The organism is Runella sp. CRIBMP (assembly GCF_009905605.1).
In the GTDB taxonomy this organism is placed as follows: Bacteria; Bacteroidota; Bacteroidia; order Cytophagales; family Spirosomataceae; genus Runella.
Genome location: NZ_JAAAKZ010000001.1, coordinates 634384 through 692054, shown reverse-complemented (window position 1 = coordinate 692054; position 57671 = coordinate 634384). Strand labels below are relative to the sequence as shown.

The 57671-nt window shown below is 46.1% G+C and carries 43 protein-coding genes (2 of these 43 only partly in view); 22 read left to right on the top strand and 21 right to left on the bottom strand.

Annotated elements, in window-relative coordinates; translation table 11 throughout:
- Positions 1 to 264 carry the start of a leucine-rich repeat domain-containing protein gene (locus tag GVN20_RS02905; RefSeq protein WP_166556879.1) on the bottom strand. The gene continues 2679 nt to the left of window position 1, outside the view, so 264 of the gene's 2943 nt are visible here — the first part of the coding sequence; it begins with the start codon at positions 262 to 264; the stop codon falls past the left edge of the window.
- Between the two features lie 45 nt (positions 265 to 309).
- On the bottom strand, positions 310 to 3030 hold the full coding sequence (gene mutS / locus GVN20_RS02900) for a DNA mismatch repair protein MutS (protein WP_166556878.1): 2721 nt from the start codon (positions 3028 to 3030) through the stop codon (positions 310 to 312).
- Between the two features lie 165 nt (positions 3031 to 3195).
- On the opposite strand from mutS, the gene GVN20_RS02895 reads away from it, so the two are divergent.
- Together GVN20_RS02895 and GVN20_RS02890 are read left to right on the top strand one after the other, a co-directional pair.
- Entirely contained in the window at positions 3196 to 4638 is a 1443-nt protein-coding gene (locus GVN20_RS02895; RefSeq protein WP_166556877.1) for a Gfo/Idh/MocA family protein, read from the top strand.
- 36 nt (positions 4639 to 4674) lie between these two features.
- The gene (locus GVN20_RS02890; RefSeq protein WP_166556876.1) at positions 4675 to 5412 is read left to right on the top strand and encodes a glucosamine-6-phosphate deaminase; all 738 of its coding nucleotides are present in this window, start codon (positions 4675 to 4677) and stop codon (positions 5410 to 5412) included.
- A gap of 229 nt (positions 5413 to 5641) precedes the next feature.
- Here the strand turns inward: GVN20_RS02890 and GVN20_RS02885 are convergent, their stop codons facing one another.
- Positions 5642 to 5899 carry a hypothetical protein gene (locus tag GVN20_RS02885; RefSeq protein ID WP_166556875.1) on the bottom strand — a complete coding sequence of 86 codons (258 nt, stop codon included), beginning with the start codon at positions 5897 to 5899 and terminating at the stop codon, positions 5642 to 5644.
- A gap of 676 nt (positions 5900 to 6575) precedes the next feature.
- Between GVN20_RS02885 and GVN20_RS02880 the strand changes: the two genes are divergently transcribed.
- The 12 genes from GVN20_RS02880 (at position 6576) to GVN20_RS02825 (ending at position 26431) form a co-directional block, all read left to right on the top strand.
- Positions 6576 to 7688 (top strand): acyl-CoA desaturase, encoded by a 1113-nt coding sequence (locus GVN20_RS02880; RefSeq protein ID WP_166556874.1) that lies wholly within the window; start codon positions 6576 to 6578, stop codon positions 7686 to 7688.
- A gap of 190 nt (positions 7689 to 7878) precedes the next feature.
- A complete protein-coding gene (locus GVN20_RS02875) occupies positions 7879 to 10722 on the top strand; it encodes an alpha-L-rhamnosidase (protein ID WP_166556873.1) in 2844 nt (947 codons plus the stop codon).
- Between the two features lie 312 nt (positions 10723 to 11034).
- A complete protein-coding gene (locus GVN20_RS02870; RefSeq protein ID WP_166556872.1) occupies positions 11035 to 11592 on the top strand; it encodes an RNA polymerase sigma factor in 558 nt (185 codons plus the stop codon).
- A gap of 32 nt (positions 11593 to 11624) precedes the next feature.
- Entirely contained in the window at positions 11625 to 12635 is a 1011-nt protein-coding gene (locus tag GVN20_RS02865) for a FecR family protein (protein WP_166556871.1), read from the top strand.
- 161 nt (positions 12636 to 12796) lie between these two features.
- Positions 12797 to 16264: a TonB-dependent receptor gene (locus GVN20_RS02860; RefSeq protein WP_166556870.1), complete on the top strand. Its 3468-nt coding sequence runs from the start codon at positions 12797 to 12799 to the stop codon at positions 16262 to 16264.
- A gap of 15 nt (positions 16265 to 16279) precedes the next feature.
- Entirely contained in the window at positions 16280 to 17758 is a 1479-nt protein-coding gene (locus tag GVN20_RS02855; protein WP_166556869.1) for a RagB/SusD family nutrient uptake outer membrane protein, read from the top strand.
- A gap of 113 nt (positions 17759 to 17871) precedes the next feature.
- On the top strand, positions 17872 to 19419 hold the full coding sequence (locus tag GVN20_RS02850; RefSeq protein WP_229598950.1) for a sulfatase: 1548 nt from the start codon (positions 17872 to 17874) through the stop codon (positions 19417 to 19419).
- 17 nt (positions 19420 to 19436) lie between these two features.
- A complete protein-coding gene (locus tag GVN20_RS02845; RefSeq protein ID WP_166556867.1) occupies positions 19437 to 22970 on the top strand; it encodes a family 78 glycoside hydrolase catalytic domain in 3534 nt (1177 codons plus the stop codon).
- Positions 22954 to 23988 (top strand): RluA family pseudouridine synthase, encoded by a 1035-nt coding sequence (locus tag GVN20_RS02840; RefSeq protein ID WP_229598949.1) that lies wholly within the window; start codon positions 22954 to 22956, stop codon positions 23986 to 23988. Before GVN20_RS02845 ends, GVN20_RS02840 begins: the two co-directional genes overlap by 17 nt.
- 262 nt (positions 23989 to 24250) lie before the next feature.
- The gene (locus tag GVN20_RS02835) at positions 24251 to 24667 is read left to right on the top strand and encodes a DUF1801 domain-containing protein (RefSeq protein WP_166556866.1); all 417 of its coding nucleotides are present in this window, start codon (positions 24251 to 24253) and stop codon (positions 24665 to 24667) included.
- 58 nt (positions 24668 to 24725) lie between these two features.
- A complete protein-coding gene (locus tag GVN20_RS02830; RefSeq protein WP_114067399.1) occupies positions 24726 to 25730 on the top strand; it encodes a 4-hydroxyproline epimerase in 1005 nt (334 codons plus the stop codon).
- 305 nt (positions 25731 to 26035) lie between these two features.
- Entirely contained in the window at positions 26036 to 26431 is a 396-nt protein-coding gene (locus GVN20_RS02825) for a hypothetical protein (protein ID WP_166556865.1), read from the top strand.
- A gap of 106 nt (positions 26432 to 26537) precedes the next feature.
- Here the strand turns inward: GVN20_RS02825 and GVN20_RS02820 are convergent, their stop codons facing one another.
- Positions 26538 to 26933: a hypothetical protein gene (locus GVN20_RS02820; RefSeq protein ID WP_166556864.1), complete on the bottom strand. Its 396-nt coding sequence runs from the start codon at positions 26931 to 26933 to the stop codon at positions 26538 to 26540.
- Between the two features lie 96 nt (positions 26934 to 27029).
- A complete protein-coding gene (locus GVN20_RS02815) occupies positions 27030 to 28262 on the bottom strand; it encodes a sulfite oxidase (protein ID WP_166556863.1) in 1233 nt (410 codons plus the stop codon).
- Positions 28263 to 28593: 331 nt separating this feature from the next.
- Here GVN20_RS02815 and GVN20_RS02810 point away from each other — a divergent pair, with 331 nt between their 5' ends.
- The 7 genes from GVN20_RS02810 (at position 28594) to GVN20_RS02780 (ending at position 38333) form a co-directional block, all read left to right on the top strand.
- A complete protein-coding gene (locus GVN20_RS02810) occupies positions 28594 to 29688 on the top strand; it encodes an aminotransferase class I/II-fold pyridoxal phosphate-dependent enzyme (RefSeq protein ID WP_166556862.1) in 1095 nt (364 codons plus the stop codon).
- 145 nt (positions 29689 to 29833) lie between these two features.
- A complete protein-coding gene (locus GVN20_RS02805; RefSeq protein ID WP_166556861.1) occupies positions 29834 to 30535 on the top strand; it encodes a DUF2306 domain-containing protein in 702 nt (233 codons plus the stop codon).
- Positions 30536 to 30673: 138 nt separating this feature from the next.
- On the top strand, positions 30674 to 31144 hold the full coding sequence (locus GVN20_RS02800) for a MarR family winged helix-turn-helix transcriptional regulator (protein WP_114070280.1): 471 nt from the start codon (positions 30674 to 30676) through the stop codon (positions 31142 to 31144).
- Between the two features lie 422 nt (positions 31145 to 31566).
- A complete protein-coding gene (locus tag GVN20_RS02795; RefSeq protein ID WP_114459808.1) occupies positions 31567 to 32217 on the top strand; it encodes a TetR/AcrR family transcriptional regulator in 651 nt (216 codons plus the stop codon).
- A gap of 64 nt (positions 32218 to 32281) precedes the next feature.
- A complete protein-coding gene (locus tag GVN20_RS02790; protein WP_166556860.1) occupies positions 32282 to 33643 on the top strand; it encodes a TolC family protein in 1362 nt (453 codons plus the stop codon).
- Positions 33644 to 33712: 69 nt separating this feature from the next.
- Entirely contained in the window at positions 33713 to 34849 is a 1137-nt protein-coding gene (locus GVN20_RS02785; protein ID WP_166556859.1) for an efflux RND transporter periplasmic adaptor subunit, read from the top strand.
- 7 nt (positions 34850 to 34856) lie between these two features.
- Positions 34857 to 38333 carry an efflux RND transporter permease subunit gene (locus GVN20_RS02780; RefSeq protein WP_166556858.1) on the top strand — a complete coding sequence of 1159 codons (3477 nt, stop codon included), beginning with the start codon at positions 34857 to 34859 and terminating at the stop codon, positions 38331 to 38333.
- A gap of 81 nt (positions 38334 to 38414) precedes the next feature.
- Here GVN20_RS02780 and msrB read toward each other — a convergent pair whose 3' ends face one another.
- The 6 genes from msrB to GVN20_RS02750 all read right to left on the bottom strand — a co-directional run bounded on the left by msrB (position 38415) and on the right by GVN20_RS02750 (position 44250).
- Positions 38415 to 38891, bottom strand: a complete 477-nt coding sequence (gene msrB / locus GVN20_RS02775; RefSeq protein ID WP_310586802.1) for a peptide-methionine (R)-S-oxide reductase MsrB — start codon at positions 38889 to 38891, stop codon at positions 38415 to 38417.
- Between the two features lie 292 nt (positions 38892 to 39183).
- Complete coding sequence (locus GVN20_RS02770) at positions 39184 to 39798, bottom strand: DUF1684 domain-containing protein (RefSeq protein ID WP_166556856.1); 615 nt, start codon at positions 39796 to 39798, stop codon at positions 39184 to 39186.
- A 74-nt stretch (positions 39799 to 39872) separates the two neighbouring features.
- Positions 39873 to 41582, bottom strand: a complete 1710-nt coding sequence (locus tag GVN20_RS02765; RefSeq protein WP_166556855.1) for an alpha/beta hydrolase-fold protein — start codon at positions 41580 to 41582, stop codon at positions 39873 to 39875.
- Positions 41583 to 41666: 84 nt separating this feature from the next.
- The gene (locus GVN20_RS02760) at positions 41667 to 42686 is read right to left on the bottom strand and encodes a GntR family transcriptional regulator (protein WP_166556854.1); all 1020 of its coding nucleotides are present in this window, start codon (positions 42684 to 42686) and stop codon (positions 41667 to 41669) included.
- Between the two features lie 21 nt (positions 42687 to 42707).
- Positions 42708 to 43514 (bottom strand): ThiF family adenylyltransferase, encoded by an 807-nt coding sequence (locus GVN20_RS02755; protein ID WP_166556853.1) that lies wholly within the window; start codon positions 43512 to 43514, stop codon positions 42708 to 42710.
- A 70-nt stretch (positions 43515 to 43584) separates the two neighbouring features.
- Entirely contained in the window at positions 43585 to 44250 is a 666-nt protein-coding gene (locus tag GVN20_RS02750; protein ID WP_166556852.1) for a TatD family hydrolase, read from the bottom strand.
- Positions 44251 to 44299: 49 nt separating this feature from the next.
- Here GVN20_RS02750 and GVN20_RS02745 point away from each other — a divergent pair, with 49 nt between their 5' ends.
- Positions 44300 to 44758 carry a GNAT family N-acetyltransferase gene (locus tag GVN20_RS02745; RefSeq protein ID WP_166556851.1) on the top strand — a complete coding sequence of 153 codons (459 nt, stop codon included), beginning with the start codon at positions 44300 to 44302 and terminating at the stop codon, positions 44756 to 44758.
- On the opposite strand, the gene GVN20_RS02740 is transcribed toward GVN20_RS02745, so the two are convergent.
- The 10 genes from GVN20_RS02740 to GVN20_RS02695 all read right to left on the bottom strand — a co-directional run.
- Positions 44755 to 46062 carry a cation:dicarboxylate symporter family transporter gene (locus tag GVN20_RS02740; RefSeq protein ID WP_166556850.1) on the bottom strand — a complete coding sequence of 436 codons (1308 nt, stop codon included), beginning with the start codon at positions 46060 to 46062 and terminating at the stop codon, positions 44755 to 44757. The two genes, GVN20_RS02745 and GVN20_RS02740, sit on opposite strands and share 4 nt — an antisense overlap.
- Before the next feature lie 74 nt (positions 46063 to 46136).
- Positions 46137 to 47057 (bottom strand): AEC family transporter, encoded by a 921-nt coding sequence (locus GVN20_RS02735; protein WP_166556849.1) that lies wholly within the window; start codon positions 47055 to 47057, stop codon positions 46137 to 46139.
- Between the two features lie 60 nt (positions 47058 to 47117).
- Positions 47118 to 50150 (bottom strand): TonB-dependent receptor, encoded by a 3033-nt coding sequence (locus GVN20_RS02730; RefSeq protein WP_166556848.1) that lies wholly within the window; start codon positions 50148 to 50150, stop codon positions 47118 to 47120.
- Between the two features lie 153 nt (positions 50151 to 50303).
- On the bottom strand, positions 50304 to 51317 hold the full coding sequence (locus tag GVN20_RS02725; protein WP_166556847.1) for a FecR family protein: 1014 nt from the start codon (positions 51315 to 51317) through the stop codon (positions 50304 to 50306).
- Positions 51318 to 51396: 79 nt separating this feature from the next.
- Entirely contained in the window at positions 51397 to 51963 is a 567-nt protein-coding gene (locus GVN20_RS02720) for an RNA polymerase sigma-70 factor (protein ID WP_166556846.1), read from the bottom strand.
- 385 nt (positions 51964 to 52348) lie between these two features.
- Complete coding sequence (locus GVN20_RS02715; RefSeq protein WP_166556845.1) at positions 52349 to 53362, bottom strand: polysaccharide deacetylase family protein; 1014 nt, start codon at positions 53360 to 53362, stop codon at positions 52349 to 52351.
- 7 nt (positions 53363 to 53369) lie between these two features.
- Positions 53370 to 54200 carry an alpha/beta hydrolase family protein gene (locus GVN20_RS02710; RefSeq protein WP_166556844.1) on the bottom strand — a complete coding sequence of 277 codons (831 nt, stop codon included), beginning with the start codon at positions 54198 to 54200 and terminating at the stop codon, positions 53370 to 53372.
- A 111-nt stretch (positions 54201 to 54311) separates the two neighbouring features.
- Positions 54312 to 55223, bottom strand: coding sequence for a sugar phosphate isomerase/epimerase (locus GVN20_RS02705; RefSeq protein WP_166556843.1), 912 nt, complete (start codon positions 55221 to 55223; stop codon positions 54312 to 54314).
- A 253-nt stretch (positions 55224 to 55476) separates the two neighbouring features.
- Positions 55477 to 56991, bottom strand: a complete 1515-nt coding sequence (locus GVN20_RS02700) for a DUF1501 domain-containing protein (RefSeq protein ID WP_166556842.1) — start codon at positions 56989 to 56991, stop codon at positions 55477 to 55479.
- A 16-nt stretch (positions 56992 to 57007) separates the two neighbouring features.
- On the bottom strand, positions 57008 to 57671 hold the final stretch of the coding sequence (locus GVN20_RS02695) for a DUF1553 domain-containing protein (RefSeq protein WP_166556841.1). The gene runs 2549 nt beyond the window's last position; only the last 664 of its 3213 coding nucleotides appear in the window; its start codon lies off the right edge, out of view; it ends in the stop codon at positions 57008 to 57010.

Genomic DNA, 57671 nt, shown 5'->3' with positions numbered 1-57671 from the left:
TACCGAATCTGACCTTGAAATTTGGACAAATACCTGCTCCACATCCACCAATTGCGCAAGCGGTGCATCCAAAGGTTTAGTAAACTCATTCAGAACCAACGTTATAACAGGCTTGCCATTCTTTAAATCAATTTCGGCCTGTTCATAACTTTTGGCAGCAAATTGCCTGTTGAATCTTTCCTGATAGGGATTCCGCCAATTTTGGGCTTGCAGGTATTGGGTAGCAACGACCACCCAAAGCATTAGCCATAAGTAACGAGTCATGAAATTCATTCTTAAAAGCTGTTAATCTGTTCTTTATGTAAGTTCTTACTCCACCAACCGCCGCAATTCGTTCAGTTTCAGTAAGGCTTCAATTGGTGAAAGGGTATTGATATCCAAGGCTTTGAGCTTGGTTTTGAGTTCTTCTATTTTGGGGTCTTGCGGCTCAAATAGGGTCATTTGGTAGTTTACTTTGGGCATTTCTTTCACAGCTTTGTTGGTTTCGGCCCGTTGGTGGCTCTTTTCGAGGCTGTGCAGAATATCGTTGGAGCGCAGCACAATCTCCTGTGGCATCCCAGCCATCTGCGCCACGTGAATCCCGAAGCTGTGTTCACTGCCGCCTTCTTTCAATTTCCGCAAGAAAATCACTTTGTTGCCCACTTCCTTCACCGCCACGTTGAAGTTTTTGATGCGCGGAAAATCGTCGGCCAATTGGTTCAGTTCGTGATAGTGCGTCGCAAACAACGTTTTGGCGCGGTGGCGCGGGTGATTGTGCAAAAACTCCGCAATGCTCCACGCGATGCTGACGCCGTCGTACGTACTCGTTCCGCGCCCGATTTCGTCCATCAGCACAAGGCTCCGCTCGCTGAGGTTGTTGAGAATACTCGCCGTTTCGGTCATTTCGACCATGAACGTACTCTCCCCGCGACTCAGGTTGTCGGAAGCTCCTACACGCGTAAAAATCTTATCTACCAACCCGATTTCGGCCTCGGCGGCGGGGACAAAACTGCCCATTTGGGCCATCAGCACAATGAGCGCGGTCTGGCGCAGCAACGCCGATTTTCCCGCCATGTTGGGGCCCGTGATGATAATAATCTGCTGTGTTTCGTCGTCAAGATACAGGTCGTTGGGTACGTAGCTTTCGCCCAAAGGCAGTTGCTGCTCAATCACAGCATGACGTCCTTCTTTGATTTTCAGCGATTTATCTTCCGTAATTTTGGGTTTATTGTAATTGTTTTTGCGGGCTACTCGCGCAAAAGACGCCAACGCATCCAACACCGATACCACGCGGGCATCCTGCTGTACCGCCGCCACGTAATCGTTGGCCATCATCACCAAATCATTGAAAATACGCTGCTCGATGGCAAAGATTTTATCTTCGGCACTCAGGATCTTATCTTCGTACTCTTTCAGTTCGGGCGTAATATAGCGCTCGGCATTCACGAGGGTTTGCTTCCGAATCCACTCGGGCGGCACGCGGTTTTTGTGGGAGTTGGTCACTTCGAGGTAGTAACCGAACACTTTATTGTAGGCAATTTTGAGGGAGGTGATGCCCGTCCGTTCAATCTCGCGGTTTTGAATTTGTATCAGGTAGTCTTTGCCCGAAAACGCCAGTTTGTGCAAAACATCCAAATCAGCATCAATGCCGCTCTTAATCATACCGCCCTGATTGGTCACCACGGGCGGGTCTTCGCGGAGTTCGGTTTCGATTTTTTCCAGTAAAAACTCACAGGGATTGAGTTGGTCGGCGTATTTGCGTAGCGGTGTCAGAGAGGATGACGGAGAGACGGACGACGGAGTTTCGGATTCGTTACCCTCTGGTGATTCTTCTCCTTTTGTATGCTTCCCTTTTACCTCTCCGCTCCACGCCTTTTGCAGCAATTCTTTCACGGGCGCAATATGGCTCAGAGACTTCTTCAGTTGCAGCAGTTCCCGTGGGTTGATGCGTCGAACCGCCACTTTTGAAATGAGGCGTTCGAGGTCACCTATTTGTTTGAGGTGCAGGGTGATTTCGTCCAGCAATTCTTCGTTTTGGAGAAAAAACTCCACCGTTTGCAGGCGCTCTTCAATTGGCGCTTTATCTTTCAGCGGCAGCACCAGCCACTTACGTAGCAGGCGCGCGCCCATGGGTGTCACGGTTTGGTCGAGTATCTGAATCAACGGCACGCCGCCTTCCTGTTGGGGATACACCAATTCTAGGTTACGAATGGTAAAGCGGTCGAGCCACACGTATTTTTCTTCGTCGAGGCGGGTCAGCCGCGTGATGTGCTTCACGTCTTTGTGCTCGGTATCGGCCAAATACCGCAAAATCACGCCCGCCGCAATGATGCCATCGGTGAGGGTTTCGACACCAAATCCTTTGAGCGAAGTGGTTTGAAAATGCTTAATGAGAATTTCGTAGCCGAACTCGTGCGTATAAGCCCAATCTTCGAGACAAAAAGTATGAAATTTATCACCAAACAGCTCGCCGAATTCCTGACGGTACTTTTTACAGTACAGTACCTCCGACGGCGCAAAACTTTGCAGCAATTTTTCGATGTATTCTTTGTTGCCCTGAGTGGTCAAAAACTCCCCGGTCGAAATATCCAAAAAGGCAATCCCGAAGGTGTTTTGTTTACCAAAATGAACCGACGCCAAATAATTATTCCGTCTGGTATCCAGCACATTGTCGTTGAATGAAACCCCCGGCGTCACCAGCTCCGTTACCCCACGCCGTACGATGCCTTTGGCTACGGCGGGGTCTTCCAACTGATCACAAATGGCCACGCGCTCACCCGCCCGAACGAGCTTGGGCAAGTAGGTATCCAACGAATGATGCGGAAAACCCGCCAATTCTTCCTGCGCGCCGCCGTTGTTGCGACGGGTAAGCACAATGCCCAGGATTCGGCTGGCGCGGATGGCGTCTTCCCCAAATGTTTCGTAAAAATCTCCCACCCTAAAGAGCAACATAGCTCCTGGATAGCGTGATTTTATCTGATTATATTGGCGATTAAGCGGGGTTTCTTTGGGTTTAAGAGGTTCTGTTGAGGTTTTTCCAGTACGGGCCATGCTTCAATATTAAATAAAAAATAGAGGGCAAAAATAGCCAAAATATCGCAGTATTGAGTAATACTTGTCACTCCTTGACTCTTATAACAAGTGAGCCTTTTTTCATTCATTTTGACTAATTCCCCCTCATTGCTTCAACATTAAAGCCTAAACCTGCGAACGCTTATGCAAAGATCATCGGAAGAACGCCGCGATTTTTTAAAACTAACGGGAACCATGGGCCTTGGCCTGCTCTCTGCGGGCATTACACAAGCCTGCGCCACGGCCAAACCAGTCTCCTCTTTGAATCATATTCAACAACAAACACTCATACCTTACACGCAGAAATTTAACATGAGTGGCTACGGTGCGCCCAAAATCGAGACCGTCAGGATTGGATACATTGGCATGGGCAATCGCGGTTCTGGGGCGCTCAACCGCATCGTGTACCTCGAAAATGTGGAGGTGAAAGCCCTTTGTGATATCCGGCCCGAAAAAGCACAAGAAGCCAAAAAGAAACTGGAAAATACGCCCCACAATCCAACGCTCTATTCGGGAGGCGAAAACGAATGGAAAAAACTTTGCGAGCGCAATGATATTGACTTGGTCTACATTTGTACCCCCTGGAACCTCCACGCGCCCATGGCCCTCTACGCCATGGAGCAAGGCAAACATGTAGCCGTAGAAATCCCCGCCGCTACTACGATGGAAGACTGTTGGAAACTCGTCGAAACCTCCGAGCGCACACGCAAACACTGCATGATGCTCGAAAATTGCTGTTATGATTTCTTCGAATTACTCACCCTCAACATGGCGCGTCAGGGGTTTTTCGGGGAAGTGGTACACGTAGAAGGCGCTTACATTCACGATATTTACGATTCGTTTTTTGATAAAAGCAAACGCTACGACCTTTGGCGGCTGAAAGAAAATCAACGCAACGGCAACCTGTACCCGACGCACGGATTAGGGCCTATTTGTCAGATTTTGAACATCAATCGCGGCGATAAAATGGACTACTTAGTCTCGATGGCGAGCAATGATTTTATGTTGGCTCCGAGGGCCCACGCATTGGCCGCAACCGATGCTGATTTCAAGCAATTTGCCAACGCGTCGTTTCGTGGCAACATGAACACGACCACGATTCGCACCCAAAAAGGCAAAACCATCATGGTTCAGCACGACGTAACCTCCCCGCGACCGTATTCACGCATTCATTTGGTCAGTGGTACTAAAGGCACGGCGCTAAAATATCCCCTGCCCGGTAAGATTTCAACGGGACACGACTGGATTTCGGAAGAAGAATACAAAAAACTGGAAGAAAAATATCAGCCCGAAATCATCAAACGCATCGGTGAACTGGCCAAGAAAGTGGGCGGCCACGGCGGCATGGATTTTTTGATGGACTGGCGTCTGATTGACTGCCTCCGCAATGGCCTGCCGCTCGACCAAGACGTATATGACGCCGCTTCGTGGAGCGCCATTGCACCGCTGAGCGAGTGGTCGGTGGCTAACCGCTCCGCCTCCATCGACGTGCCTGATTTCACGGGCGGTTCATGGAAAAATAACGCACCCGTCGATATCTCCATGACCAAAGGCGGTAATACCAGAATCAAAGAACGTTCACTCTAACTCACCTCAATCCGTATATCTGTTTTTCTTTATTTTATGAACATCCATATTTCTAAAAACCCCACTGATTTAGGCGAGATTTCTGGGCAAAAAGCGGCCGAGTTAATTCGCAGCGCCATTGCCGAAAAAGGCTTCGCCAACGTTATTTTAGCCACGGGGGCGAGTCAATTCGGAACGTTACAAACACTGATTGCCAATAAAGACATTGATTGGAGCAAGGTCACGATGTTTCACCTTGACGAATACATCGGTCTGCCACTTTCCCACCCCGCGAGTTTCCGTAAATACCTCAAAGAGCGTTTCTTGGAACAGGTGCCGCCGCTGAAAGCAAGCTATTTGATTGACGGCGAAGTCAATCCCGAAGAAGAATGTGCACGATTGGGCGCGTTGATTCAACAATTCCCCATCGACGTCGCACTGGTCGGCATCGGCGAAAACGGCCACTTAGCCTTCAACGACCCTCCGGCTGATTTTGACACCGAAAATCCGTACATCGTGGTAAACTTGGACGACCTCTGCCGCCGTCAGCAAATGAATGAAGGGTGGTTCCCGACTTTGGAAGATGTACCCAAACAAGCCATCAGTATGTCGGTAAAACAAATCATGAAAACCGCGCACCTCATTTGCTCCGTACCCGATTTACGAAAAGCGCAGGCCGTCAAAGATTGTTTGGAACATGAAGTAAGCAACCTCTATCCTGCGAGCATTTTACAAAAACACCCCAATTGCAGTTTGTATTTGGATGAACTTTCGGCGAGTTTGCTTTCACAATAAAGGCAGTTAAATGGTTGTTGGTGGAAAAGCACCCACAACCACCAAAACAATCTCAATTCAGTTTATCACTTACCGAACAATCGTTCACATAATCAATTGGCAGCCAAATGGCCATGGCCCCTTTGGTTGCCAATTGATTATGTGAAACTTTCCCCTTTCAGCCTTGAATCCTAACAAAGCAGGATGGATGTTGGAAAATCAAGCAAAAAAATTGAGCAGCTACTCCTATCTAGCTTCCTTTTATTAAAAAGGCGATTATCTCAGGGGTTGATTCATCACCCCCATTTCCAGATTCGTATTCTACTAAGCAGTAAACATTATAAAACGGGGCTTTTCCGGGTTCGGCTATTTGATAAGCGACAACTTCTTTTTCCTTGTTTTCGAGTATCCACGTATCTTTATTTTCTATCCTGCCAAGCTTAACAGAATATTCCAATCCGCTCTCCAACAATTCTGAAATCAGTATCCATACTGGTTCATTTTCCATACTAAAATTAAAATCTGTTCAACTACGATTCTGTTTTTATATGCTACATAGGCGGGGGTTATGCGACAATTCCACCATTACAGCTTTTTTGTAGACATGAACAGGCACGTTGTAACCGCGTCAAGCAGAAACAGTTGTGAAATTTCACCTCTAACGTTGAGTCCTGACAATCAAAAATCTGGCAGGTTTTTTTACAATAATAAACGAAAGGCAGGACTGCGCAAACAAAAAGAAGCACAATCTGTTGATAATTTATTAATCGTTCATTTTGGGATATACATTAGTTGCATTATAAAATAAAAATTGACAGCAGCTTACTCCCAATTAAACGGAGAAATGCGCAATCAAACGCTATTTTGCACGATGTATAGGCTAAAACTAAGTGACGGTTTTAGAATTTCAAGTTTTTTTGTCTTGCTGCTCTGCTCAGAAAAATTCTTTTGCACTCAATCTGCATGACTTTCAGTATCTTTGCGTCAACCTATTGTAGAATTACTAAATACGTTCGCCAATCAGTTGGTTTCTGAATTATAATTTTTACTGAATCAGTAATTATAATTCAAACTTTTTCGTTTTTAATATAGGGCGGTTTCCTGAATAGGCTTAGACTTAATAACTCTTCTTCTTCTCTTGATTTTTCGCTTCGTACATTTAGCCTATCTAACCTTTAATTTTAATGAAACTTAAAGAAAACGTAAAATTTGTTGCCCAAGAAAAAAGTCAATTTTTCCCAACCCTAAAAAAAAGAGTAGACGCCTATTTTAAGGAAAACAATATCCCAAAACATGCCAACCGAACGATGATTGTCAAAACGGTCGTTTTGTTGAGCGCCTACATTCTTCCTTTTATCTGTATTCTCGCTTTTCAGCCCTCGCTAGCCGCAAGCATACCGCTCTGGATTATCATGGGATTTGGCATATCGGGCATTGGAATGAGTATCATGCACGATGCCAATCACGGCGCCTATTCAGACCGTACTGCGGTCAACAAATGGCTGGGTTATTCAATCTATTTGGCGGGAGCCGGCGTTCTGAATTGGAAATTACAACACAACGTACTTCACCACACGTACACCAATATTGTACCGATGGACGAAGACATTCGCGACCGGGGTATTGTCAAACTTTCTCCCCACGCCGAAATCAAAGGAGTACATCGCTTTCAGTGGATTTATGCGTTTTTTTTCTACGGAATTCTCACCTTGTATTGGGTACTTTTGAAAGATTTTATTCAATTCGTTTCGTATATCCGCAATGGCGTCAATAAGCAGACCAAAGCACAAAATGCCCTGACGCTCCTCAATTTGATTGTGGTTAAATCGACCTATCTCGCCATTTTTTTGGTGCTACCAGTGGTGGTTTTCTCGATTCCTTTTTCAGAAGTTATCATTGGTTTTCTGGTCATGCACTTCACCGCTGGACTAGTGTTGACGGTTATTTTCCAATTGGCGCATACCGTAGAAGGAACATCCCACCCTGTGATTCCCGAAACGGGCATTGTGACCAAAGATTGGGCCATTCACCAGTTGGAAACAACGGTCAATTTCTCGCCGCGCAACAAGTGGCTGTCGTGGTACGTAGGCGGTTTGAATTTCCAGATTGAGCATCATCTTTTCCCCAAAATCTGTCACGTCCATTATCCCAATATTGCGCCCATCGTCAAACAAACAGCCGAAGATTTTGGGCTGGTTTACATGGAAAATCCTACGTTTTGGAGCGCACTACAATCGCACGTAGATACGCTGAAACGCTTTGGCGGTTTGCCAGACCTCAACGAGGCGATTGGCTAAAAAATACACTCTTTGTTTATCCAATCCCCAGCGTATTGTTGGGGATTTTTTTATTTTCTACAAAACCAGGCTGTTAACAGGAATGAAAAATGATTTTTTTGGATAAAAGATAGGTTGGTAAAGGATAGTTTTACCGAGGTTTCACGGTTATTTGCACCCTACTACACATCCTAATACCCCTTAAACTACTATGATTCAGAAGCTTTACCTCCAATTATTGTTCGTTTTTTTCTCTCTTTACGTATCCGCCCAAAGCGATTTAAAAGCTACCTACCTGCGTTCTGAATACAAAATAAACCCCGTCACCGACGTGGCTCATCCGCGTTTGAGTTGGGAATTGACCTCGGCGGTCAATAGTCAATACCAAACGGGCTATCAAATTCTGGTGGCGTCTTCCATTACCCTACTGGAGGAAGGAAAAGCAGATTTGTGGGACACAAAAAAAGTCACGGGCAACACTACTTCGCAAATCGAATACGCAGGAAGACCCCTTCAATCACGGCAGATATGCTTTTGGAAAGTTCGCAGTTGGGACAAGAAAAACCAACCAGGACCATGGAGCGCTCCGGCTACTTGGGAAATGGGTTTATTGCAAAAAAACGACTGGAAAGCCGACTTCATTGGTCTCAATCTGAATCATTTAGGAAAAGGTAAAGAGTACCATTTGCCACCTGCCCCCTATCTAAGAAAAGACGTCGAAATAAAAGGTATTGTAAAAAAAGCAAGGTTGTACGTGACAGCACTAGGTTTGTATGAATTTCAAATCAATGGCAAGAAAATCGGTAGAGATTATCTCACTCCCGGCTGGACCGACTACAACAAACGCCTTTATTATCAAACCTTTGACATAAGTAAAGAACTGCGACCTGGCAAAAACACGTTGGGTTCTATCATTTCTTACGGTTGGTATGCTGGGTATTTGGGCTATGCTTTGTTGGTTAGAAATCCCGTCGTGAAAAACTTTTACGGCGATGTGCCTGCCCTGAAAGCCCAGTTGGAAATTGAATACACCAACGGTCAAAAAGAAATAATTGCGACTGATAATACGTGGAAAGCCAACTACGGCCCCATTATAGAATCTGATATTCTGAACGGAGAAGTCTACGACGCAACCAAAGAGCTAATGGGCTGGAATCAACCCAATTATAATGAGGCGAATTGGAAAAAAGTGACTACCATTTCGGATAAAACCGAGCGCCAACTCCAAGTTTACCCAGGCGACCCCGTACAAGAAGTGGCCAGACTAACGCCCAAAAATAGTAAACAAATGGGCAAAAATGCCTATTTGATTGACATGGGGCAAAACTTTGCGGGGCTGATTCGCATCCGATTCAAAGCCGCCAAAGGCGATTCTATCCTTTTTAGGTTCGGTGAAATGCTTTATCCTGATGGTAAACTCATGACCGAAAACCTGCGCAAAGCGCGGGGCACCGACCTGTATATCGCCAAAGGTGACCCCAACGGCGAAATCTACGAACCGCGCTTTACCTACCACGGTTTTCAGTACGTGCAAATCGAAGGCTTGAAGTACGCGCCAGGAATGCAGGACATTCTGGGGATTGTACTGTCGTCGGCCACGCCCAAAGCGGGGACGTTTGAAACCGACAACGCTTTTGTCAACCAACTGTATCACAACATCATCTGGACACAACAGTCTAATTATCTGGAAGTTCCGACCGACTGTCCGCAGCGCGACGAGCGCTTGGGCTGGACAGGTGACGCTCAAGCCTACGTCAAAAGTGCCACGCTCAACAACGACATTGCGGCCTTTGGCACCAAATGGGTGGTGGATTTGAACGATGCTCAACTCGCCAACGGCGCCTATCCCGTCTACGCCCCAGCTCCTTCGGTGCGCGTCACAGACACGTACTCACCGGGATGGATGGAAGCGGGTATCATTTATCCGTATCAAATTTTCAGGTCGTACGGAGATACCAAAATCATCAAAGCACACTGGACCGAAATGAAGAAATTCATGCAGTTTTTGGAAACAAAAAGCAAAAGTGAATACGTGTTTAAGGAAACTGCGTTTGCCGAAGTTGACCCCAAAGGCGGCTTTGGCGATTGGCTGAGCGTGGGCAAAAAAACACCGCCCGATATGCTAGCCACGATGTATTATGCGTATTCGGCCAGCTTGATGCAAGAAATGGCTTCCGCCATCGGCGATGAAAAAGAGGCCGCTCATTTTAAAGAAGTATTCGCCAAAGTCAAAGCGGCTTTTTTGAAACATTACACCAACGCCGAAGGCAAATTTATCTGCAACGCCGCCGCCTACGGCAATGGGAAAGGCTACGTTGACGGAGAAATGGGCTTTGAAGGCCACACTCAAACGGCCTACGCCAACGCCATTTTCATGAATCTTTTAGACAGCACGCATACCCTAAAAGCCGCCAAATGGCTGAATGAATTGGTAGTCAATAATGGCAATAAACTAACAACGGGCTTTTTGGGCGTTCGGCCCATGCTGCCAGCACTTTCGGCTACCGGAAACAGTGAAACAGCCTATAAATTATTGTTCCAAAAAGAATACCCGTCGTGGGGTTTTGAGATTGCCAACGGGGCCAATACAATTTGGGAACGCTGGAACAGTTTCACGCGTGAAGGCGGTTTTCCTGCGGGCATGAACTCCTTCAATCACTACGCCTTTGGGTCGATTTGCGAATGGATGTTTGAAAACATGGCGGGCATCAAAGAGACCTCGCCCGGTTTCAAAAACTTCCTTATTCAACCCGAAGTTATGGCCCCCAATATCAATTCATTAAGGGCTACACACCGTTCCATCAACGGCACCATCGTTTCGGCTTGGCAAAAAAAGGGCGATATGATTACCCTAACCATCGAAGTTCCCGTCAACACCACGGCTACGATTTGTCTACCGCCAACCCCAACAAATAACATTATTTTTAATGGCAAAGCCCTTGCCGCCACGGCCGTAAAGTCCAAGTTGGTAGGTCGTCGGGAGTTAAATACAGTTACGGTGGGCTCGGGAAAATACGTTCTCACTTATAAAAAATCGGCTTTGTCGGGATTTTAATCAAGAGGCTGTCTCAAAAGTTCGAGACAGCCTCTTTTTATTCGGTAAGGGGATGGATAAAGTTTTCATTTAAGCAATTCTCAAAGCGTTCATTTTGCTTTTGAGACAGCCTCTTCAGAATCCTGATGCACACTTCAGAATCCTGACGCACATTTATCTTTTTCATTAAAGCGCCTTTGATTGAATGAAGGCGCTTTTTTGGTTAAAAAAGCGCCGGTTTCAACAAAAACATAAAATTATTTAAAGAATTTTTAAAATCATTTAGGGATTTTGGTTAGCTAATTGACTATACAAGTACGACCGTATTTTGAGATGAAGCACCGCAACCTAACAGATGAGCAATTGGTAGATTTTCTAAAAAGTGGCGACCAATCTGCTTTTGAAGAAATCTATAACCGCTATTGGTACAAGCTATTGGGCATTGCATACCACGAAACGGGAACCCGTGAAGAAGCCGAAGAATTGGTGCAAGACCTGTTTGAGCGGATTTGGCATAAGCGCCAAGAGAGCATCATCCGACATTTGAGTGCTTATTTGGTGGTATCGATCAAGTATCTAGCTACCAACTACGTAAAGTCTCAGATTACGCAGCGAAAATTTCAGGAGTATTTGATTTTCAACGAAATACGCCAATCCTACGTCACCGATGAAAGCGTTCAATTTGCCGATTTGTCGAAAGCCGTAGAAGAAGCAATGAAGAAATTACCCGAAAAAAGTGTCGCGATATTCAAGATGAGCCGATTTGAGAATCAATCCGTCAAAGCCATTGCTCAGCAATTAAATCTGTCGGAAAAAGCCGTGGAATACCACATCACCAAATCGCTCAAAGTCTTGAAAGAGCAGTTAAAAGCCTATTATTCTGACAATTAATATCCTCCCATTTCTTCACAATCGACTAACCAATGAACCAATACGAATTTAATCAATTACTGGAAAAATACCTCGCGGGCGAGTGCAGCCCCGACGAAGAAAGGCTGGTACATGAATGGCAGGAAAATACGCTCAAAACCAATACGTTAATTCTGAGCGAACCCGAACAGATAAGTGTCAAAAAACGCCTTTGGCAGCGCATCACAGAAGCCGTTTTTGAGGAAACAGCAATACGCCCTTTCTACAAAGCACAATGGTTTCAATGGGCGGCGGCCGCTTCAGTGGCCCTCGTTTTGGGCGGGGCATGGTTTCTTTATCAGCCAACTAAATTTAACAAAAACCCTATCACTCACACCCTCCAAACTCCTCACGGTATTGAGGTTAAAAATACGGCTGCCAACCCGCGCCAAATCCAATTGGAAGACGGTAGTGTGGTGATTTTGAAAGCCAACAGCAGCGTGACCTATCCAGAGCATTTTGGCAAGCAAAGTCGGAGTGTATTTTTAAAAGGAGAAGCTTTTTTCAACGTTAAACGTGACCCAACCAAGCCATTTGTCGTTCATGCCGGCGAGCTAGTGACGGAGGTTTTAGGCACCAGTTTTACGGTTAAATCGTACGAAGATGCCCAATCCATTGAAGTATTGGTGGCCACGGGACGCGTATCGGTCTACGAAAACTCTGCCAAACCGACCCAACAACGTAACGGTCTCATTTTGACACCCAATCAGAAAATCATCTTTGACAAAGTTTCTCGAAAACTAACCCCGAGCATTGTTGAAAAACCCGTTGTGATTCAGCCTCCGACGCATCCCACCACCTTTATTTTTGACGAAACCCCGTTGCCCCACGTGCTTAAAAAACTGGAAAATGCCTATGGACTTCAGATTATCGTGGAAAACCAGATGCTGAGCCAGTGCGTGTTTACGGCCGATTTGAACGAACTGCCCCTCCGTACGCAGCTTGATTTGATTTGCAAATCGGTCAATGCCTCTTATGAGCAACGCGGCACCAGCATTTTTATTAATGGGGAGGGGTGTAAGTAAATTAGGAGTGAGTAAAAAAAAGCCAACAATGTTGCGAGCATTGTCGGCTTGGAGTGACCCGCAGCCGAATTGGCGTTCGGTTGGCAATGATTCATGCGTGCATGAAACGTGGCCTTGCGGGGGAGTTTTTGCCCTTTTCAAACCAAAAACATGTTAAAATTATGCAAAAAAATGTACGAACCAAAGCGTTCTTACTCAAAGCGATGAGAATGACGGTTACCCAATTTCTGCTACTGGTCGCTTTTTGCGGATTAGCCAGTGCCCGCGACACAAAAGCCCAAGAAGTGCTCAACACATCCGTTTCGCTCAAAATCGAAGCGGTCGAAATCAAGCGGGTTTTTAATGCGATTGAAAAACAGGCAAATATCAAGTTTGTCTACAGTCCCAATGCCATCCGATCCGACCAAAAAGTGTCATTGAGTATGACCAATAAGCTTTCTGAAGTATTGAGAGAGCTGCTTACACCCCTCAATATTTCGTACGAAGTGGTCGGAACGCGCATTTTGTTACGCAAAAAACTGCCCGAAAAATCAGCCTCCATCGACGAAATATCGGTCCCCATCCCAAACGCAATTGAGCCTCAAGAACAGGTCATCAAAGGCAAAGTAACCGACGCTGAAAAAAACGAAGGGCTACCGGGCGTGAGTATTTTGTTAAAAGGAACCCAAAAAGGAACATCAACCAACGCCAACGGAGAGTTTTCGCTCGCCGTACCTGACAATAACGCCGTATTGGTATTCAGTTTTGTAGGCTACGAGCCGCAGGAAATAGTCGTGGGAAGCCGTACCCAGATTAATATCAGCCTCAAAACTGACACCAAGGCATTGGGCGAGGTAGTGGTAGTCGGCTATGGCACTCAACGCGCCAAAGATGTGACGGGCTCGGTAGCAACTATTAATCAAACTACCATTAAAGACCTGCCCGTTTCGAGCATTGACCAAAAAATGATTGGACAGGTAGCAGGGGTTCAAATACAGCAACTATCTGGCGCGCCTGGTGGAGGTACTTCCGTAAGAATCCGTGGTAGCGGTTCACTTGGTGCGGGAAATGAACCGTTGTACGTGGTTGATGGAATGCCTTATGCGGCAGGATTGAATCAAAATTTTAATCCTCTCCTACTGATTAACCCCAATGACATTGAGTCAATCTCCATCTTGAAAGATGCTTCTTCTACGGCCATTTACGGCTCACGCGGGGCCAACGGGGTGATTATGATTACGACCAAAAAAGGCCAATACAATCGCCTTCAAGTAAATGTATCTTCCATGCGAGGGGTACAGCAAGTTCCCCAAAAAGGCAGACCTAACTTGATGAATCAGCAGGAATTTGCTGATTTGCAACGCAATAAAATTGACATTGCCGTTCGGCGCGCTGAAAATAGGGCCGCTACCATCAATGACTACCCCGTTGAATATCAAAACCCAAGTTCACTGGTAGGTGACGGCACCGATTGGTATGATTTACTGCTGCAAGCGGCCCCCATTCAAGACCATACCGTGAGTATTCAAAAAGGTACACAGGATTCTCGCATGAATTTCAGTATGGGGTATTATAAACAAGAGGGTGTTTTGCGCTACACAGGCGTAGAGCGGTACAGTGCCAATCTTGGAATTGAGTCCAATTTGAGCAAGCAGGTTACCGTGGGAGTATCGCTCCAACCTACGCTTATCAACCAAAATCGGACCAACACCAATTCAAATCGTGAAGACGTGATTGGGGTAGCCAACTGGGCAAACCCAGTCATGAGCCCTTACGATGCCAACGGGCAGCTTATCCCCTATATTCGCTCGCCACAGAGCAAATACCACTCGGCGTGGAGCTTTGCCAATCCGCTTTTTGTGTTGCGAGAAACTACCCAATTACAGCAACAGTTTCAGAACCTTGGTTCGGCCTATTTGGAATGGGAGATTACGCCCGATTTAAGAGCAAAATCGTCGCTCAATACCATTTGGGCAACTTCCAAATTCAACCAGTTCACGCCAAGTACCGTGGGTGCGTCCAATATCCCACCCGTAGCTGGAACGGGACGGTCGAGCAATTCGAGGGGCGACAGCTTCAACTGGCTGCTCGAAAATACGCTTACTTATAACAAAACGATTCAGAAACATCGGCTGAACGCCCTGTTGGGTTATACTACACAGAAAGATCGCTCCAATGCTATCAATCTCAACGCCAGCCCCTACCCTAACGACCTGATTCAGACCATCAACGCGGCACAGGCCATCGGCACTTGGGGAGAAAGTCAACAGGAGTGGAGCATTATTTCCTACCTCGGACGACTCAATTATTCTTTCGACGATAAATATTTACTGACGGCCACCTTCCGTTCTGATGGTTCTTCCCGTTTTGGCGCAAAAAACAGGTACGCTACTTTCCCTTCTATCGCCGCCGCTTGGCGTATTTCCGAAGAAGATTTTTTGAAAGACAATAAAGTACTAAACAACCTCAAGGTAAGGGCCAGTTATGGCAGAAGCGGCAATAACAACATTGGGAATTATTCGCACTTAGCCGCCATCAACCCAGGCGCGTATGTCTTCGGAAACACCCAAGTTTCGGCGTCTTTCGTGGGGTTGTCCAATCCTTTTTTGACGTGGGAAGAATCCCAACAGATTGACATAGGAGTGGATGCCGAATTTTTCAACAACCGCCTTTCTTTAATTGTAGATTTTTACAATAAAAAGAGCAAAAACATGCTCCTCAACGACGTCATCCCCGCCATTACGGGTTTCAATTCACAAATCGTTAACAAAGGAAACGTGCGAAACCGAGGCGTTGAAATTTCACTCGGAGGAACACCCCTAGCGGGACCGTTTAATTGGGACTTTAATTTGAATGTCGCATTTAATCGTAACAAAGTACTTTCTCTAAATGAAAACGGGGATCGGATTTTATCAGGAAACAACGACAACAATCCCACCCACATTACGGTGGTAGGAAAGCCCATCGGTCAATTCTTCGGGTTTATTGCCGACGGCGTTTATACCGCCGAAGACATCGCAAATCCCAATATCGTCAAAACCGCACAGGTCTATGAGGGGAATTCTAAATACAAGGATATCAACGGCGACGGTGTTATCAACGACTTTTTGGATTATACCATGCTCGGCAACCCTCATCCTGACTTTATCTTTGGTTTCTCTAATAACTTCTCTTACAAAAGATTTACCTTGGGAGTCATCATGAACGGCCAAAAGGGAGGCCAAGTAATGAACGGATTGCGGCAGTCAACCGACAATTTACAGGGTTTCTTCAACGTAAATAAAGAGTTTGTAAACCGGTGGAGAAGTGCCGAGAACCCCGGCGACGGAATGCTTTACGGCGTGCCTAAATTAACGCCAAGCTGGGGGCACCGCGTCAACAGCCGCTGGGTAGAAGATGCTTCTTTCCTTCGGGTTTCCAATCTCTCCCTTGGGTATTCACTTCCCGAAAGCTTGGTCAAAAAAACGGGTTTTGTCAACAGTTGCCGTTTTTATTTTACGGTACAAAACTTGGCCATGTTTACCAACTACACAGGCGCTAATCCCGAAGCACAGTCAAGAGACATTAACAATACACTCTCACCGGGCTTTGATATATCATCTTATCCACTTGCGCGAACTACTTCAGTGGGCCTGAATTTATCCTTCTAAAAAACGACTTTCAACATGAAAAAAATCATATATGTGCTAGCACTCTCCCTGATGACAGGCTGCACCAACAAGTTTCTGGAACTCTATCCTAAATCAACCCTCAACGAAGGGAATTTTTACCAAACAGAGGTAGAATATACTCTCTTGGCCAACGGCTGTTACGTTCCTTTGCGTGATAATGAAAAAAACAACCACTGGATTTTGGCCGAGTTAATTTCTGATAACGCAAGTTTTCAAAACAATGTCCGCACGGGTGAAGCCTCGCGGGGAGTCATTGATCAGTTTATTTTGGTGGGCGACAATATTGCTTTTGCTAACTTTTGGAATCTCTCTTACAACGGCATTACGCGTTGTAATAAATTACTGAGTGAATTGGACCGGGAAGGCGTAAATTGGTCGAAATTATCTTTCAAAGAACGTTGTGGGGGCGAAGCCCTCTTTTTACGGTCGCTATATTATTTTAACCTCGTTCGGCAGTTTGGCGGAGTTCCTTTGGTTTTAGCCCCTACCACTTCGCAAGAAGCCGTGGACATTAAGCGCTCAACGGAAGCGCAGGTCTATGACAGTATTATCAGCGATTTAAAACAGGCCGCCGAGCGTTTTGCCAAAGCCAAGGATGTGGAAGAGGTAGGCCGGGCCAATGAAATGTCGGCCCTGTCGCTTTTAGGCAAAGTGTATCTCACCCTTGGCAAGTATGCCGAAGCTGAACAAACCCTGAAAACCGTCATTAATTCGGGTAAATACGCCCTTTTACCCAATTACGCCGACCTTTTCAACCCATCCAAAAAGGACTTCAAAGAAACCATCTTTGCGGTTCAGTATTCAGAAAATAGTGCTGAACTCGCCAACCGATTCATCTTTCTGTTTGCCCCGCATACTTCGGGAGGAGCTGTTACGAATCGTCCAAATATCAACATCGTAGGCGCGGGTTGGAATCAACCTACCGACGATTTAATCAACGCTTTTGAGGCAGGAGATACCCGCAAAGCGGTTTCGATTGGCTTTTGGAATGGATTGGACTGGGATAATGTAGTACGTCCTATCGCCTATTGTGCCAAGTACAAAGCCCCTATTTCTGCCCCTGACGACCGTTGTGGCGACAACCTGCCCGTATTGCGTTACTCGGACGTCTTGCTAATGTACGCCGAAGCGCTTAATGAACTTAGCCGTACGGGTGAAGCCATTCCTTACGTACAACAGGTACGAAACCGAGCAGGTCTCACCACCCCGTTGGGCGCATTGGGCAAAGAAGCCTTAAAAACGCTCATCGCCAAAGAGCGTCAGGTAGAGTTTTGTTTTGAGAACCAACGTTGGTACGATCTTAAGCGTACAGGAAAAGCCGTTGAAGTAATGACCGCCCACGGCATTCGTGAAAAAGCCAAAAAGACATTTCTTTATCCAGAAGGCTATACTTTGACCCCCAATAAACTACTTGCACCCATTCCGGTCAATGAAGTCTCCATCAATAAGTTAACTCAGAATCCGGGATATTAACGACGGGGTTGCCCAGGCGATTACGAATTGAGCGAGCGGCCCACCACCGCGATGACGAATGCAAAATCAGTTACCTGTTATCAATGTTTATGTTTTTCCTTATGGCATTTTTTATGATAAAAAATCTTGACTCCGCAGTCGCTCGCGGTCGCTCGCGTCCAGCGAGTGATGAGTATTACAAGGCCTCCGGCCAGAAAAGATACGATAACCGCCAGCGTGCCCTATTTTTTCTTACCCTTTTACTTCTCACGCTTTTGGGCCAAACGCTCACTGCCCAAAACACCGTCAAAAAGCCCAACATCCTCTACATTCTGGTGGATCAATGGCGGGCGCAGGCGACAGGCTATGCCGGCGACAAAAACGTGTATGCGCCCAATCTCGACCGATTGGCACGCCAAAGCGTAAACGTCAAAAATGCCGTATCGGGCACGCCAGTCTGTACGCCGCACCGCGCTTCGCTCATGACCGGACAGTACCCACTCACCAACGGCGTTTTTATGAATGATGTTTTATTGGACACCAACGCCACGACGATTGCAAAGGTCTATAAAAAACACGGCTATACCACTGGGTTTGTGGGCAAGTGGCACATCGACGGCCACGGCCGAAACACCTACATCCCACCCACGCGTCAGCAGGGATTTGGCTATTGGAAAGCCTTGGAATGCACCCACGACTATAACAATTCGGCCTACTACGCCGGCGATTCCAATAAAAAATTGGTATGGAAAGGCTACGATGTCATCGCGCAGACCGACGATGTCTGCAACTACATGACCGCCAAATCCAAAGAAACCAACCCTTTTATGGTGTTTATTTCCATCGGTAGCCCACACGACCCGTATCAAACGGCTCCCGAAAAATACCGTAAAATGTTTGAAAACAAAGACATCATCATCAATGAAAATGTGCCCGTTGAGAAACGCGAAAAGGTCAAAAACGACCTCCGGGGCTATTATTCACACATTGCAGCGATTGATGACTGCATCGGCAAAATGTGGCAGACGCTCATTGATTTGGGCATCGAAGACAACACCATCATCGTGTTTTCGTCTGACCACGGCGATTTATTGGGCGCACACGGCTCGTGGAACAAACAGCAGCCCTACGCCGAAAGCATCAAAGTGCCTTTTTTACTTCATTACCCTAAATTGTTTGGTAAAACGGGCAAAACCTCAGAAGCGCTGCTAAACTCCCCCGACATCATGCCTACGCTGTTGGGCCTGTGCAATATTCCCGTTCCAGCGTCGGTCGAAGGCATTGATTTTTCGGGCGTCTTGAAAGGAACAAAAAAAGACAACGTCAAACATACGCTGATTTCCTGCACTCAGCCTTTTGGGCAATGGACCCGGAAAATGGGCGGCAAAGAATACCGAGGTCTTTTCACGCACCAATACACCTACACCCGCGACCTGAACGGCCCGTGGCTGTTGTTCGACAACCTGAAAGACCCGCTTCAGCTCAATAATCTGGTCGGGAAAGCCGAGTACAAAAAAATTCAAGACAAACTAGATGCTGACTTAAAAGGGGAATTGCGCAAACGAAAAGACGAATTTAAGCCTGGAATGGAGTATGTAAAGCAATGGAATTACTTAGTGGATGAGACAGAAACGGTGCCTTACAGAAAAGTAAATTACGAAGGCAAACCGATTATTGAGTAACCCAAAACGATTTAGTCATGTCCCAAAACAGCGGGTTTTACCGATTCATTTTTCTACTAAGCTGTTGTTTTTGTGTGGAAGATGCTTCCGCACAAAAACAATCCAACAAGCCCAACATCATCTTTATCCTGACCGATGACCACCGAGCCGGTGCATTAGGCTACACGGGCAATAAGTATGCGCACACCCCCGAAATGGATAAATTGGCGCAAACGGGCGTTTATTTTAAGAAAGCACTGGTAACCACCCCTATCTGTGCCGCAAGCCGAGCCAGTATTTTGAGTGCTATGCAGGAACGTGCCCACCGCTACACGTTCCAGACTGGCAATATCAAACAGGAATACATGGAAAATGCCTACCCCAAAGTACTGAAAGAGACAGGCTATTACACGGGTTTTTATGGAAAATTTGGGGTAAATTATGCCAAAAAAGACCAATTATTCCACGTGTATGAAGACTACGACCGCAACAACCGATACACCGATAAACGGGGCTATTTCTTCAAAACCCTGGGCAAAGATACCGTTCACCTAACCCGCTATACGGGCCAAAAAGCCATTGATTTCATTGAAAATGCCCCTGCCGACAAGCCCTTTTGTTTATCGCTGAGTTTTTCGGCCCCCCATGCCCACGACGGAGCCCCTGACCAGTATTTTTACGATGAACAAACAGCGCATTGGCTTGAAAATGAAACCATTGCTCCGCCGCTTTTGGGTGAAGACAAATACTTTAACGCACAACCCGAGAAAGTAAAAGCGGGTTTCAGTCGCCTGCGCTGGACGTGGCGGTTTGATACGCCCGAAAAATACCAGCGCATGGTCAAGGGCTATTACCGAATGATTGCAGGTATCGATTTAGAAATTGCCAAAATTCGGGAAGAACTGAAAAAGAAAAACCTCGATAAAAATACCATCATCATTTTGATGGGCGACAACGGCTACATGCTCGGCGAAAGGCAGTTGGCCGACAAGTGGCTGATGTACGACAATTCCATTCGAGTTCCGCTGATTATTTACGATCCACGGCAGGAAAAGCACCTAGACAGTGACGAAATGGCCCTAAACATTGATGTTCCGGCCACAATTTTGGACATGGCAGGGGTAAATCGACCGAAGAATTATCACGGAAAAAGTTTGTTTCCTTTGGTTGCCCAAACGGCCCGAAGTATGCAACGCGACACGGTGCTGATTGAGCACCTTTGGGAGTTTGAAAATATTCCGCCCAGCGAAGGCTTACGCACCAACGAGTGGAAATATTTTCGGTATGTCAACGACAAAACCCTCGAAGAACTCTACAACCTCAAAGCCGACCCCGACGAAATCACCAACTTAGCCCGGGACGAAAAATACCGGGAGGTGCTGAACAACCTGAGGCAAAAAACAGAACAACTCATCCGGCAACACCGAGATGCCAATGCTTGCCAACCGACGGGCTTGATGGTGGAGTTTATCCGACAGCCCGCCACCGTTTTGCTGAAAGATACTACCCCCGAATTTGGCTGGGTGGTACCCAAAGAAGCCGTTTTTCAGTCGTCTTACCAACTATTAGTCGCTTCTTCCAAAGCCAACATCGACAACAACATCGGCGATGTATGGAACACTGGACAGGTGCGCGGAAACCAGTCTTCCAATGTGACCTACCAAGGCAAACCCCTACAAACAGGCATGCAGTACTTTTGGAAAGTGAGGATTTGGGATACCGACAATCGGACGGGCGATTATTCTGAAGCGCAGTCGTTTCGGGTGGGGCCACCAGACAATTCAATCTCAACAACCAATATTTTTCAGATAGACAAAAAGAAGCCAGCGAAATTCACTAAAACCGCTCCGGGCAGTTACTTTATTGATTTTGGAAAAGCTGCCTTTGCCAATCTGCAACTCAATTATACCGCCAAAAAGAACCAAACTCTCATTGTACGGCTGGGCGAACAGCTCGAAAACGGGAAAATAAACCGCAAACCGATGGGCAGTATTCGGTACCAAGAGGTAAAATTGGAGGTATCGAAAGGCAAAAAAAACTACCAGCTTAACATCAAACCCGACGAAAGAAACACCAAATCGAGCGCCGGCGCGGTGGTATTGCCCGATTCGTTTCCCGTCTTATTGCCGTTTCGGTACTGCGAAATAGACAATGTCACCGAAAATCTGACGGCCAATGACTTAACGCAATTGGCGTATTTCAGTTATTTTGAAGAAGACCAAAGCCGTTTTAAAAGCTCAGACACCACCCTCAATCAGGTCTGGGAGCTGTGTAAATATACCATCAAAGCCAGTTCATTTTCAGGGTTTTACCTCGACGGCGACCGGGAGCGCATTCCGTACGAAGCCGATGCCTACCTCAATCAGCTGAGCCACTACGCCACCGACCGCGAATATGGCATTGCCCGCAAAACCATCGAGTATTTTATGGAGCACCCCACGTGGCCTACCGAATGGCAACTCCACGTGGCGCTGATGTTTTACCAGGATTATATGTATACGGGCAATACCGAGCTCATTGCCAAATACTACGAACCCCTGAAGTACAAAACCCTCATGGAACTTGCCCGTGAAGATGGGTTGATCAGCTCGTCGTCGCCCAAAAATACGCCTGAATTCATGCAAAAATTGGGTTTTAAAGACCCTAAAATTCAGCTAAAAGACATCGTAGATTGGCCACCAGCCCAAAAGGATACGGGTTGGAAATTGGCCACCGCCGAAGGCGAACGCGACGGCTATGTTTTTACGCCCATCAACACCATGGTCAACTGTTTCTTTTACAAAAACATGGAAATAATGGCCGAATTTGCACGCATTCTCCACAAATCAGAAGATGAAAGGCAGTTTCAGACGATGGCCATAAAAGCCAAAAATGCCATCAATGAAAAATTATTTAACCCAAAAACGGGAGCGTACATCGACGGCGAAGGTACCGACCATTCCTCGCTGCACGCCAACATGATGGCGTTGGCGTTTGATATTACGCCCGACGTCCACAAGAAATCAGTTGCTAAGTTTATCAAATCCCGGGGCATGGCGTGCAGCGTGTACGGCTCGCAGTATTTGTTGGAAGCCCTTTACAACGCCAACGAAGCCGACTATGCCCTGCAACTCATGACCGCCACCCACGACCGAAGCTGGTGGAACATGATAAAAATCGGCTCAACCATGACCCTAGAGGCCTGGGATACCAAATACAAGCCCAACCTCGACTGGAATCACGCTTGGGGAGCGGCTCCTGCCAATATTGTGGCCCGCAATATGTGGGGCATACAACCCAAAACGGCCGGCGGAAGCATCATGCACATCAAGCCCCAATTAGGCACGCTTTCTACTTCCGAAATCACCGTACCCACCATGAAAGGTCTCATCAAGGCATCGTATCAGCGCAAAAGCAGGGTTCTTCAGGAATACACGTTTGAACTACCCGCCAATGTATCGGCAGAGTTGACATTAAAATACTCACCAGAAGATACGATTCTGCTCAACGGAACAAAAGCCGATACTTCCTTCGGCACCCTCCGACTCTCGCCGGGCATCAATACGGTTGTGTTAAATGTCAATACGTTTTGAGAAATCGCCGCTGAAAGACCGAGGGGTTACTCGACAAACTGTCTTTCTCAAAAATTCCGATAACTTTGTCACTTTCTCAACTATTCTATTTGTAAGCGTTGAGAAGTGCCAAAGTTATCCCAACATGCCCAAAGAAAGACCCTCGAAACCGCCGCTCCTATTGACCGTCACCGAAACCGCCGAATTGATGGCTTTTTTGCTGGCAAAACTTCCCCATAAAAACCGCAACAACATCAAAACGCTGCTGCGCGACCGGCATATTTTGGTCGAAGGCCGGGTTCAAACAAAGTATAATTATTCGTTGCAGCCCAATCAGCGCGTTGAAGTACGCTGGACCCAAGGCTCTAAAGAAAGCGTGTATCGTGGCCTAACGATTTTATTTGAAGATGCGCATTTGATTGTCATTGAAAAACAGGAAGGACTCCTTTCTATATCTGCCAACAATAAGGAATCCCAAACAGCCTATAACACGCTGAGCGCACACGTCAAGAAGCAGAATCCCGCCAACAAAATCTTCATCGTTCACCGCCTCGACCGCGACACATCGGGCGTGATGGTATTTGCCAAAAGCGAAAGGGTAAAGGCATTGTTGCAGGAAAGCTGGGAGCCTACCACCAAAGAGCGCACCTACATCGCCGTGGCCGAAAAGCCTTTCGAAAAGCCTTCAGGCACCGTTACGTCGTATCTGAACGAGAGCAAAGCGCTCATTATGTATTCGAGTCAAAACCCCGCTCAGGGGCAATTGGCCATCACGCATTATGAAGTGTTGAAGCAAAATGCCGATTTCTCATTGTTGAAAGTAAACCTCGAAACAGGGCGCAAAAATCAGATTCGGGTCCATTTACAAGACTTGGGGCATTCTATCGTTGGTGATAAAAAATACGGGGCCGTCACGAACCCTATCGCGCGCTTGGGCCTACACGCGTGGGTTTTAGCCTTTGTTCATCCAATAACTCACGAAAAACTTCGTTTTGAAACTACCATTCCAAAAAAGTTTTTGGAGTTATTTCCCCGATAATTAACGTAATTTACTCACCCTTAAACAACTACCGATATGGCAAAAGATAAACCTGGCAAGGAAAAGAAAAAAGAGCCAGAAAAAACAACCAAAGAGAAAAAAGCTGATAAAAAAGCCAAAAAAGAAGGCAAAAGTAAAAGTACCTTGTAACGTCAGCCACCATCCCCGGCATCTTGTGTCGGGGATGATTTTTTTCAGCCCTTTCGTAGATGTTCAATTCCTGTTAACTTTGTTGTAGGTCCTTAACTTCCTCCATTCAACCATGGCTGAAAACAAAACCCAACCTACCGACCAAAGCGTAGACGCGTTTATTGACGGTATCGACCGCGAGCAGCAACGTACTGACAGCCGCATCGTAGCAGAAATGATGCAACGCGCTACTGGCACCAAGCCCCGAATGTGGGGCGAAAGCATCATCGGTTTTGGCGGCACTCACTACAAATACGCCACTGGTCGCGAAGGCGACTGGTTTTTGGTGGGTTTTTCTCCCCGCAAACAAAACCTGACGCTTTATCTGACCTGCGGCATCAACAACCTAGAAGAGGACCTCAAGCGGCTGGGCAAACACAAAACCAGCGTGTCGTGTCTGTACATCAACAAGTTGTCGGACATCAACCTTCTGGTGCTGGAGGAAATCATTCAAAAGTCGGTTCAAATAGGCCCAAAAGCGTTAGCATAGCCTGTTTCGACGCAAAATCGTAAAATCAACCATCTTACATCGTCATTTATATTTTCCCGTGTCATCCAAAACTTTTTTCTGCATTGATGCCCACACCTGCGGCAATCCTGTACGCGTCGTAGCTGGCGGCGGCCCTATTCTTGAAGGCAAAAACATGAGCGAAAAACGCCAGCATTTTCTGCGCGAATACGACTGGATTCGCAAAGGCTTGATGTTTGAACCGCGCGGCCACGACATGATGTCGGGCAGTATTTTGTACCCGCCCCACGACCCCGAAAACGACGTAGCGGTGCTATTTATCGAAACCAGCGGCTGCCTGCCCATGTGCGGCCACGGCACCATCGGCACCATCACCATCGCCATCGAGCATGGTCTCATTCGCCCCAAAACGCCCGGCATCGTGCGCATGGAAGCACCAGCGGGATTGGTACTTATTAGTTATGTTCAGGAAGGCAACAAAGTCAAATCCGTTAAGCTCGTCAACGTGCCTTCCTACCTTGCCGCCGAAGGCATTGAAGCCGAATGCCCCGACCTCGGCACGCTCAAAATGGACGTGGCCTACGGAGGGAATTTTTACGCCATCGTGGATGTGCAGGAAAACTTCCCCGGTTTGGAGCATTACAAAGCCGAGCAGCTCATTGGTTGGGCGCGGGTATTGCGCCAACGCATCAATGAAAAATATACCTTCGTTCATCCCAACGACCCCACCATCAACGGCCTCAGCCACATCGAATGGACAGGCGCGGTCATTGACCCGACCTCCTCGGCCCGAAACGCGGTTTTCTACGGCGACAAGGCCATCGACCGCTCGCCCTGCGGCACGGGTACCTCGGCGCGCATGGCGCAGTGGGCCGCCCAAGGCAAACTCAAAAAAGGCGACCGGTTCATTCACGAAAGCATCATAGGCAGCAAGTTCATCGGGACGGTCGAAGATTATGCCAAAGTAGGCGACCACGACGCCATCATTCCGGGTGTGGAAGGCTGGGCTAAAGTCTACGGTCTCAACACCATCACCATCGACCCCGACGACGACCCGTACGCGTATGGGTTTCAGGTGATATAACTTCTTAGATTCACAATTCTAATACACCTTCTTCTTCCCTTAGTTTTGTTTGGGAAAGTGATTTTTCTTCTCTTCACAAACAAAACTAAGGGGAAGCACAGCACACATTAAGCAAGTAACTTATTAACGACAGATTCCATTTCAAAGCCCTGGGAACCGAAATGAATACAAGATGACTTGCACGAACCGACCCCTTACTTTACTACAAACTGCAAGACCTAAAAAGGTTCACTGTCATTGGATGGTATCAAAATTATTGGGGGTGTGACTGGAGGAGCGTACGATTGTGGCTCCTTATCCAAAACATGAGTTTTCTTCCCCTATTAATGATTTTCATTAGATTTGTGATAAAAAGGTATTCTATTTTTGTAGGTATTCAGCTACTCAAGAAGCGATATTTTAAGCCTACCTATATTATTCAAGCAGCTCAAATTCTGAATTTTGTTGGTTTGGGTATCACATTTCAAATAATTATTGGGTTAGCAGTATGTATTGGCTTTGAGTGGCTAGAGGATGCTGAATTTGTTTTCAACTTCAAGCTACTTTCTTTGTACGATTTCAAGTACAGACCTTCTCAAACGGATGCTATAAGAGTAGTTGTAAATTTTGTACCTGTTTGCATCATCGACTATCTGATAAAGCGCGAACGAGTTGCTGAAGACCGAAAACGTTTGGTAAAACATTCGACAGCCAACGATTAATTAACTTCGCACTCTTGCATTATTCAGAACGTTTGCAACACAGTACCTATTAAAGTAACGCAAAAAACAAGCAAATCAATTACAATAACACCTGCAAATCAACGCTTTATTTCTCCAATTTATACCACTTCACATTGCGCAACGCCTCCCTACGCGAGTAGGCCGCTTGATTGGGGGCGTAATGTTTGGCGAGATAATCCAACACCGTTTTTTCGGTTTCGCCCAAATCCCACAGCTTATGATTGCGCTGCATCCAGCGAATTTTGCTCAACCATTCGTCGCGGGTGAAGCGGTGCTGTAAGATCAACTTCGGCGAGTGGCAGCCCGTACATTGGGCTTTCACAATCGTAAAGTGAGGGTCGAGCGCCAAGCCCGTTTCGGCATCCACGCTGTCGGCCAATGCTTGCGTCGAAGCGGGGTTTGTCCCGTATGTATGTTCCCGCTGCATCGCCGCCACAAACAGACCAACGGTGCAAACTACTAACAATAGGTTCTTTATCATATTTGATTCAATAAAGAGATAACTTTTTATTATCAACACTTTATCATTTTACATTTTTCGCGGGGACACCCGGGCGGTTTACCATTTTTCGGTTAACTAAACCGCTTTTACGGCAATCCGATGGCAGGCGTTGTTGAGGTATCCTCCGGGATTCCAGGCAGGAATTACCATCGGCTGCGTTATGCCGTTGGTATCCGTAGCACGCGCCCATACTTCATAATAGCCCTTTTTGGGAAGCTGAATCTGCGCCGACCAATGCTGCCACGCCAAGCGATTTTTGGGAAGCTGAACGTTGGCTTTTTGCCAAGTGGCCCCGTAATCCACAGAAACCTGCACCTCTTTTATACCAACATCACCCGCCCATGCGTGCCCTCGCAACGAAAGGGTCTTGCCCAAGTCAATCATAGCGCCTGATTTAGGATACGTTATCAGCGATTTGACGGGCATGGATTCGATGATGCGGAAGTTTTCGGGCGTCTCGGCCAGTTTTTCCCCCGGCGGAATCGGCTGACGCGGCACGCGGTAACTCTGTCCGTCCATTTTGGCTCCGTCGTGTTCTTTGTTGCGAATCGCAATCGTATGCAACCACTTACCCGATACCGAAGCGGGCCAGCCGCCAATGACTAATCGCAGCGGAAAGCCGTGCATCAGCGGCAGATCTTGCCCGTTGACCGCCCAAGCCACGAGGGTTTCGTCTTCCAAGGCTTTTTTGATGGGCACGCCACGCGAAATCACCACCTTGCTCGGGTCACGGCTAGGGTGCAGGTCTTTGCCGTAGTACCCGATATAGACCGCGTCGTCTTTCAGGCCCACATCGTTGAGGATATCTTTCAGGCGCACACCCGTCCATTCGGCGCAGCTTACCGCGCCTTGACCCCACTGATTGCCAGAGGTTTGGGGCACAAATCCAGAGCGACCGTTGCCACCGCATTCTAGTACCAACTGATAGGTATAGGTCTTGAATTTGGTTTTCAGCTCGCTCAGGGTATAGGTTTTCGGGGCTTTAACCGACTCACCTTTGATGGTCAGCGTCCAAGCCTTAGGGTCAATTTTTTCTTCAGGAACAAGGCCGTTATTCCGAATAAACATTCGCTCAATGGGCGTTACCGCATCATCCAACAAATGGGGTGGAGTTTCAACGTTCCAAGGCTTATCACTCAGCACAATCATATCGGGATGCTTGCCCGCTAATCCCTCATCAAATGCCAGCGGAACGTGATTTTGGGGCATATTTTCGGCAAAAACGATTTCTGTTCCCACAAGCCCTGCCAACGTAGTCAAGGCACTTTTCTTTAAAAAACCGCGACGGTCGTGAAGCGTTTTGCTCATTTGTCTGTCTATTTTATAATCTATGGGATTAGTGGATGATTTCATTTTTCAAAGATGCTACAAAAAAATGTATAATTGAAACGTTCTTTCGTCAGGATTTTCGAATTGGCTGAAGCAACCCGTTACTTCTCCATTTTTGCCTTATTACAGAAGGCATAAATTGAAAGATTCTCCGTATGTTTGATTAAAAAAATTGCCCGATTCGAAGGACGAGTTTGGGATTTACGAATTATTACATTTTTATCTTTTCAGTTTTAAAATTCCCGACTTTACGGTTTTACATTTTTCAGTTTTACGGTTTAATTTTATTCGGTTTTAATCTTTTTATCCCTTGCCAACACCCACCCATTTCCACCAGATAGCCCATTTACCCGGTCGCAGTATTGATATTGAAGGCCAAGAATACCTGTATTTTAGCGGCACGGCCTATTTAGGGCTACCGCACAATCCCGCTTTTCAAGGCCTCATTCAGGAAGGCTTGCATCAGTACGGCAGTGTATACGGAAGTTCACGAAACGGCAATTTGCAACTGACCATTTACCAACAGGCGGAACAAAAACTGGCTTCGTGGGCGGGTGCTGATGCCGCACTCACGCTATCATCGGGGATGTTGGCAGGACAAGCGGCCATTCGGCAACTGATGCTCGAAGGTTACGAATTTAGGTATTCGCCCGATGTCCATCCTGCGGTTTGGCATCTACCTCAGGTGGATATTGCCAAGGGAACATTTGAACACTGGATTGAAACTACCCTCGCAATCCTGCCCACCACGAATCGTGGGGCGAACCGTCACCAAATAGCCCTCGTCACCAACGCCGTGGACGCGCTTCGCGGAAAACTATACGCTTTTGAATGGATCAAATCTATTCCCGAAGACCGCGAAGTAGTTTTGTTGGTGGATGATTCACACGGTTTGGGGGTAACGGGCAATGGAGGCCGCGGCGTTTGGGAACGTATTCCTAAAAGAAAAAACGTGCGTCTGATTGTTACGGCTTCGCTGGCCAAAGCCATGGGGCTACCGGGTGGCGTTATTTTTTCGGACCCCGCGAGCCTGCACCGTATTCGGTATTCCGCCTACTTTGGCGGCTGTTCGCCCGTGGCCCCCGACCATCTTTACGCGTACGTCCAAGCCGAGACCATTTATCAAGACGCTTATAAGCGCTTACAGGCTAATATCCGCCAATTTACCGATTCCATTCGGGGTTTAAACTTGTTGAGCTTTACGGACAATTACCCCGTTTTTTACAGCGAGCGCGACGAGTTGTACCCTTTTTTATTGGAGCGAGGCATCTTTATTTACAGTTTTTCTTACCCCAAACCCACCGACAAAGCCAATACCCGCGTCGTATTGAGTGCTTGGCATACGGCCGAAGACATTCAAAAACTCAGCACAGCCTGCCACGACTTCGCGGCCCTGTACCTTTAGACATTTCAGTTTGCCCTTGTCTTCCTTCGCTTCACTCCCTCCGATGGTTACTCCATCGGAAAAGAGCTGTTTGCCCAGGGGTTTCCGCAGATATTTGTTTCGTTGTTCGGCCTTAAACCATTCTTCAACCAAACACAAAACTGCTATGAAAACTTTTCTTATCATCACCCACGTTGCCATTGGATTTCTGGCCCTTGCCGTGGGACTTGTTCCTATGTTATCAAAAAAAGGGAGCCGTTTACACAACACCACGGGTCTAATTTATTATTGGTCAATGGTCTTAGTAGCCGTCTCGGCGGTTGGCTTGGTGCTTATTTCTCCCATAACCGACGGGCGTTTGTTCTTAACAGGCATTGCAGTTTTCAGCTTCTATTTATGCTTTACGGGACGGCGTTCGCTCCAACAACGCGACGAAGAGCCCGTAAGATGGTATGATTGGGGCATATCGGGATTGATGGCGGCTACCTCCGTAGCCATGATTGTGTATGGCGTTTATGACCTCTCCACGCTGTTGAAGAAGGGACAATTTGAATCCATAGGAGTCTTATTTTTAGTTTTCGGGATTTTCAGCGGCTCCAATGCCCGTTACGATTTCAGGAAATACCTCCTTCCTCACGCCGCCAAATACGGCACCCGGGAGTGGTTATTTGTCCACATTGAGCGCATGGGCGGCTCGTATATCGCCACTTTCACGGCGTTTGCGTTGGTAAATATACGTTATGTTTTTCCTGACGCCCCCGCAGGGATTTATATCGCCACTTGGATTATGCCTGGCCTGATTGGTGGACTGTTTATCGGCAGAGCCGTCCGTTTTTATTTGGCAAAATTCAAAATGTCTGTTCAATAATGTGATATGCTGACATACCATAATCAATTTTAACGTATATCTTTGCCTATCTGACACTGATATTAAACTTCCCAACTTTGGCAGATGGATTCTTCCAAAACTTGGGAAGTTTTAAAAATGACATCAAATCCACAGGTAATGCGCAAGGAAAAAACCGTCGACTTTCACATCAAATGGGCTTGGCACGCCATTTCCAGGATGTATAATACTTACGCCTCTCGGCGGTATGGTATGACGATGGCAATTGGGTATGTTTTGCTGAATATCGACATGGAAAACGGAACCCCCGCCACCCGCATTGGGCCTTCTATCGGCATGGAGCCGCGCAGCCTCACGCGTACACTCAAAGCCCTCGAAGAGCGCGGCTGGATTCGACGCGAAACCGACGATGTAGACAAACGTTTTGTGAAAGTCTTTTTGACCGAAGAGGGAAAACGTAGACGCGAAATGGCCCGCGAGGGCGTAATTGCTTTCAATACCATGCTGCGCGACCAAATTCCGCTCGACAAATTGGTGATCTTCTTTGACGTTATCAAGGAAATCAACCGCTTGGTGGAAGAGGAAAACAACAAAATCAAAGCCGAAAACTTCCTTAACGACGAAATTTAAACGCTACCCTTTATTTTTATCCCCCGAATCTTCCCTTTTGTCAGCATTTTCACCCACTTCGCGCTTTTTTTCTAGCCGCGTGTGAGTTGGGTTTTTACTTTTGCCTTCTCGTACAATTACATTCCTATTGGTAGATTCTACCGATAGGTATCTATACGTTTTAATAAAACTTATTCTTTAAATAATACAAAATTGAACGGATTATTGACCATGCTCTAGTCGTTCCGATTTAATTTTTATTTTCTCCAACCCTGCTGACATAGGGTTGTCAGTGCCGACTATTTAATTTGTATTACCAAAAAAACGCCTTAAATACCTGTTTCGCTCTCATGGAACTCAAAAATATTTGATAAAAAACTTCGGAAACTTTGAACCTTTATAGAGTTTCCGAAGTTTCTATCTTTAAAAAGTGAAAAACAATAGTGAGAGAAAGAATCCTTGAAAAAGCGCAGGAACTATTTTTTAGGTTCGGCGTCAAAAGTGTTACGATGGATGATATTGCCCGTGAGTTGGGCATTTCAAAAAAGACCATCTACCAACATTTTGAAGATAAAAATTCAATGGTATGTGCGGGGGTAAAACACCATTTTGAATGCGACCACTTCATTGCCGAGAAAATCCACAATGAAGCCCCCAACCCAATTGCGGAGGCAGTGATGGGTGCCGAAATGATGCGACAAACCATGTCAGGATTGAATCCGTCGGCCATTTTTGACATCAAGAAGTATTACCCGCAGGCTTGGGATTTGTTTTCGCAGTATAAAAAAGAGTTTGTGCTGGATTTGATTCGGAGAAACATCAAAAAAGGCATTGAAATGGGGCTGTATCGCTCCAATGTCAACGCCGAAGTCATTGCCAGATTACGCCTCGAACAGGTTGAAATGGGCTTAGACCCTTATATTTTTCCCGTAGGACAGTTCAATCCGTTGGACACTCAGTTGGAATTACTCGACCATTTCTTACGAGGAATTGTCACCCCCGAAGGACTTGAATTATATGAAGAATACACAAAAACACAACTTTCCGTCTCTATATCTCTATCAGCACTGCTGAACACCAAAAGTACCTATTAACAGCCCATTTTTTAACTCGTATCGGTCGGAAACGGCCACCAAACTATTCATTCAATCACACTCTATGCAATCAATTCAACGCAAATGGAAATGGCTGGTGCTATGTATGCTACCGCTTTTTCCGACCTACAGCCAAACGCGTTATTCACTTCAGGAGGCCATTCAATACGGAGTGACGCACAACATCAACGTCAAAAACTCGCAAACCGACGCCCAAAGCGCGGAATCGCGGATTGGAGAAATTCGGTCGGTGGGTTTACCTCAGGTGAATGCGAGTACAAGCATTACGTATAACGCAATCATACAGCGATTCTTTTTACCTGCTCAATTTGCTGACCCTACAGCTCCTTCTGATGCACCACCAGTAGCATTAAAGTTTGGGGTAAACTATGCAGGTAACGCCGCTGCTCAACTTAATCAGATGATTTTTAATGCCCAATGGTTATTGGGGTTAAAAGCTGCGCAGGCGTATCGGGAATTGGCCGTTAAGAACGTAACTCAATCTAAAATCCAAATCGCCGAAAGCGTTTCGAAGGCGTATTATGGGGTATTGGTGGCCGAAGAGCGCGCCAAACTACTGGATTTGAACATTCAACGTCTGGATAGCCTCACCCGCGAAATGGGAGAAATGAACAAAAAAGGGTTTGTCGAAAAACTGGACGTAGACCGTTTGGAAGTATCGCTCAATAACCTCAAAACCGAACGCTCTAAGGTGCAGAACATGGTGGATTTGAGTTATTATATGCTCAAATTCCAGATGGGTATGAAACTTGACGAGGCCATCCAACTGACCGACCGCATCAGCGAAACGGACGTAGAGCGGATAGCGACCGAAGTAAAAGCCGAAGAAGTCAATGAATTTAAGTACGATCAGCGTGTTGATTATTCTATTCTGAAAAGCAACCTGCTACTGTCAGAAATGGACGTTGAGAACAATAAAAGGGGCTACTATCCTACGGTTGCGGCCTTTGCTGGTTATGGTTATAATACGGGGCGAGATAAATTGAAAGATGTATTCGGGTCGCCCTGGTTCAACAACGCCAACATCGGCTTGAGTGTCAACATTCCTATTTTCGACGGTTTTGCCAAGAAATACAAGATTCAACAGGCCAAATTCACGGTCGATAAAGTGAAGCAAAGCCTGAGTTTGGTGGAACAATCCATTGATTTGCAGATTCGCAGCGCCAACATCACCATCATCAACGGCCTCGAGACCCTCAAAACCCAAAAGCGCAACCTTGATTTGGCGCAGGAAGTAGTGCGGGTGTCTAAAATCAAATACCAATCAGGAACAGGCTCTAATATTGAAGTAATCAACGCCGAGTCGGCCCTGAAAGAATCTCAAACCAACTATTTTGCCTCACTCTACGAATTGCTTTTGTCAAAAGTAGACTTGGACAAAGCCAAAGGTAAATTAAACTATTAAGACAGTGGGCAGTGGACCAAGGCTCACCTCGCGGTCTACTATCCAACCTGAAATCTAACAACACATTTTATGAAAGCACAATACATTTTCTTATTAGCAGCCACTTTATTCGTAACTGCCTGCGGAGGCGAAAAGAAACCGAATACATTAGCAGAGAAAAAAGAAGCCTTGGCCAAACTCAAAGCCGATGCCAAAACGCTAACGGAAAAAATCACGGCGCTCGAAACCGAACTCAAAGCCGCTGACCCCACCTTAAAAGCCGCCGAAAAGGTGATTCCGGTCGTGACCACTACGCTCGAACCACGCAGTTTCAAAAGCTTTATCGAGATTCAGGGAACGGTCGAAACCAAAAACACCGCTACTGCTACCCCAAGAATGGCTGGTACGTACACCACGGTCTACGTAAAAGAAGGCCAAACCGTAAAAGCAGGGCAATTATTGGCTAAAATTGACAACGCCATCTTGCGCGACCAAATCGCGGCCTTGAAGCAGCAAATGGAGCTGGCCAATACCGTTTATGATAAACAAAAAGCCCTCTGGGATCAGAAAATTGGAACAGAAATTCAGTATTTGCAGGCAAAGAACAACAAAGAGTCGTTGGAGAAAAACCTCGCAGTGCTGAATACTCAAGTGGACATGTATAATGTATACGCACCCATCAGTGGAGCGGTGGAAAGAGTAATGGCCAAGACGGGTGAGGTTGCCGCACCAGGTATGCCCCTGGCGAGTATCGTCAACTTGGGCAGCCTGAAAGCAACGGCCAACGTGCCCGACAGCTACTTGAGCAACATCAAAATGGGCGACGCCGTAAAGGTAAATCTGCCCGATATTGGTCGTGAAATCAACGCTCGCATTACATTTATCAGCAAATTGGTCAACCCAGCCAACCGTACATTCAAAATTGAGGCCACCATTCCAACCAGCAGCGACATCAAGCCTAATATGCTTTCGATTCTGAATATTGCCGACATCAACAAATCCAACGCCTTGGTTATCAAGCAAAATTATATCCAAAGTACCGAATTTGGCGATGTAGTGTACGTGGCAGAAATGGAAGGAAACAAGAAAGTAGCGAAGTCGCGCAAGATTAAAACGGGAGTATCTTATAACGGCGAAATCGAAATCACGGAAGGACTCCGGGCGGGAGATTTGATTGTAACGGAAGGTTATCAGGATTTGGTAGACGGACAGGTAATCAGTTATTAATACGCTTATGACAACCCTAAAAGACTTTGCAATTACCCGTTGGTGCTTAGAGAATAAGACCACGGTATATCTCTTCACGGCCATTATTTCACTGGCGGGTTTGTTCGTGTACTTCACGATGCCCAAAGAGCAGTTTCCCGAAATCGCCGTGCCCACGGTTATCGTTTCGACGATTTACCCCGGTGCGAGCCCTTCGGACATTGAAACGATCATCACAAAACCCATCGAAAAGCAATTGAAAGCCGCGAGTGGGGTGACAAAAATCAAGTCAAATTCGATTCAAGATTTTTCACTCATCACGGTTGAATTTACGACGGGAATCACGGCCCAAGCCGCCAAACAGCGCGTATCCGACGCCGTAGACAAAGCGCTAGTTGACCTGCCTACCGACCGTAAGCAGGACCCTTCGGTGCAGGAGGTAAACTTCTCTGAGTTTCCGATCATGAACATCAACTTGGCGGGTAATTATTCGTTGAAAAAACTGAAAGATTACGCCGAACAGTTGAAAGATGAAATTGAATCCCTGCCCGAAATCACCCGCGTAGACATCGTTGGGGCACTCGACCGCGAGATTCAAATCAACCTCGACCTGTACAAAATGCAGGCCGCAGGGGTTTCATTCTTCGAAATTCAAAATGCCATTCAGGGCGAAAACATCAACATATCGGGCGGTGAGCTCAACGTTGATAATGTACGCCGCAACCTCCGCGTGGTGGGGGAGTTTAAAGATGTAAATCAACTGAACAACATCATCATTCGGTCGTCAACTGGCGCTACGCTCAAACTGAGCGAAATCGCCGAAGTAAAAGACGGTTTTGCCGAAAGACAAAGCTACGCGCGTTTGGATGGAAAAACGGTAATTACCCTCAACGTTATTAAGCGTGGGGGCGAAAACTTGATTTCAGCCGCGGATGAGATTAAGACCATTCTGAAAAAATACGAGGACACAAAGTTCCCCGAAGGATTAAAAGTAAGTTTGACCAACGACAGCTCTGAGCGTACTAAGGTGGAGTTGAACGACCTGTTGAACACCGTAATCTTGGGCTTTATCTTCGTGGTATTGGTCTTGATGTTTTTCATGGGGGTTCAGGATGCCATCTTTGTGGGGCTTTCGGTTCCGCTTTCTACGTTGGTGGCTTTCGTGCTGTTCCCCGTCATCGCTTCGGCTACGGGTATTACGTTTACATTGAACACCATCGTACTTTTTGCCTTTTTACTTGGCCTCGGAATTGTGGTGGATGACGCCATTGTGGTGATTGAAAACGCCCACCGCGTATACAATGACGATAAGAAACTTAGTCGAAATCAAGCGATTTCATTTGCGGCGGGCGAGGTATTTGTACCCGTATTGACGGGAACTTTGACGACGATTGCGCCATTCTTACCGCTCTTGTTTTGGCCGGGGATTGTGGGTGAATTCATGAAATTCTTACCGCTGACACTTATCATCACACTTTTTGCGTCGTTGTTTGTAGCCTACGTCATGAACCCAGTATTTGCGTCTTCGTCGCTGAAACGCGTAGAAGAGCACGCCAACGAAGACAAGTCATTCCGTTCTATCCTGAAGCCGTTATTGGTATTGATAGGACTGTCGGTAGTGGGTTATTTTATCAACTTTGGTATCGGTAACTTATTCGCGCTGATTACGATTCTGTACGTTTTCAACCATTATATTCTGACCCCGCACATCATTGTTCCATTTCAGGAAAATGTGTTTCCACGCCTGAAAAACGGCTATCGTAAACTTATTTCATGGGTCATTACGGGTGCTCGGCCTTATGTACTGTTTGCGGGGGTGATTGCGATGTTTGTCGGTACCATCATCCTGACGGGCATTGTTCAGCCCAAATCGGTCTTTTTCCCTTCGGGAGATCCTGACTTCGTGTACGTTTACTGTGTCATGCCGCAAGGTACCGACGCCGCCAAAACCAACGAAGTAATGAAAACACTCGAAGACCGCGTGTATGGCGTTATTGGCAAAAACAGCCCGATTGTGGCTTCGGTGATTACCAACATCGGTATCAACGCTGGTGACCCTTTTAACCCCGACCGTACGGTGGTGCCCAACAAAGGAAAAATCACGGTGGCTTTCAAAAGTGTGGAAGAACGTATTCATTACGGAATCTCAACCGCTGATATTTTGGCCAAAGTACGCGAACGCGTAAAGGGAATCCCTGGTGCGCAGGTAACGGCCGAGCCAGAAAGTAACGGTCCACCAACGGGTAAACCCGTTACGATTGAAATTGCGGGTGAAGATTTTGATAAATTGGTCAATTTGACGGCCAACGTAAAAAATGCCATCATCAAAGCAGGTGTTCCTGGGATTGAAGAACTGAAGTCTGACTTGGTATTGAACAAACCCGAAATCGTGATTGATATCGACCGCGAACAAGCCGCTCGTGAAGGCATCAGTACGGCTCAAATCGCGCTGCAAATTCGTGGGGCATTGTTCGGAACCGAAGTCTCTAAATTCCGCGACGATAAAGACGATTATCCCATCATGGTTCGTTTAAAAGAAAACGACCGTGGTCAGATTGAAAAGTTGTTGAGCATGAACATCGTCTACCGCGACATGAACCTCGGCGGAGTACTGCGTCAGGTTCCATTGAGCACTTTGACCAATATTCGTTACTCGACTACTTACAGCGGCATTAATCGTAAAAATCAGGAACGCGTAGTGACGCTCTCATCTGACGTACTGGGTGGATTCAACGCCAACGACGTAAACGCCCAAATCAAAGAAGTGGTAGACGGCATTGATATTCCGCAAGGCTACAACGTACGCTTGGGCGGCGAGCAGGAAGAGCAAATGAAATCCATGCAGTTTTTGAGCGTAGCGTTCTTAGGAGCTATATTGTTGATATTCTTGATCCTAGTAACACAATTCAACTCCATGAGCAAGCCTTTCATTATCTTCTTTACGGTATTGTTTAGCTTGATTGGGGTATTGTTAGGATTTATGATTACGGGCAAGACCATGTCCATCATTATGACGGGGGTAGGTATTTTTGCCTTGGCAGGTATCGTAATCAAAAACGGAATCCTGTTGATTGAATTCACCGAAGAGTTACGCGGACGAGGAATGCCGGTACGTCAGGCGCTTATTGAAGCAGGAGCGGCGCGTCTTACACCCGTGTTGCTGACCGCCTCGGCCTGTATCTTGGGTCTGGTGCCGCTTGCCATCGGAATGAACATCAACTTTGTGACGCTCTTTACGGAGTTTGACCCGCAGTTTTTTATCGGTGGCTTTAGTGCCGTATTCTGGGGCTCACTGGCGTTCACAATTATCTTCGGATTGTCGTTCAGTACCGTCTTAACCTTGGTGATGGTTCCTGCCATGTATTATATCGTTGAGCGTTTGAAAGACCGTTTCGGCCGCAAAGACCGTCACGTTTTAGCGCCAGTTGTCAATGGAGTGGATGGAAAAGCCTCTGCCAACGGCAACGGTGCCAAATCAAAGCAGGAAAAGAATTTAGAAGTATAGTTAATTTTAAAGGTTTAGAGATGCTTGGTAAAAAAAGCCGTCCCACTTGGGGCGGCTTTTTTAGTATTATTTCTGAAAAGGTTATTTAGTTGGTTTACTTCCATTACCCCCCACAAACTTCAACGCCAGCGAATTCATACAAAACCGCTGCCGCGTGGGTGCAGGGCCATCGTAAAACAAATGCCCCAAATGCCCGCCGCAGCGCCGACAACGCACCTCTATACGTTCTTCCCGTTCTGAAAAGTCTTTCCGAAAAAGCAGTCGATTTGGTTCCGAAGGTTGCCAAAAACTCGGCCAACCCGTGCCGCTGTCGTACTTATGGGCCGAGCTAAAAAGCAGATTTCCACAAGCGGCACAATGGTAATAGCCCGTCCCTTTAAAGTCCCAGTATTCGTTGGTATAAGGCATTTCGGTGGAAGCTTCGCGAGTAACAGTGTAGACTCCGTCGGCCAAAACCTCCTCCCAAGTGCTGTTGGGTAAGCGCAGCTCCGTCGTATCGGTCAACGAAAAATAGGGATTGTGTTTTTTTACTTTACCTTGACAGCTTATAAAAAGCACAAAAATTCCAATAAGCCAACATCGGCAATCTATCCTCATTATCGTATCAAAAGCTATTCTTGAAAGTTGTAAATGGTAATGGAATCTCCCATTAACTCCCGAATAATGGGTAAGTGTTTATCGAACAAAGAGAGAAGAGCATTATTAGAAATATTTCCTAACAAAATGTCTATATCTGCGGTTGGGAACGCTTAAAATCAGCCTCGCTTTGTTGAAATCATCACTTTTTGAATACCAATACTTTTATATATTAAATTTACCATTTTATATTCTTCGGTTTCATTAACTGCCTCTAACGCTCTTTCCCATAATTCTTCTCCCCTGCTTCTAGCCGTACCGTTAGGTGATTTTCTCGGGGGGGAATCGGGCAGCTGTATCCATCAGAATACGCACAATAAGGATTATAGGCTTTATTAAAATCAATGGTCACGTGTCCATTTTGAAAATCTTTCAGCCGAAAATCTAGGTATCGCCCGCCGCCGTAAGTTTCTTTGCCTGAGGTTCCATCCCGAAAAGGAATAAACACATAATCTCGGTAATCAGGCATTTTCATCAGGGCGGGGCTTCGATATACCGACAACTGATACGTTTTGTTGTTTACCTTAAAGCTTACAACCCCAAACTTCACATAAGCCGTTCTTTTGCCATCGCTCGTTGCCATCGTGAATGGCTCGGCATCGGGCGTAAGTTCAAAATGGGCTTGGATTTTCAACTTAGGATTGGCTTCATAAAACCGCAGAAAAGGTAAATCTTCCTGTTTGAGCGGAGAACCTGCACTCTTTAAGAAATCCTGACGGTAGTTTTCACGGTGCTTTTCCAAGCTATCGGCATACGTACTGACCTGCTGGGCCATTGCAGAGTAACTGACCATTACCCAACACACTAACCAATGAGCCACTGTTTTCATAAGGATTTTTGGCTTTTATTTAGTATTAAACTTGAGTGGGTTTGCATCTCAAAACACAAACCCACTCACCCAGATCAATACCGCCAGCTCTTCAAATCAGCACCCGCAGGAGCACCCGCTTCAATGCGTTTGAGGATTTTGGGGATATACATCGTATTGTACCGCAGGCGGGTCACGTGGTTGGGCTGATTGGGGTCGCCGTTCCAGCAATGCTCAAAGCGGTCGCCGTATTTTACCTCACCGTCGTAGTGCGGATTTTTGGTAGTTTTTAAATAATCTTCCATCAAATAAACAGCGTTGTTGAGATAATAGTTGTCCATATCGCCGCAATAAATGTGGATTTTACCCTGTAATTTCTTCCCGACCGTAGCCCACTGACGTTTCAGAATATGCATTAAATCGTAGTTTTCTGACCAATATTTTGCCACGGAATGGTCGATTTTTCCAGTTGCTTTGTCCCAAATCGGTTTGGGGTACCCATTTTCACCCACGGGTGAATAGGTAGCCTGCCAAATATCCCATTGGTCGCCGGAGCGGGAATTATCGCCGATGGCCAATTCTCGTTGGTTGATTTCTTCAATGGTACATTTAACCTGACCGAGGTAGTTACGCATACCTGGTCGAGGCGTTTTTTTGAAATCCCCAGGCAAAAAATAGGCGTTTTCGTCTTTGTAAATATCAACCACCGTGTAGGCCTCAAACGTAATCGGGTCTGGGCAGGCGGCAAAACAGCCGTTGTATTCATCGGGATAAAATACCTGCGCGGCCAACGCTTCCCAACCACCCGTACTTCCACCGTACAGAAAACGCGCCCAACCCTGCCCTATTCCGCGAAAACGTTTTTCAATTTCGGGAATCAACTCGTACGTGATGGCATCGCCGTATGGGCCCATATTGGCCGAATTGACCGCGTAGGAGTCATCGTAATACGGCGTAGCGTGCTGAATTTCAATGATAAGCATACGTGGAAAATCCTTACTCGTCCACTGCTTATAAAAATTATACGCTTCCTGCCATACAAATTTTTTATAGCCATACACCCCAAAGCGCGCTACATAATCGGTGGTGTCCATATCGGCAGGGGGCGGGGTTTCTTTGAAACCATCAAAATCGGTGGGAAAATGGCCGTGGTTGATACAGAGTGGATATTTGGCTTCGGGATGCACATCAAACCCATGCGGCAAGAGCACGTGCGCTCCCAAATACATGGGCCGCCCCCAAAATTCCGTCAGCATTTTACTCTGAATCTTGATATGTTTGATGTATTTGGTGTCTTTGGGCTCAACAATGGGCGGATTTTCCTGATCAAGCACGATTTTTACCACCTGCTTGGCTTTGGGGTCAAACTTGATTTTGAACGGTTTTGAATACAAGTTTCCAGGAGCCGTACGGTAGTTTTGGCCTTCGCCACGGTCCATTGGTAGCTTAACGGTATATCCAGTTTTGAGTTTAAAGGTTTCGTATTTATGCAAAAGTGCCTGTACCCAATATTCGCCAGCGGGGAAATCAGTGAGGGATTTGACGGGATAACCAAAGGCCGAAGCCCCTACTAACGTTGGTTTGCCAGCCTGCCAACCGTCCACATTTTGACCGAATAATTGCTGCGAATTGGCATCGTCGCTTACTTGAAAGCGCGGCTCCGATTTGTTGTCTTTTGCCAAAAACAACATCAGACGGCCATCAAATGAAGCGCCTTTGGCCGTCGGAAAAGTAACAGAAAACTGGGTTTGGGCGGAGGCAAAGGTAGCCCAACAAGCACATACGAGCAGTAGAAGACGATGCATATTGATAAGTTGTAAGTTGATGATTATTCAATTTTACAACTTATTCGGCACTTTTTGAATGATTTAACCCATAAAATCTTTCCCTTACAATGAGCCTCGACGAATCAGCCCAAAGGGGTTTTTAATTTGGGCGGTATTGCCCTCTAAAATCAACTCCGCCGCTGAGCGGCCCATCTGTTCGTGGTCGGTAGAAATCACCGTGATGCCATCCGCCAGTACTTCTTTGAGCGGCGTATCATTGAAGGCCATGACCCCCACATCTTTGCCCAATATAAGGCCCTGCTGCTTTGCTTTTTTGACCAACTCGGCCAAATCCGAATCTTCCAATACCGCATAAGCGCGGCCTTTTAGTTCGGTTTCAGAAGAGGCACTTTCGATGGTTCGGCCGTTTTTATGAAAATGGGCGCAAAAATTCCGAAATCCACGCACAATTTCGGGCGGGTATTTGACATCTTTTGGGAACACTAAAACCAACTCAGTATACTTGTCCAACAAATCCTGACCCGACTCTAAGGCACCGTACAAATCATTGGTAAAGTCCTGATAAATGCTGGAATGTGCTTCCGTCAGCTCGGGAATTTCTTTATCCAACAGCACCAATTCATTGGCAGGAATTTGGCGTAAAGTATCAACAATTGACGATATGTTGACGTCATTGTAAAAGTGAGGCATGACAACGTACGAATGATAATGCCCCACGCTGTCTTTAACAATATCCCTAAAAATACGAAGACTGCCGTGGTGAATGTGCAACGTAACCGTGGCCCGCTCCCCCAATGTAGCCACAAAAGACTCATAAATAGCCTTTTTGTAAGCACTTAGCTTGTTCATTACCAACAAAATCCGAATTTGTTTCGGTTTTTCATTGAGTATATAATATCCCTTTCCGCGTACCGAATCAATGATGCCTAGGGCTTTTAGTTCTTTGTAGGCTTTTTCGACAGTATCACGGGCCAAGTAATATTCTTCACTCAATTCATTGATTGAAGGCAATTGCTGATGACGCTTTAGAGAACCTCTTTCAACCCCGTCAATAACAGATTTTACAATCTGCTTATATTTAGGGGTTTTAGCGTCGTGATTCAAGTGAAGGGTAAATGACATACGCCGGTACTTTTTTCAAATTTAGTCTTTTTGTGGCTTCTTCAGCTTCTTTCGTTGTTGTTTTTTCTTGATTTCTTTCAGCGGATTTTTGTGCAACTCCACTTTTTGACCAAGTAATTCACGAATAACGACTGAGGCACAAACACTTCCGAAGGTAGCTGGGATGTACGAAATGGTACCATAGGCCGAACGTTTAAAATTATTGCCGTCGGTCAGCATGAGCGATTCTTTCTGAACTTTCTCCGTCGAAAACACCACTTTGATTCCTGACTCAATCCCGTATTTTTTTAATCGCTTGCGCACATAATGCGCCAACATACACTCGTAAGTGTCAAACAAATCGGCAACTTTGAGCTGCGTGGGGTCGTACTTTCCACCCGCCCCCATGGAGCTAATCAACGGATAATTATAATTCAATGACGTTGACAGGAGTGTTAACTTGGGCGTAATGCTATCGATACAATCCATAACATAATCATACGGCCCCGTTTCCATAATATCGCGGACCTTTTCAGGGGTCAAGAACTCTTTCACAACCCTTAGTTTTAATTCAGGATTGATGGCCAAGAGGCGCTCAGCCATGAGGTCGGCCTTAGGCAATCCGTGCGTAGTGGCAAGCGCTGGCAATTGGCGGTTTCGGTTAGAAGGATCTACCACATCGCCATCCACGATGGTCATGGCCCCCACCCCCGAACGGGCAATAAATTCGGCCGCAAAAGAGCCTACACCGCCTAGTCCAACCACCAACACATGGGCTCGTTGAAGTTGGGTCAATCCTTCATCTCCCACCAACAAATGCGTGCGTGAAAGCCATGACAAATCAGCCATTTTTTTACAGTAAAACTAATGGGTTAGTAAATAGAGAATCGGCATTTCCAATAAAAAGACTAATTTTTCTCTACTGGTTGAACACCGTTGCAAAGTTAGTCCAAATTTGATTTTTTAACGCAGAAATCGGGATTTCTAACTGCACAGCCGCCGCTTCGTATATCTTTTCAATGGGCGTATTACGATCATCATTCTCCAGAAACAACCGTGTTAAAGGAATGGTTTTCAACACCTTTAGCGCATTTGATTCTGGGTTGAGCAAGGCTACCCCGAGCGAAAAGTAAAAACCATGCGCTAATAATTGCTGCATGATTTCGGGCTTATTATTAAAGCCGTGGACAATCAACGGAACCGAAGGTTTCACTTGTTTTTTCCATTGTAAAAGCTCGTTAAATGCCCGTACACAGTGAATAATAACAGGTTTTTGCAGCTGTTCGGCCAACTTTACCTGAGCCGCAAAAATCTTCAATTGCGTTTCTAAAGGAAGCAAAATTCCCCTATCAAGACCGCACTCACCAATGGCAAGCACGTTTTTATGGCCCGCCACCTGCGCAACCGCTGTCAGTTGGCTTTGCCAATCTTCAGGATGGGCATACCACGGGTGGATTCCCGCCGAAAGCCAGTTGTTTTCGACCTCTCCAAACCGCCTAAAGTCTTGTATGAGAAGATTGTAAATACTTTTCTCTTGGGGCGTGGATGGAAAATTGTGGGTGTGAAAATTGAGAAATTGTGTCAACTTTGCGAAAATTTCAGAATAACCTCAAAGTTATTAAACTTCGTCCAACATGAGTACCGTTACCTTTCAGTGCCTTCCTTTCGACAGCCTCAGTCTGCGCCAATTGTATGATGTGTTGGCGCTGCGAATCGACGTTTTTATCGTTGAACAAAATTGCCCTTTTCACGACGCCGACAAAAAAGACTTTGTGGCGCATCATTGTTTAGGCTACGACGAAGACGGCGATTTGGTTGCCTATACACGCCTGTTTGATGTCAACTTATCGTTTGAAGGCTACACTTCTATCGGTCGCGTGGCCACTTCCAATAAAGTACGCGGACAAGGTATTGGTCAAAAACTAATGTCTTATTCCATCCAACAATGTGAGCAACTATACGGCCGCCAACCCATCAAAATCGGCGCGCAAAAGTATCTTTTGAAGTTTTACGAATCGTTTGGTTTTCAATCAACTGGCGAAGATTACCTAGAAGACGGCATTCCACACGCCATTATGATACGAGAAGCCTAATCTAAATTATCCGTTTTGATATCTTCAAAGCGCTCCACGTGCCCGAAGGCATAGCCCATTTTGTGCCGATTAAACTCTTTTTCGTTGTTGGCAATCCAAATCGTGGCCACGCCGTTTCCGATAAAATTGGTGATAGCCCGAGCCTCCGACATAAATCGGTCTACCCCCAACAGCAACGCCAAACCTTCTACCGGAATCACTTTGATGGCCGACAATGTACTGGCCAACACAATAAAACCGCTCCCCGTAACGCCCGCCGCCCCCTTAGAGGTAATCATCAGAATACCGATGATGGTCAAAATCTGCCCAAGGTCAAGGTGAACGTTAAACACTTGCGCCAGAAAAATCACCGCCATGGAAAGGTAAATGGTAGTTCCGTCCAAATTGAACGAATAGCCCGCAGGAACCACCAAGCCAACCACCGATTTTGAGCAACCCATACGCTCCAATTTTTCCATGAGCGAGGGCAATCCTGCCTCCGACGATGACGTGCCGAGCACAATCAACAGCTCTTCTCGGATGTAGTGCAGAAACTTAAAAATACTGACTTTGTAGTAACGCAACACAAGGTAAAGCACCACAAACACAAACAGGGCCATGGTGACATATACCGTCAGCATGAGTTTGGCGAGTGGCAGCAAGGTTTTGATGCCGTACTTGCTGATTGTAAATGCCATACCCCCAAACGCACCGATGGGCGCCAACAACATGACTTTGTGCAATCCCCAAAAAATGGTTTTGGAAACAGGCGTCAGAAACTCAACGACTTTGTGCCGAATCGAACGACCGCTGATGACGATTCCCGACACGATGGCTACCACTAACACCTGCAACGTAACATTGTCCCAAAAGAACTTCCACCAACTAAACGCCACCGCACTTTTGGTATATTTTGAAATATCGCCTCCCTGAATCGCCTCGGTCATTACGCCGTCGCCGGGGCGAATAATATTGGCAACCAATACCCCAACGATGAGTGCAATGGTAGTCACCACTTCAAAATAAAGCAAGGCTTTCGCGCCTACTTTACCCACTTTTTTGAGGTCACCCATGCTGATGATCCCGAGCGTGATGGTCACAAAAATGATGGGGTTGATAAAAAGTTTGACAATACTGATGAAAAGACTGCTTAAAAACTCGCTAAAAGTAGTTTTGATTTCAAATTCGGAAATCCATAAGTTGAATTTGATGGGCTTTTCCAGAATGGGTTGCAACGCCACCGAAGGATAATAATGCCCCAATAACACACCCAAGGTAATCGCGGTTAAGACCCAAAAGGTCAAATTTGTAAAGAGTTTTTTCATCAGAATAGGCAGGCTTATATTTCTTTTAAAATAAACAATGGTTTGACGACGATTTTGACCAGAAAGGGCATTTTTCAAAAATAGCCAATCCACTTCAATATCCAAGCCAATATACTTACAGTAACCAACGACAACGGAATACCGACTCCCACCATTTGAGCGGCCAAAGCAGGATTGAGGCGATAGTTGGACGCAATAATGGCGATGGTATTCATGGGCCCCAGCGCCGCTCCCAATACGCACATTTCGGCAATGATGCCCCGTTGTTTGAGAATTATCACAAAAAGCAATGTTATCAGTAGCGGAGCCAAAATCAGCTTATAACCTAGCCCCCAGCCAAGCGCCCGCCAATGAATGTTTTTATCCCGAAAATCAATCTGCATTCCAATCGAAATCAACGCCAACATACTGAAAGGCGCCGCGAGTTTTTTCAATAAACCAGTTACAATATCTGGCAAACCCAAGCCCGACAGATTGATAATCAGAGCAATACAAAAGGCAATAAACGTAGGAAATCGCAGCACATCAAGGAAGAATGTCCATTTTTTTGTTTGGGCATTGGCGTAGTACGATGCCACGATAATCCCCAAAGTACTACACACCAAAAATGATCCCGCTTGGCTCATCAAAACGCCAATTTTCATTCCTTCTTCGCCGTACAGTAACTCAAAAATCGGAAACCCTACAAACGATACACTCGGAATACTTGACGTCAGAATCAAAACAGCTTCAGTATGGCGATGAAATTTTAGAAAGCGCTTCAATGCTTGAAAAAACAAAAACGCCCCTCCAAACGAAATCCAAGGCATTAGTATCGGCAACGCATACGCTTCATTAAAACGTGTTGATGAAGTATAAAGCAACGTAGCCGCAGGCAAACAAACGTACAAAAGCAGGTTATTAATGATCAAATGTGCGTCTTTGCTCAGGGCAGGGATGCTTTTAAGAAATACCCCCAATGTAAGGCAAACGAGCAGGAAGACGATATTGGTCATACAGTGTTATTACTTTCGGGAAGTCTGAGATAAAACAAACTTCCCGAAAGTTAAGGGATTTTAAAAATTCACTGTTGCATTCAGGTAATAAAATGCTCCATTAAACCCAAATTGATTGGCATTTCGGGTAAACGGAATTTGGCCGTTGGAGTAGCCCGCAAAGTTTCGTGCTACGCGGTCAGGATACACGTTGGTTACGTTGTTACTACCCACGGAAAAGTTAAGGGTTTTGTTAGGAGTATAAGTAATCACTACATCATGGAGGGTTTTACCTGCAAAGGTCTGTGTGATATGCGGACGATTGGCGGGCTTTTCCCAAGCAGTAACAGGGCCGAAGTACGATGTTCGCCACGTAAAATTCATCTTATTGGCTTGATAACTAAGGCTTAGGTGCATTTTCTGACGTGGCTGTGCCGTTTCTATCAAGCTGATACTCACCGTATCAATCACCAATATTCGTGCTGTGGTACCCGCCTGCAAGGCTGTTGGTGTGGGGCGTTGATTAGTAATTTTAGTTTCATTGAAAGTCAAGGCCAAACTTGCCGTAAAACGGTTTTTAGCGTTGAAATCATGTTTGAAAGTCGTTACAAAGTCTATGCCCTTCGTAGTGGTATTGACGTGGTTGGTAAAAAAACGAATCTCAGAAATGCCCGGAAATAGTGGGCGCAGTGCAGCAATCTGACTTACAATCATGCGCTCAGCCAAGATGATACGGTCTTTGATGTCAATTTGATAAGCATCAAGCGTAAACAAAAACTTACTGCCCGCTTTGGCCGTAACGCCCAAACTATAGTTCCAAGAAGTTTCGGCAGTAGGACTTTCTACACCAATCTGGGCTAAACGAGGGTCGTTGTTGGGCAACTGCTTGGTCTGTATAATAGCGCCTGCCTGCACAGTAGAAGTAGTGACGCTATTGAAAGTCTGTGCCAATGAAGGCGCACGAAAGCCCCGGTTGATAGACCCCCTGAGTGAGAAGTTTTCGCTCAATTTGAGGCGTGAAGCCAATTTTCCCGATACATTAGACCCAAAATCACTGTAATTTTCGTAGCGCAATGCCCCCGTAAGTAAGAATTTATCAGTAATGTCGGTTTCTACGTCAGCATAAAACCCGATGTTGCTGCGAGTGGCGTTGGTTTCATCGGCAGGGGCAATGCCCGGACGACCGCTCGAACCTGGCAATTTGCCACGGCTTGTGGCCAAAGGCCCCACTTGAAACGATTCGGGCGAGCCTTGTTTCAAAATAAAGTTGTCAACTCGATATTGCGTTCCAAAGGCTACGTTAAAGGTTTTTGTACCCATCAATCCATTATAATTACGGCTCACATTGGCCTCTAAAGTAGTTTGTCCAAAGGCGTTTTGGCCTACATAAAAACTCGTAGGTGACTGTGCCCCCATCGAAGGGTTGGTGGTATTTTGGGCCCACATATCCAAGTTGTTGAAACCATAACCAGCACTGAAATCCAAGTTCCATCCATCACTAAGTTTCCGATTGATTCCCACTACGGTCGAGTAGTCGCGGGTCATACCCGGAAGTTCGGGCGTGTAGCCATCTGGAAAAATATCAGGATTGGAGTTGGCATTGGTAGGCGTCGCTACACGAAAGAAACCATAAGCCATTACGTCTTTGATAGATACCCCACCAAAACTGTACAAATTCCAGTTTTTAGCCAATGGATAGCCTAAATTGTAAAACCCTTGGTAGGCGGTAGTTTGGTTGCTGCCATAAATACCCACAGGAAACGTACCATACGCAGGCCATACCCCACGAGAGGTGCGAGTTGCTTCATCAGTAGCGGGAGTATTGGAGTAAATTCCTGTGTAAGAACCGCCTTCTACTGGGCGTGGGATGTAGTTGTCAGAGCGATTGGTACCATTGGCTTTTTGATATTGAAGCGAAAGGTTTAAGTAGCTTTTCTCTTTACCTAATTTAAAACCATAATTGAAAGCTCCTAAAAATGTACCACCATCCCCTTCTTTTGTTACACCGTACTGAGTTTTGAAAGTACCTTTTCCTACGCTTCTATTGAGGCCGATATTCACGATACCAGCAATAGCGTCAGAACCATACTGTGCAGCGGCACCATCGCGTAGTACTTCGATTCTATCCACTGCCAACGACGGAATGGCGTTCATATCGGTTACGACTGTACCCAAACCTACCGTTACGTTTAAGTTCAAACCCGAAAATTGGTGACGACGCTTGCCATCTACGAGTACCAGTACCTGATCGGGTGAGAGCCCGCGCAAAGTGGCGGGATCGGCATAGTTGGCTACGCCATTTACACCCGTTTTAGCCGAATTGAACGACGGCGAAGTAAACTGTACCATCTGTGCCACCTCTATCTGACCTGTGCTTTGAAGTTCTTTGGCACTGATTACATCCACAGGTACGGGGCGGTCTACATCGGTACGCGGAGCGGCACGCGAACCTACCACTACCACTTCTGATAGTGACGAAGCACTCTCGCTCAATGTAACACTTATCACTTGGCTTACGTTTTCGACACGCACTTCTTTGGTTTGATATCCGATATAGGAAAAAACAAGGATTTCGCCCGTATCAGCATTGAGTTTAAAATTGCCTTCTGGGTCAGAGATTGTACCGCGCGTAGTTCCTTTTATTTGAACACTTACGCCAGGCATTGCCGCTCCGCTTTTATCTCTTACTTTGCCTTCGACGGGCGCGACTACCACCGTCGGCTCGGGCTTTGGGGAGGAATCGGGCATATCTGCCGTAGTACTTAATACAATTTGATTTTTGAAGGTTTTGTACGAGATTCCTAATGGATTAAAAAAACGACTCAAAACCTGTGACAGTCTTTCGTTTTGAGCCACAAGTGTTACTTTACGGTCAGCTTGGATAAGCTTTGGACTATAAATAAACTTTACTTCTACCGTTTTTTCGAGTTGCTCCAATACCTCACCAATGCCTTTGTCTTGCAACTTGAGCGAGACATTTCGTTCCAGAAAATCCTGTCCATGGGTTTTGTGTGCCAACGAACTTCCCACCATCAGAAGCGCCAAAAGGAGTTGAGTCAGGGATACTTTCATGATTTTTGTCAAAACACGTTTGACATTTGTAGAATTTTGCATAGGTTTAACAACGGTTTTGTTTAGACAATAGACAGACTGCTCCCGAACTACAACTTGACAGGGAGGTTCGGGGTACTTTCTCGAATCGGTTGTGTGGCCGCACAACCGATTCTATTTATATTTCACTCATTGCTGAATTATTGAAGGCTACCCCTATTGGCACCCTTTTCCGTTGAGTACGATTCTGGTACCCTGTACTTGGTAAGATGCCCCCAACGACTGACAGATTACCTCTAATTTTTCGTACATTTCAAGCCCATTCAAATTGCCCGTTAACGTACAATTTTTGAGCAATTCGTTTTCAAAAAATAGCTCAATTCCGTAGGCTTTTTCCAGTACTTCGACTACTTTTACCAAAGGAGTATTCTCAAAATCAAATGCGTAGTCGTTAAACTCCGCCGCTTTGATAATTTCGGGCTTTTCTACCAAACCCGCTACAAAATGCTGCTCGTCGGCAAAATAGGTGACCTTCAAATTTGGCGTTAGTACCACGCCATTGTCTTTCTGTTTATCAAGCATTTTCTTTTCAAAAACAGCTACCTTACCCGTTTTTACGCCTACTTCTATTTGTTTGTTTTGAGTACCTCGTATCCAAAAACTGGTTCCCAATACTTTGGTAACCACGTTTCCCACATTGACTAAAAACGGTTTTTCAGGATTGTGAGCAATGTTAAAAAACGCATCTCCTTCGAGCTTAATCTCTCGTACGTCGCCATTAAAGGCCTTGGGGGAAATCAGTCGCGACTTAGGTTGAAGCTGCACTTTACTACCATCCGACAACAATACTGTCTTTGCTCCTTGGGCTTGGTTTTCCCACTCTATTCTATCGCTGTATTCTTTACTGACAAGTTGGGCTACTTGATGTGATGAAGGCGGCTGATACACCCAAAAAGCAATACCCAATGCCACGACTACGCAAGCCGCTGCCACCGCACGAAAAACAGATTTTTGGTAAAACGGAACAATCGTAGGCTCCGTTATTTGGGTTTGTTTCTTCACTTTAAGCCACATTTTGGCTTTGATGATTTTCCAATCCGCCTCGTTTTGAGGAGGTTGCATTTCGCTACCCACTAAGTCGTACCATTGCTCCACCAACCGTTTTTCGGTGGGGGTACATTCACCAGCAAGGTACTTCTCCAATAAATGCTCAAAAGACTGCTTACTCATATTTGTAAGTTGTTTTCAAACCTAAGGTCGAAAAAAGCAGATGTACCCCTAAAAGAATTGTAAAAAAATCTTGAAAAATTTACAAATACCCCAAAATCAGCACCATCAGAAAATCGCGGAGGTGGGTACGGAGGTGTCGGAGGGCTTGGGTAATGTGGTATTCGACCGATTTTTCGGTGAGGTCGAGCCGTTGGGCAATTTCGCGGTGAGAGAGGAACTCATAGCGGCTCATCCGAAATATTTGACGGGTTTTTTCGGGCAATACCTCCAACGATTTTTCGAGGGCATTTTGGAGGTCTTCGACCGTTAGGGGCAGTTCGGCTTCCTGCGTCAATACTTGCGTTTGTTCTTGGGGTTCAACGAATTTTCGCTGCGCAATAACCGTTCGGAGATGATTGATGACTTGATAACGTACTGCCGACAACAGGTAATTTTCAACGTTGCCAATCAATAAATTTTCGCGCTTTTCCCACAAACCCACAAATACTTCTTGAACAATCTCTTCGGCAATTTCGGTAGAGGCCGTTTTTTGGTAAGCCAGTTTATACAGTTTTTTTGCAAAACGCTCATACAAAGCACGAAATGCCAACGCAGCTTTGGAGCCACGAAGTTCGAGCAATAATTGTTCGTCAGAAAGCGCTTGCATGGGTTTATTATGAAATTCCGACGGAAAAGTACGATTTTTCGGAGAATCAAACGGAAATTATGTTTGGACTTTCGCAGAACACTATTGGTGAACACACAAACAACGGTTGGTATGAAGCCTTGGAAGTTATCTAACGCTATTGACAAACGTACTCTCTATTTTGGCCTACATAAAATTTTAATAAGGCTACATTCTCACCAATATCTACGTCTAACAATATTTTCCAACTACCACTTTCTTACGCAAAATTACCTTTAAAATGCCCTAATCGTAACCTATCTCTAATGTCATTTGCCACACCCATCATTGTACGAAAAGCAAACGTATTCGTTATTTTTTTATGAATAAATAAATTGCGTCTAATTCGTTAAATTTAAACAAACCGCTAACGAAACAGAAACTTATACCCCGACACAATCGCGTGCAAATGCGGTGCATCGGCAATGGGCGGAAAAGCAAAACGCGGCAATGTGAGAGAAGACTCAGGAAGTGAATGATGTTGGACATTCATCAACGCCGCCTGATACCCTGCCTCTCTTGCGGTGCTCACCGTAGCGTTGTCAATTTCGACCATGCTTCCGTACGGGTACACTAAAATATCAACTGATACATTCAGTTGCGTTTCGAGGCGTTTTTTAGATTCGGCTAACTCGTATTGCTTATCTTCCGCCGACAAAAACTTCAACACGCGGTGCGTCATGGTGTGCGAAGCAATACGGTGACCTCGTTTTGTTAAATCCTGTATTTGCCCCCAATTCATGAATTGATAGCGAAGCGGATCATGCTTCACTTGGGCATAAGGCCAACCGTTCTTTGCGCAAATCTCTCGTACAAGTCCGTAAATATCTGCGATTTGATTTTCATAGACATACTTTTTGAATTGCCTCGTCAACGAGTTCAAGCATTCTGATTCTGAAGTTATCTTGAAAGACCTTTGGTATTGATCGATTGGTAAAAAAATTTCTTGGCCTTGGGCTTGTTGAAACAACAAAAACAGATGGTCGCGCCAAATGTGCGGGAGTTCACCATCAATCATGGCGGGACAAATCGCAAAGAGGGCGGAGAGTTCGTGTTTTTCGAGAATTGGTGCGAGGATTTCGTAGTTGTTCAACATCCCATCATCGACGGTCAAAAACAGCCCTTGCGCTTGCGGATTTTCCAATTCCTGAATGGGTAAGACCCAAAAATGCTTCTTCAAAAAAGTCAGCTGCTTGTCAAACACCGACGCGGTAACGTCTACATTATACGTGTCAAACACTGATAAACTACTTACAGGCAATACATTATGATAGGAAATAACGCCTCGTTTTCGCCCCGCCAACGCATGATATAATTGGCTCAGTCCTGTGTAATAGGAAGCGGTGAGCCAACTATCGCGGACAAAATGTTTGAAGGCCATACCGACGCTATTTGCTTTTTTGTTTATCAAAATACTGCTTCATAAACAGCAATTGATAACTCACCGCGCTGTTCCAATAGGGCCAGTTATGCCCGCCTGGACGGGAAATATAATCGTGGGGAATATTGCGCTCCGCCAGTTTCTCGTGGAGATTGTTATTGACCCGATAGAAGAAATCCTCGCTGCCACAGTCTATGATGAGCGCCAATGAGTTGGGCGTCAATAAATGCAGCATATTGATTACCGTATTCTTTTCCCAATTTTCGGGGGCTTCGGCATATTTCCCCAATCTTTTGGCCATGTCCCAATTATTTGGAAAAGGCCGAATATCGACGCCACCACTCATGCTGCCCGCCACGCCGAATACATCCTGGTGTTTTAGGGCCAAATACAAAGCTCCGTGGCCTCCCATGCTCAAGCCAGTAATGCCCCGCCCCGCACGGCTTCTAATGGTTTTGTATTTACCATCAACCCAAGACACCAATTCGTTGGAAATGTAGGTTTCGTAGCGCATCGTCGGGTCAAGGGGGCTATCCCAGTACCAACTTGAAAACCCACCGTCAGGACAGACGATGATGGTTTGGTACAAATCGGCCGCCTCGCGCATAAAAGGGGCTTTTTTGACCCATCCGTTGTAGCTATCGCCGTAGCCATGCAGCAAATACACCACTGGAAACTCCCTACTCCCGTCGTATGAATCGGGGGTGATAACGACGGCCTTGATGCTTTTCTTCATGGACGCGCTGTACGTTTCCACGGTGTCAATTTTTACGGCCCAAACCGCCTGACTCAACAAACAGGCCAGGCCCACTATTACTATTTTTCTTAAAAAGGTCATCACAAACAAGAGTTTGTTGGCAAAGTTCAACGATTGTATTTATTTAGACAAGAAAAGCCTTTTCAAGTTATCGAAACTTAAAAAGGCTAACGGGTAATTATCTCCGAGATTTTACACTTCCGACATCTGCTGTTTCAACACCTCGATACTCTTCTTGGCTTCGTTGTCAAAATCTTTCCAGCGGCACTCGATTGAAAGTCCACCTTTATATTTTATCTTTTTCAAGGCTTTGAAATATTCCCTAAAATCATCACCAACCGCGCCGGGAGCCGTACGATTCTGCTTTTCGGCAATGTGGCAATGGGTGATGTATTTACCGTATTTCACAATTTGCTCGGGCCCTTCGTTGTCTTTCATCATGTGGTAAATATCACACAACAGCCGAAAACGCGGATGATTGACGGCCTCGATGATTTCGACGCCTTCTGCCAAGCTGTTGACAAAATTGGTTTCACTGCGGTTGAGTGGTTCAATGGCCAATGTGACACCATGTTTTTCGGCCAAAAGAGCCATTTTTTTGCTCAATTCGATGTGTTGCTGCTTGGCTTTTTCACGGTCAAATCCTTCGGGAATAAACCGTGAACCACCGCTGCCAAACACGATATTGGCGGAGCCGCATTCTTTGGCGCGTTTGAGGGCCAAATCGGCACGTTGGAGAATGGCCTCATGGTGCGTATCATTACCTACCGACTTAAGGGTTCCTGGAAAAAAACTTACATACGACCTAACGGGAAAACGCTCGGTCTGAAGGGCGGCGGCGTTTTTTTGGTATTGCTCATCCCCACCTTTGTCAGGAATCAGGAATCGCCCGACGTTTTCTTCGATAAACGAATAGCCCAAACTTTTCAATAACGGAGCTTTGTCGTACGAGGTACAAATACCTAATGGCAAGGATAATGCTCTGTGGGTTTCTCCAAAAAAAGCCGCTTCGGCCACTGTGCCAGATGTGACGATTCCCGCCACGGTTCCCGTGGCTATTTTCAGAAAGTTTCTTCTTGAATTATTATTTTCGAATGATTCCATCGGATAAAAAAGGGATTTTCATTCAGAAGCACATTTGCCCCCTTTTTTTACTATTCAATGGCCGAAAAACACGTTATTTTTAATCAGGAAGTGCCTTCTTACCCTCGTTAGTATTATCAACAAACGTACGTTAAAAACTCCCTTTTGGGACTGAGTTTACAGGCTTTTGCGCTAAAAATTGAGTGCAAGATAAGTAGTTAGTGATAACCCCCAAATACAGCAGAAAAATTTGGCCTTCCTCCACGAAAATATCCTACGCCAAAATCCCCTTCACCAATTTTCCGTGTACATCCGTCAAACGAAACCGTCGACCTTGAAATTTATAGGTAAGTCGCTCGTGATCAACGCCAAGCAAGTGCATCAACGTAGCGTGAAAATCATGAACATGAACGGGGTCTTTGATGATATTATAACTAAAGTCATCGGTTTCGCCATAACTGATTCCAGCCTTCACTCCTGCCCCTGCCATCCACATCGTAAAGCAACGCGGATGGTGGTCACGGCCGTAATTATCGGCAGTAAGCTTGCCTTGTGAATACACCGTGCGGCCAAATTCTCCGCCCCAAATCACCAACGTATCGTCCAACATACCACGACGTTTGAGGTCGATAATCAGCGCCGCCGTAGCTTGGTCCACCTGTTTGCACTGATTGGCAATATTTTTGGGCAAACCGCCGTGCTGATCCCAACCTTGGTGGTAGAGTTGCACAAATTTGACGTCTTTTTCGAGCAGTTTTCGCGCCAAGATACAATTGGCTGCGTAAGTGCCCGAATCACGGCTGTCGGGACCGTACAGGTTAAAAACCTCGTCCGATTCACCCGATAAATCCATCACTTCGGGCACCGAAGTCTGCATCCGATACGCCATTTCGTACTGCGCAATCCGGGCATCCACTTCGGGGTCGCCGTAAGCTTCGTTTTGGAGTTGGTTGAGTTTGGTCAAATAATCTAGCATCTCCTTGCGGTCGTTGCCTTCGTAGCCTTCAGGGTTATTGAGAAACAAAACTGGGTCTTTTCCCGACCGAAACTGTACCCCCTGATGTTTGGAAGGCAAAAAACCATTGCCCCACAAGCGCGCATACAAGGGCTGGTCACGGGGGGCATTTTTAGAAACCAAAACAATGAAAGTCGGCAAATTTTGGTTGTCCGACCCAAGACCATAACTCACCCACGAGCCAATCGACGGGCGCCCCGGAAGCTGATTGCCCGTTTGGAAAAACGTAATTGCAGGATCGTGGTTAATGGCCTCAGAATGAATGGATTTCACCAAACAGAGTTCATCCACTACCTGCGCGGTGTAAGGCAATAGTTCACTTATCCACGTTTGATTTTTACCGTGTTGATTGAATTTATAAATAGACGGCACCACTGGCAAAGCACTTTGGTTAGCGCTCATTCCCGTGAGCCGTTGCCCTTTCCGCACCGAATCAGGCAGGTTTTGGCCCGCCATTTCGTAGAGTTTGGGTTTATAATCAAACGTTTCAAACTGCGACGGCCCACCCGCCATAAAAAGGTAAACTACCCGTTTGGCTTTAGGGGCAATGTGCGGTAGTGCTTTCAGAATTTCTTCCTCCAGATTGGCCGAACTTTCTTCTTTAATCCCCGGTGAAGCGCCAAACAAATGCTTTGCACCAAATAGTGAGCCCACTGCCAATGCACCTAGTCCCAGTGAGGTTTTGGTCAGGAAATGACGCCGGTCAAGCCGCTTATTTAACTCCTGAAAATCAGGCGTGTGTAGTCTAAATTCGTCGTCGTGATGATGTGACATGGTGATAGTCGGGCGGTTATCTCTTCGTTAAACTTGCGTCTGAATTCAATATTGTACTCGCAACTACGGCATTGGCCGCAATAAGCGACGCGTCCAATTTCGCATCTGCTTTGTATTGCCCCGCTTGAAGCCACCCGTTGGTTTTCAACGGATTTTGGTTAAATTTTTGCAGCTGAGCCTTTTGTAAACCCGCTAGCAATTCTACTTCCTTCGGCGACGGCCTACGTCCGGTCAGTTTTCGATAAACCGCCACAATCGCCTGTTTAATATCGTTGGTTTTGGCCATTTGTTCTCCCAATACTTTGGAGGCTTCCACAAATGTCGGGTCATTGAGCGTTACCAAGGCTTGCAAAGGAGTATTGGTTTTTTGACGACGTACCACACAAAAACTCCGCGACGTGGCATCAAAAGTTGAAAGGGTGGGGTTCGGAACGGCGCGTTTGGCCAGTATGTACAAACTCCGGCGGTACACCGCAGCGCCCGAATCGGGCACGTAATTGGCACTATTGATGAGCCATAGTCCCTCTGGCTGGTACGGTTTCACGCTGCGGCCACCAATTTCTGGATTCAGCAATCCACTCGCCATCAATGCATTATCCCGAATCATTTCGGCGGTGAGGCGATAGGAAGGCCCATGCGACAACCAACGATTTTCGGGGTCTTTTTCACGGGCTTGTTTG

What these genes read in the sequence shown, in the direction of transcription:
- mutS (WP_166556878.1), bottom strand. Translation starts at nt 3,030, where the DNA reads ATGGCCCGTACTGGAAAAACCTCAACAGAACCTCTTAAACCCAAAGAA.
- GVN20_RS02895 (WP_166556877.1), top strand. Translation starts at nt 3,196, where the DNA reads ATGCAAAGATCATCGGAAGAACGCCGCGATTTTTTAAAACTAACGGGA.
- GVN20_RS02890 (WP_166556876.1), top strand. Translation starts at nt 4,675, where the DNA reads ATGAACATCCATATTTCTAAAAACCCCACTGATTTAGGCGAGATTTCT.
- GVN20_RS02885 (WP_166556875.1), bottom strand. Translation starts at nt 5,899, where the DNA reads ATGGAAAATGAACCAGTATGGATACTGATTTCAGAATTGTTGGAGAGC.
- GVN20_RS02880 (WP_166556874.1), top strand. Translation starts at nt 6,576, where the DNA reads ATGAAACTTAAAGAAAACGTAAAATTTGTTGCCCAAGAAAAAAGTCAA.
- GVN20_RS02875 (WP_166556873.1), top strand. Translation starts at nt 7,879, where the DNA reads ATGATTCAGAAGCTTTACCTCCAATTATTGTTCGTTTTTTTCTCTCTT.
- GVN20_RS02870 (WP_166556872.1), top strand. Translation starts at nt 11,035, where the DNA reads ATGAAGCACCGCAACCTAACAGATGAGCAATTGGTAGATTTTCTAAAA.
- GVN20_RS02865 (WP_166556871.1), top strand. Translation starts at nt 11,625, where the DNA reads ATGAACCAATACGAATTTAATCAATTACTGGAAAAATACCTCGCGGGC.
- GVN20_RS02860 (WP_166556870.1), top strand. Translation starts at nt 12,797, where the DNA reads ATGCAAAAAAATGTACGAACCAAAGCGTTCTTACTCAAAGCGATGAGA.
- GVN20_RS02855 (WP_166556869.1), top strand. Translation starts at nt 16,280, where the DNA reads ATGAAAAAAATCATATATGTGCTAGCACTCTCCCTGATGACAGGCTGC.
- GVN20_RS02850 (WP_229598950.1), top strand. Translation starts at nt 17,872, where the DNA reads ATGATAAAAAATCTTGACTCCGCAGTCGCTCGCGGTCGCTCGCGTCCA.
- GVN20_RS02845 (WP_166556867.1), top strand. Translation starts at nt 19,437, where the DNA reads ATGTCCCAAAACAGCGGGTTTTACCGATTCATTTTTCTACTAAGCTGT.
- GVN20_RS02840 (WP_229598949.1), top strand. Translation starts at nt 22,954, where the DNA reads ATGTCAATACGTTTTGAGAAATCGCCGCTGAAAGACCGAGGGGTTACT.
- GVN20_RS02835 (WP_166556866.1), top strand. Translation starts at nt 24,251, where the DNA reads ATGGCTGAAAACAAAACCCAACCTACCGACCAAAGCGTAGACGCGTTT.
- GVN20_RS02825 (WP_166556865.1), top strand. Translation starts at nt 26,036, where the DNA reads ATGAGTTTTCTTCCCCTATTAATGATTTTCATTAGATTTGTGATAAAA.
- GVN20_RS02820 (WP_166556864.1), bottom strand. Translation starts at nt 26,933, where the DNA reads ATGATAAAGAACCTATTGTTAGTAGTTTGCACCGTTGGTCTGTTTGTG.
- GVN20_RS02815 (WP_166556863.1), bottom strand. Translation starts at nt 28,262, where the DNA reads ATGAGCAAAACGCTTCACGACCGTCGCGGTTTTTTAAAGAAAAGTGCC.
- GVN20_RS02805 (WP_166556861.1), top strand. Translation starts at nt 29,834, where the DNA reads ATGAAAACTTTTCTTATCATCACCCACGTTGCCATTGGATTTCTGGCC.
- GVN20_RS02800 (WP_114070280.1), top strand. Translation starts at nt 30,674, where the DNA reads ATGCGCAAGGAAAAAACCGTCGACTTTCACATCAAATGGGCTTGGCAC.
- GVN20_RS02790 (WP_166556860.1), top strand. Translation starts at nt 32,282, where the DNA reads ATGCAATCAATTCAACGCAAATGGAAATGGCTGGTGCTATGTATGCTA.
- GVN20_RS02785 (WP_166556859.1), top strand. Translation starts at nt 33,713, where the DNA reads ATGAAAGCACAATACATTTTCTTATTAGCAGCCACTTTATTCGTAACT.
- GVN20_RS02780 (WP_166556858.1), top strand. Translation starts at nt 34,857, where the DNA reads ATGACAACCCTAAAAGACTTTGCAATTACCCGTTGGTGCTTAGAGAAT.
- GVN20_RS02770 (WP_166556856.1), bottom strand. Translation starts at nt 39,798, where the DNA reads ATGAAAACAGTGGCTCATTGGTTAGTGTGTTGGGTAATGGTCAGTTAC.
- GVN20_RS02765 (WP_166556855.1), bottom strand. Translation starts at nt 41,582, where the DNA reads ATGCATCGTCTTCTACTGCTCGTATGTGCTTGTTGGGCTACCTTTGCC.
- GVN20_RS02760 (WP_166556854.1), bottom strand. Translation starts at nt 42,686, where the DNA reads ATGTCATTTACCCTTCACTTGAATCACGACGCTAAAACCCCTAAATAT.
- GVN20_RS02755 (WP_166556853.1), bottom strand. Translation starts at nt 43,514, where the DNA reads ATGGCTGATTTGTCATGGCTTTCACGCACGCATTTGTTGGTGGGAGAT.
- GVN20_RS02745 (WP_166556851.1), top strand. Translation starts at nt 44,300, where the DNA reads ATGAGTACCGTTACCTTTCAGTGCCTTCCTTTCGACAGCCTCAGTCTG.
- GVN20_RS02740 (WP_166556850.1), bottom strand. Translation starts at nt 46,062, where the DNA reads ATGAAAAAACTCTTTACAAATTTGACCTTTTGGGTCTTAACCGCGATT.
- GVN20_RS02735 (WP_166556849.1), bottom strand. Translation starts at nt 47,057, where the DNA reads ATGACCAATATCGTCTTCCTGCTCGTTTGCCTTACATTGGGGGTATTT.
- GVN20_RS02730 (WP_166556848.1), bottom strand. Translation starts at nt 50,150, where the DNA reads ATGCAAAATTCTACAAATGTCAAACGTGTTTTGACAAAAATCATGAAA.
- GVN20_RS02725 (WP_166556847.1), bottom strand. Translation starts at nt 51,317, where the DNA reads ATGAGTAAGCAGTCTTTTGAGCATTTATTGGAGAAGTACCTTGCTGGT.
- GVN20_RS02720 (WP_166556846.1), bottom strand. Translation starts at nt 51,963, where the DNA reads ATGCAAGCGCTTTCTGACGAACAATTATTGCTCGAACTTCGTGGCTCC.
- GVN20_RS02715 (WP_166556845.1), bottom strand. Translation starts at nt 53,362, where the DNA reads ATGGCCTTCAAACATTTTGTCCGCGATAGTTGGCTCACCGCTTCCTAT.
- GVN20_RS02710 (WP_166556844.1), bottom strand. Translation starts at nt 54,200, where the DNA reads ATGACCTTTTTAAGAAAAATAGTAATAGTGGGCCTGGCCTGTTTGTTG.
- GVN20_RS02705 (WP_166556843.1), bottom strand. Translation starts at nt 55,223, where the DNA reads ATGGAATCATTCGAAAATAATAATTCAAGAAGAAACTTTCTGAAAATA.
- GVN20_RS02700 (WP_166556842.1), bottom strand. Translation starts at nt 56,991, where the DNA reads ATGTCACATCATCACGACGACGAATTTAGACTACACACGCCTGATTTT.